Genomic DNA, 57,671 nt, shown 5'->3' on the forward strand with positions numbered 1-57,671 from the left:
ACGGTCCGGACTGCACCCTGCCGGCATCGCCACGCGCACCGCGTCGCCGCACGCCCATGAAGGCAGCGCGAGGCACCGGCGTTTGATGAAACCGGGCAAGGTGATCGTGGGTCTTTCCGGTGGCGTGGATTCGTCGGTCGCCGCATTGCAGCTCCTGCAACAGGGCTGGTCGGTCGAGGGCCTGTTCATGAAGAACTGGGAGGAAGACGACGACGCCGACTACTGCAGCGCCGCCGAGGATCTCGCCGACGCGCGCGCGGTCGCCGACCTGCTTGGCATCACTTTGCGCACGGTCAATTTCGCGACCGAGTACTGGGACCGCGTGTTTGCGTATTTTCTCGCGGAGTACAAGGCCGGGCACACACCCAATCCCGACGTGTTGTGCAACCGTGAGATCAAGTTCAAGGCGTTCCTCGACCATGCACTGACACTCGGCGCCGAGCGGATTGCGACCGGTCACTACGCGGGCGTGCGCTGCGGCGCGGACGGTTGTCAGCTGCTGCGTGCCCACGACGACAACAAGGATCAGAGTTATTTCCTTTACATGCTCGGCCAGCGCGCCTTGCAGCACAGCCTCTTTCCGCTGTCCGGACTCGACAAGGCGGAGGTCCGCGAGATTGCCCGCGCTGCCGGTTTCCCGAATCACAAGAAGAAGGACAGTACCGGGATCTGCTTCATCGGCGAGCGACGCTTTCGCGACTTTCTGAGCCGTTACCTGCCGGCCAGCCCGGGCCCCATTCGCACCAGCGACGGCGAAGTGATCGGCCGTCACCAGGGTCTGATGTACTACACCCTGGGTCAGCGCCACGGACTCGGTATCGGCGGTGTCGCGGATGCTCCCGACGAACCCTGGTACGTCGTCGGCAAGGACCTGCCGAACAACGCCTTGATCGTCGCACAGGGACACGACAACCCATTGCTGTACCGTGACCGACTCACTGCGCATCAGGTACATTGGGTCAACCGGCCGCCGACCACGGCATCCTTCGCGTGCAAGGCACGCTGTCGCCATCGGCAACCCTTGCAGGATTGTGTCGTCACCGTCACCCGGGATCGACTGACCGCAGACTTTGCGCAGGCGCAGCGTGCGCTGACGCCCGGCCAGTCGATCGTGCTGTACGACGGTGAGGTCTGCCTGGGTGGCGGCATCATCGAGTAGTGCCCATGTCCAACTACACGCACACTGATCGGGTCGTCGCATTGGCCGGGGTCTTCCAGGGGGCCTGGCTGGCGCACCGGATCGCGGCAACCGGCAGTTGCGACGCGCGGGTATTTGCGACCAGTCGATTGTCACTGTTCGACTTCGCGCCCGATTCCGTGGCCTCGGTGTTTGGCGGTACGGCCGGCGTCGAATTCGGTCTGCGCGTACTCGCACAGCACCTCGAAAGCCCCCGCAGGAGCGACTTCGAGGTGTCGCGATATGTCATCTCGGTCGTCCATCTGAGCGACCGACTGCGGCGCGACGAGTCCAGCGTGCGTCAGTTGGGTGACGATCTTGCGGCCCTGGCGAGACGGCTGCAGCACTTCGATCTGGGTGAATCGGTCGAGAACGAGCAACTGGCCGCCATCTACCAGGAACGCATCAGCATCCTCGGTCCGCGCATCATGGTACGTGGCGAGCCGATGCACCTGCAGAACCCGGAAAACGCCGCCCGCATCCGCGTTGCGTTGCTCGCGGGGATACGCGCGGCAGTATTGTGGCGCCAGGCCGGGGGCAAAAAATGGCAGTTGCTTCTGAAGCGCCGCGCGATTGCGGCCCTAGCGCGTGAACTGGTCGACAAAATCGACCACTGATGGACCTTGCATCGCCGCACCCGGGGTGATTCACTCGGCGGCGTTTTTTTATAGATGCCGGAGAAGTACATGAAGATCTACGCCATAGCCATGCTCAGCCTGCCCCTGCTGCTCGGCGCATGCAGCGAATCCAGCGATCAACAGGGAGCGGACAACGGCACGTCCGGCAGCGAGCTCAAATCGCAGGCCAAGGTCTGGACCGAAGAGACCAAGAAACTCGGCGCGGCCGCATGGGATTCCACCAAGGAGGCCGCAAGCGACGCAGCCGAGAAGAGCAAGGTCTACTACGAGACCGCCAAGGAAAAGACCGCGGACGCCTACGAGGCCACCAAGGAAGCCACGGTGAACGCCTACGAGGCCACCAAGGAGAAGAGCAGCGAACTCTACGAGTCGGCCAAAGAGGCGACCAGCGAGGCCTATCAGGCAACCAAGGAGAAAAGCACCGAACTCTACGAGTCGGCCAGACAGGCCACCGGTGAGGCCTACGATACGACCCGGGAGAAGAGCGGCGAGCTCTACGAGTCGGCCAAGCAAAGTACCGGTGAGACCTACGAAGCCGCCAAGGAATCCAGCGGCGAGCTGTACGAATCGGCGAAACAGAGCACCGGCGAGGCCTACGAGGCAACCAAGGAGACGAGCATCGAGGCATACGACGCGGCCAAGGAAAAAGGCGCCGAGATCATCGATGACGCGCAACAGCAGCAGCGCGAGAGCGACGGCATTCCCAAGGTCGCCGATTGATCCGTCGGCGATTCGGCTCCGAAACCCGGCCCAGGCCGGGTTTTTTGTGGCCCGATCCCGGACAGGGGCGCACAGCGTTTCGACCACCCAGTATACTGCGCGACCTGTCTTAAATTTCGGAGACCGTCTCCCATGGAGCTCAGCAGCCTCACCGCGATTTCACCCCTCGACGGTCGGTATGCCGACAAGACGCGCGATCTGCGGCCGGTATTCAGCGAATTCGGCCTCATCCGTCATCGCGTCACCGTCGAGGTTCGCTGGCTGCTCTCGCTTGCGGCACACCCGCAGATCGAAGAGGTTCCACCGTTCAGCGACGACACCAAGGCGCAGTTGCAGCAGATCATTGCGGATTTCTCGGAACCGGACGCCGAACGGGTCAAGACGATCGAGCGAACCACCAATCACGACGTCAAGGCGGTCGAATATTTCCTGAAAGAGAAGATCGCCGGCAATGCGGAACTCGAGCGGGTCAGCGAGTTCGTGCATTTCGCCTGCACGTCGGAGGACATCAACAACCTGTCCCACGCGTTGATGCTCTCCGAGGGCCGCGATCAGGTGCTGTTGCCAAAGGCCGATCGCGTCATCGATGCCATCCGCTCGCTGGCACATTCCTACGCAGCCCAACCGATGCTGTCGCGCACCCACGGACAGCCGGCCTCACCAACGACGCTTGGCAAAGAGATGGCAAACGTCGTGGCGCGGCTGCGCCGGCAACGCGAGCAGATTGCCGCGGTGCGCATGCTGGGCAAGATCAACGGTGCCGTCGGCAACTACAACGCACACCTTTCCGCCTACCCGGAGATCGACTGGGCGGCGCATGCCCAACAGTTCGTCGAATCGCTCGGCATCACCTGGAACCCCTACACGATCCAGATCGAACCGCACGACTACATGGCCGAGCTGTTCGATGCAGTCGCCCGATTCAACACCATCCTGATCGATTTCTGTCGGGACGTCTGGAGCTACATATCCATCGGCTATTTCAAGCAGAAGACGGTCGCTGGCGAAGTCGGTTCATCGACCATGCCGCACAAGGTCAACCCGATCGATTTCGAGAATGCCGAAGGCAACCTGGGGATCGCCAACGCGCTGCTTGATCATCTCGCCGGTAAACTCCCGGTGTCACGCTGGCAGCGCGATCTCACCGATTCCACCGTGTTGCGTAACATGGGCGTCGGGTTTGCATACTCGACCCTGGCGTGGCAATCGGCACTGCGAGGTATCGGCAAACTCGAGGTCGACGCCGCACGCCTGCTGGCCGATCTGGACGCCAATTGGGAAGTCCTCGCGGAACCGATCCAGACTGTGATGCGCCGCTACGGCATCGAACAGCCCTATGAGAAACTCAAGGCACTAACTCGCGGTCAACGCATCGACCAAGCGGGGATGCAGACGTTCATCGATGGCCTCGAACTGCCCGAGCCCGTGAAGTCCTCGCTGAAACAGTTGACCCCTGCGACCTACATCGGCACGGCCGCAGAGCAGGCGCGGAACATCTGACGCACTGCGCGACGACGGCAGCGCGCATAAAAAAGCCGCACCTGCGAAGGTGCGGCTTTTTTCCGTCCGGGTCGACGGGATCAGCGCGTGAGGATCTCGACGCGCCGGTTCATTGCACGCCCATCACGGGTGCCGTTATCCGCAACCGGGGCACTCTCGCCCATGCCGCGCACCGTGATGCTCGACTCGCTGATGCCCTTGCCAGCGAGGTAGTCGGCGGCGGCCTGCGCACGGCGCTCCGACAGACCCTGGTTGTAACCCTCAGGACCCGTGCTGTCGGTGTGACCCACGACCTCCAGGGTTTCCGAACCCGGCGAGGCACTGATCTTGGCGGCCACATCGTCCAGTTCAGATTCCATCGCAGGCTTGAGCGTCGCGCTGTCGAAATCGAAGTGGTCGGCGGTCACGTTGATCACGACATCACCGGCGATCTCGCATCCACGGGCGTCCACCTTGGTACCCGCACGGGTTCCGGGGCAGTCGTCCATGTAGTCGGGGACACCGTCTCCGTCACTGTCCAGCGGACAACCAACGGCGTTGACCGCAACACCCTGTGGCGTATTCGGGCACTGGTCCTTGCTGTCCGGCACACCGTCACCATCGGCATCGCCATCCATCGCTTTCATCTCTTTGGCGCCGCAGTTGCCGGTGCTCGACATACCGCCCACGCCTTCCCAGCATTCGCCAAAGTTGTTGACCACGCCCATGCCACCCGGCGTCGTGACGAAGGGTCCGTCGTCGGCTGCCTGCACAGACGCTGCGGAGAGACCGATCACCAGTCCCACCGGCGCCAGAATCGCCGCGACCTTGTTCTTACCCGCATTATCAAACATGGATTTCCTCCCCAGCTTGTTGGTATTTCGCGGCAGCGTCGCGTTTCGAGTATCAGCCAGCCACCGTTGCCCGAGCGTGTCCTTCGATACCTGACTCGGTCTGGGGCATTAAACCAGCTATTCGGTTAACTTCAAGCCCTGGACAGCGATTTCCCGCGGCAGTGCACGGTATCTCCCCGGGTTCGACACTGTTCGGCGCAAAATCGGCCGCTTTTTCCGTTCCAACCGGGGCATCGCGCCGACTGCGTCGTGCGACACAATGCAGGATATGATCGGCGCGGCCGACAGGCGGTAGCGATTCGCCCCCGGCGAAATTTCGCCTCCGGCAGGAGGTGGCTCAAGCGGCAGCTGTGTTGGAGATCCTTATGCGACCGAGTCTTTGTCGCGTCACGCTACCTGATGGTATCGATGGCGCGAGTTTCCTGAGCGAGTACTGGCAACGACGCCCGCTTCTGATGCGCGCGGCACTGCCCCGCACCTGCTTCCCGCTGGCGGCCGAGGAACTTGCGGGGCTGGCCTGCGAAGCGGAGTTCGAGTCACGCCTGCTGATCGAACGCGGTCCGGACGACTGGGAACTGCGCCACGGGCCATTCGACGAGGCGACATTCGCCGCGCTGCCCGAGCGCCGGTGGACGCTGCTCGTCCAGGACGTCGACAAGTTCGTACCGGAGGTGGCCGACCTGATCGACGCGTTCGACTTCGTGCCGCTGTGGCGCATCGACGACGTGATGATCAGCTACGCCGCCGACCAGGGCGGTGTCGGCCCGCATATCGATGCCTATGACGTGTTCCTGATGCAGGCACAGGGACGGCGCCGCTGGCGCCTGAGTTACGCCAGCTACCACGACGACGATCTGGTGCCGGGGATAGACCAACGCATCCTGGCACGGTTCCAGACCGACGACGAATGGATACTGGAGCCGGGCGACATCCTTTACCTGCCGGCAGGCGTGGCGCACTGGGGGATCGCGGAAGGGCCATGCATGACCTACTCGCTCGGCTTTCGCGCTCCCAGCCAGCAGGAGCTCGCCGGCGACTGGTTCCAACACCTGGTATCGCTCGCCGGTGGCCAGCGTCTCCAGGACCCGACAGATCTACGCATCGACGACCGGGGTCGGCTGACCGAGGGTACCTACGCCCAGGCGGCGCGCGTGTTGCGCGCACTCCCGTCGTGCGATTCGGGCGAGTTCATGCTGTGGTTGGGCCGCTACCTCACCGAACCGAAGCCGCAGTTCCAGATAGAGCCGCCCGATGCGCGGTATCGGTCGAGCGAGTTGGAGGCGATGCTTGCACGCAACGAAGACCTGATGCGTCATCCATTTGCGCGATTGTGCTGGACGACGTTCGGCGACGACCAGGTCGTGCTGTACTGCCAGGGCAGCTCTCACCTGCTTCCGAAGCCGCTGGGCGGGCTCGTGCAGTATCTGGCCGGACACCGTCGCCTGGACGCGACCGACCTGGTCGCACACTGTGCGGCCTCGTCCGCAGCCTCCGATCTGCTGCTCGAGCTGATCAACGACGGTATCCTGGAACCGGAATCGACCCTGCCATGAACGCAACGATCGAACAGGTCTGCTGGGATACGCACGCCGCCCGCCTGTATGCAATCCGCCACGCCGTGTTCGTCGTCGAGCAGCAGGTACCCGAATCGCTGGAACGCGATGAGCACGACGCCGGTGCGCTGCACCTGCTGGCGAGCATCCCCGGTACCGGCGACGTGGGCACTGCACGCATGTTGGGCAACGGTCATATCGGTCGGATGGCGGTACTGCCGGCGTGGCGCGGACGCGGTATCGGCAGCGCACTGTTGCGACGCATGATCACGGTCGCGGGCGAGCGCGGTCTGCATCAGGTGCGGCTGCACGCACAGTGTCGCGCAGAGGGATTCTATCGGCAGTTCGGCTTTGTCCCGGAAGGTGAGGTGTTCGTCGACGCCGGGATAGACCACCGTTGCATGCGTCTGCGCCTCGATGGTCAACCGGGTTAAACTGGCGCTTTGCGACGGAGCCGCCTGAATGCATCGAGTCCTCTCCGTACTCCTCCTGGTGATCGCGACAGGCGCATTGGCCGCCGGCCGCGAGACAATGGTCCTGCAGGTCGTCTACCCGTCGGCAGCCGAATTGTTGCCGTCGCTGGAACCGCTGCTCAGCGAGGGCAGCCGGATCAGCGCGCATCACGATCGCCTGGTCGTGAACGCGACCAGCGATGAGATCGCCACGGTGCGCAATGCCGTCAGGGCACTGGATCGCCCGCCGCGTCGCCTGCTGATCGAGGTTCGCCGGCAGGGCAGCCAGTCATTGTCCGCGACCGGCCAGGACCCGCGAGGCGGCACGCCGCCCGGTTTCGGTCCCGAATCCCGGCGCCAGCCTGTGCGCGGCCCGGCTATCCGCGAGATCCACACCCGCGGTCACTTCGACGAGACCCAGCGCGTGCGTGCGCTCGACAGACGTCCTGCACTGGTACGTCTTACCCAGGCGGTACCGGTGCAGCAGGTCGAATTGCTGCCCTACGGGGTCGGTTTTTCCCAGCGCTACCAGGCGGATTACCGGGAGACCGCCAGCGGCTTCTGGGTGTTGCCGGAGGTACGGGGCGATCAGGTGACGGTCCGCGTCCGACAGTCCGCAGAGCACCCGATCGACATCCGGTTTACGGGGCAGCAGGTCGACACGGTGTTGCAGGGGCGACTCGGCGAGTGGCTGCCGCTGGCCTCTACCGGTGACGTGCAGTCCGGCGGTGCCACCCCGGATGGCTGGAACGCCAGCACGCGACGCGCCAGCGACTGGGCGATGGAACTGCGCGTGATCGCGGTCGATTGACTCAGCCGCCGGGGGCGGCGTCCGGGCCCCACTCGGCGATCAGGCCGGCGCGGTTTGCCTCCAGCCACTGCAGGGTGATGATCACGCTGGTCGTGTTCAGGCGCCCGAACAACTCGGCAACCGCCTCGGCGCGCGGCATCACGACCACCCGCATCTCCTCGCCCTCGTGCTCCAGACCGTAGACACCCTCGACGCCGTCCGCATCGACCCAGCCGCAGTAAAGATGGATGCGCTCGACGGACATGCCCGGGCTGACGATGAACTCGCCGATCGGCGTCAGTGCCTTGAGCGTACAGCCGGTCTCCTCGATCACTTCGCGGCGCGCCACTTCCTGCGGGGTCTCGTGCAGCGTGTCGCAGAAACCGGATACGACCTCGATAGACCACGGCGGCTCGATCCGACCCATCAGGCCGACGCGAAACTGTTCGACCAGTACCACCCGGTCGCGGCGCGGGTCGTACAGCATCACGGCGACCGCTGCGAGGCCCTCGATGCGTTCGCGCATGATCTCGCCGCACCAGCCACCGTGGAAGCTCGAATGCCGCAGACGATAGCGGTTCATCTTGAAGTAACCGTCGAACACGGTCTCGTTGCGGATGACCTCGTATTTCTTTTCCATGACGGCGCCAAAAAAAAAGCCCGCTCGATTGAGCGGGCTCATTATGACGCAATGCCTGCGGCGTATCAGTTCAACGACTGATAATAATCGATCAGGATCTGCGCGACCTCGGGGCGGGAAAACTCCTTCGGCGGTGCGACGCCGTTGCCCAGCATCTCGCGCACCTTGGTGCCGGACAACAGGACGAAATCGTCCTTTTGGTGATCCGGCGCCTCGCACATCATCACGACCTTGTTCAGTTTCTTCGACCAGGCGGTGTGATCGGCCTTGAAGATCTCGATCTCGAGTGCGCCGGCCGGCACCTCGTCTTCGAAGATCGTCTGCGCGTCGAACGCGCCGTAGTAATCGCCGACGCCGGCGTGGTCACGACCGATGATGAAATGCGTCGCACCCATGTTCTGACGGAAGTAGGCGTGCAGCACGGCCTCCCGCGGACCGGCGTACAGCATGTCGAAGCCGTAGCCCGTGACCATCGCGCTGTTGGGTGGGAAGTAGAGCTCGACCATCTTGCGGATCGCCGCATCGCGCACCGGAGCGGGAATGTCGCCCGGCTTCAGCTTGCCCAGCAACATGTGGATCACCAGACCGTCGCAGCCGAGACGGTCCATCGCCATGTGACACAGCTCTTCGTGCGCCAGGTGCATCGGGTTGCGGGTCTGGAACGCGACGATCTTCTTCCAGCCACGCTCCTGGATCTCGTTGCGGATCTCGACGGCGGTGCGGAAGGTGTCCGGGAAATCGGTAATGAAATACGAGAAGTTCAGCACCTGGATCGAACCGGAAACGGCGACGCGGCCCTGCGAATTGAATGCCGCGACGCCCGGATGCTCCGGATCGGTCGTGCGATAGACCTTCTCGGTCATGATTCGCATCTGCTCGTCGGTCACCTGCTCGATCGCGTCGATGTCCATGACCGCGAGTACCGGGTTGCCCTCGACGTTCGGATCGCGCAGTGCGATGCGTTTGGCGTTGCCGATCGCATCGGTGTTTTCCACCAGGCACATCACCGGCACCGGGAAGAACGAGCCGTCGCTCAGGCGCATGCTCTGCGCGGCGCCCATCGCGTCGGCGACGTTCATGAAACCGGTCAGCGGGTTGAAGTAACCGGCGCCCATCATGACGGCGTTGCCGGCGGCCTGGGAGCTGATCACCACCGATGGCAGACTCTCTGCCTCGTGGCTGATCGCATCGTGCTTGTCCGAGTCGTAGACGAACAGCGGGTGCAGTGTGTCGGATCCGACAGGCTTGATCATTCGGGAACCTCCTGGAAGGTCGTAGTGCGGGGGCTTTCAGCCCGTCCGGGTCGATTGTGGGCAACCGAAACGCGTCAACTAACCTCTTGTATTAATTAACAATCGGCTAACTATATTCCGATACCCTTATAAACTGGCGGATTAAACTACCAAACCTGACCCATTCGTGTGCAATGGTTCTTTTTATGTAGCGGTAAAAAATCGCCGGGAGCGATTTTTCACGAGCGCAGCGAGCCCGGAGGGTGGCCCACAGGGATGTGGGCCATCAATAATCGCCGGGAGCGATTTTGACTACGGGCATCCTGCCTTCGCCCTGGCGGGCCGGCCTGCGGCCGTTGCGCAACGTTCCAGACGATGCGCTCACGAGCGCAGCGAGCCCGGAGGGTGGCCCACAGGGATGTGGGCCATCAATAATCGCCGGGAGCGATTTCGACTGCGGACAGGCCGAGCGCTCAGCCGAGCGCGCCTGCAACCTCTGCGTTGATCGCCGCCAGGCTGGCCGCCGGATCCGAGGCCGCGGTGATGGGTCGGCCGACGACGAGATAATTCGCGCCGGCGCGGATCGCATCGCCCGGCGTCATGATGCGCCGCTGGTCGTCTGTCGACGACCCGACCGGTCGCACGCCGGGTGTCACCAGCTGGAATCCGGGACTGCGTTCGGCGCGCAAAGCGGCGACCTCGAGCGGCGAACAGACGACACCGTCGAGGCCGCTCTGCTCACTGAGCGCCGCCAGGCGCAGCACATTGTCTGCGGGCGATCCGCCCAACCCGACCTCGGCGATGTCTTCCTGTGCCAGGCTCGTGAGAATCGTCACCGCGATCAGCAGCGGCCGCGAGTCGATCTGCGCCAGGCGTTCGGCCGCGGCACTCATCATGCGTCGCCCCCCCGAGGCATGCACGTTGATCATCCAGACCCCGAGGTCCGCCGCAGCGGCGCAGGCTGCGGCGACCGTGTTCGGGATGTCGTGGTACTTGAGGTCGAGAAACACCTCGAATCCACGCCCGACCACCTGCTCGACCAACGCCGGCCCGGCGCGGGTGAACAACTCCTTGCCGATCTTCACCCGGCACTGCGTCGCGTCGAGTCGCTCGAGCAGATCGAGCGCTGGTGCCGGTGCCGGAAAATCGAGCGCGACGATGACGCGCGGTTCGGTGCTTTGCTGGTAGTCACTCATCGATGTGTCCGGATCGCTCCCTGGTCTCATGGTTCGGCATCGCCGCCCGATCGGCGTTTCAGCGTGCTCCAGCGGCGACAGCTCGGACATTGCCAATGCAGCGTCTTGGCCGCGAACCCGCAGTTCGTACATTGATACAGCGGATTCTGCTCCAGCAGGCGCCGGATATGTGGCCGCAGGCTTTCGAGGAACTGAATCGAGTGGCCTTCGGGGAGACGGGAATGCAGCTCGATGCTGCGCAGCAAGAGCGTCAGGCTCGGCTCGCGCGCCAGCTGTTCCGCCAGATAACTGGCCGCCGCGGCCTCGCCCTCCTGTTCCTTGATCAGGTCTGCGGTTGCGAGTTCCGCGCCCACGCCGGGACGCGTCGCGGCGACCTCCTGGAGATAACTGCGCAACTCCTGCAGTTCACCGAGTTGCCGGTAACCGGCGACGATCTCGGGCAACACCTCGGGCAGATACGACGCCTCCTGCTCGACGGTCTGCCGCAGCAGTTTGATCGCCGTGCGATGGTCACCCTGCAGGCTCGCGAACTGTGCCTGCAGGTGGTTTGCCCGCACGCAACCGCGATAGATGCCGAGCGCCTTCTTCAGGTGTGCATGTGCGTCGGACATCCGGCCCTGTGCCTTGGCACACAGCGCCAGTTCGCAGTGATAGTGCGATTTCTGCAGCTGCATCTTGTCGCCGGTGATCGATTCCAGCTGGTCCGTGACGTCCAGGCACGCCTGCCAGTCCTGTTCCTTCTCGTAGATGATGCGCAGGTTCTTGAGTGCCGGTTTGACGTGCAGCTTGGTCTCTTTCAGTTCGCGGAAGAGGTTTTCGGCACGGTCGAACAGACCGGCGCGCATATAGTCCTGCCCCAACTCGAGCAGCGCCTGCGCACGCTGTTCCCGCGTCAATGCCGGACGCGCTATCAGATTCTGGTGTATGCGGATCGCACGCTCGACCTCGCCACGCCGGCGAAACAGGCTGCCCAAGGCGAGGTGCGTCTCGACCGTATCGCTGTCGACCTCGAGCATCTCCACGAACGCATCGATCGCCTTGTCGGGTTCTTCGTTCAGCAGATGGTTGAGACCGCGAAAATACACCGGACCCGTCTCGCCAACGCACTGCCCCTTTTCCTTGGTCGCACTCTTGCGCGCAGCGAACCACCCGGAGGCGGCCGCCACTGGCAACAACAAGAGGAGCAGTTCCTGCACTGAATCAGCGTCCCTTGATCGGCATGGCGCGCAGGTTTTTCACCTCTTCGCTGACCAGACGCGTCTTGCGCCGAAGATCGGCGTTCTCCTTTTTCACGCGCATGAAATACACCATGCCTGCCAGTCCGCCGAGCAGGATGCCGCAACCCAGCGCCAGCAACAGCAGCAGGGACAACGGCAGTTCCGGTGTCATGAAATAGAGATCTACGCGCACCGGTGTGTCGTTGATGATCGCGAAACTCGCACCGACGATCATGAACAGCAACAACAGCAGCAGTTTGACGATAACCAAGGCCACTTCCCCCACGCACGAAAACCGGCCTGACAGGCCGGTGTTCATGATAACAAGGAAAGCAAAGTGCGGTGGTTGCGCCGCTTCAGACGAACAGATCGACCAGCCCGTTCGCGACCGGGGTCATCGACTGCGCACCGGCCCCGGTTTCGGGATCGGGCATTTCGTCGAGGGGCGCACCGGCGAAACCACCCTGTGCTCTCGGGTCGCCCGCTCGCCCCCCTTGCTGCGCGCCCGAATCGTTGACGTCGGCGCGCACCAGGTTCAACGACTGCTGATCGAACATCTCGCGCAGACGCGGCAGGGCTGCCTCCAGGGCCTCCTTGACGGCGGCGTGGTGGGTGATGAACGAGACGCTGGTCTGGTCATTCTGCACGCTGACCCTGACCTCCAGGGGACCCAGATTCGGCGGGTTCAACTTCAGCTTGGCGAACTGCTGGTCGCCCTGCACCATCCACATCACGCGGTCGGCGATCGCCCGGTCCCACCCCTTCCCGGCCACCGCCTGTGGGACCACCATGTCGAGCAGGCTGCTCGCAAGCTGGGCGGGAAGCGGTGAACTCGGTGATGCCCCGTTGCCGGCCTGCAGAGGCGTCAGCGCCTGCAGGATCTGCATCGGCGAATCCAGCCGCTCCAGTCCGGACATCACGGAGGGTACGACCGGGACCGGAACGCCTGCGGCGGCGCCCCTGCCCTCGCCCTGCGGTACGCTGGACACCGCATCGCCGGTGGCCTGTGAAAACCGGTCGCGCAGCACCGCAAGGAACGGCTGTTCAGGCCGCTCCGCGGCGACCTTGTCGAGGAGCGACCTTGCCGCCTGCGGCAAGTTCATGCCGCCAGTCACCAACTCGTCGAGCTGTTGCAGCAGTGGTGGCGACAGCTGTAGCAGCATCGCCTGCAACTCGCCGCCGGCACCGACGGCCGGGTCCTCGACGGCCTCCAGCAGGTTCAGCAAGGTCGCTGTCGAGTCGTTCCGGGCCGCACCCTGCGGACTCACCAGACCCTGAACGGCCGACCCCAGCATGGACAACTGGAACATGATCTGTCTTCCACGTCCGATTGAGATGGCCAAGGTGCTGCAGGCTTCGTGCCAGCGACGATTCCCGGACAGCGGGTGGCTTTGAACGCCCGCGCGCTTCCGCTAGGCTCGCCTCACCTTGGACAGCGCCCTGATCGGGCAAGGGACAGATTGATGGACGAATTCGACAAGGCCGTGGTCGTCGTGACCGGCGCGGCGGGCAACCTCGGCCGCGCGGTCGCCGAGGCCTTCGCGGCACGCGGCGCCCACCTCGCGCTGCTCGACCGCAACATGGACGGCGTCGCCGCGACGATCGAGGCGTGCAGCGGACAGACCTCCGCAAAGGCCTTCGCCGTGGACCTGATGGACAGCGCCTCGGTCGACGCCGCACTGTCAGACGTCCTGCAGGCGTTTGGCCACATCGACGTGCTCGCCAACATCGCCGGCGGCTTCACGATGGGACCGCGGATCCAGGACACCGAAGATCGCGACTGGGCATTCATGATGGACCTCAACGCGCGTTCGGTGTTCTACACCTGCAGGCGGACGATCCCGGCGATGCTGGACAACGGCGGCGGGCGCATCATCAACGTCTCGGCGCGTGCGGCCGAACAACCCAAAGGCAAGATGGGGCCCTACTGCGCCTCCAAGGCGGCGGTGCTGACATTGACCGAGTCGCTCGCCGCGGAGAACCGCCACGACAACATCAATGTGAACTGCATACTTCCCGGGACGATCGATACGCCGCAGAACCGCGAAGCGATGCCCGACGCCGACCACAGTCGATGGGTACCGCCGGCGGCGCTGGCCGATGTCGTGATGTTTCTTGCCTCGAACGCGGCACGTTGCGTCACCGGTGCGGCCGTCCCCGTGTACGGCCAGAGCTGATCGGCGACCGGGCATGCGCGCAAAGACGCTGAGCATCGATTGCGACCCGGCCACCGCGCAGGCGCTGGGAGAGGCGATCCGCAACTTCGCCCATGCCGCCTATCCGGTTGGCGGCTCGGAATGCTCGCAGGTCGCACGCGAGGCGCTGCTCGACACGGCGGCCGCCTGCAGCGCGCACCCCGGCGGCGAACTCGTCCTGCGCCGACGCCAGCTCAGCCAGCTGCGCAGCGCGATCACCTGGTTCTACGAAGACCGTCCGGACCCGGTCGGCGACCGACTGGCCCGGGTGCTCCAACAGCCTGGCCCCTGAACCGCACCGGACGAGCGCGCTACAGGGTGTCCACCGCCACCCGGCGCCATTGCGCCGAACGGACGCGCCACTCGTCGTCCTGGCGGGCCAGCTGCAGGTCGAAACGGTAGGCATCGGCCTTCAGCGCGATCAAGGTCTCGACCGACTCGACCGGCGTACCGGTCATCGCGACATATACCACCGCATCGGCATGCTCGCCGTCGGGCGCGACGTCGATCGTGCGCACCACGGTCAACAGATGGATGTCGCGATGCCGGTGCAGATAACCGAGCAGCGAACGCATGGCCGCGGGCCGGTTCGGATGAAATCGATCCTGGTAGTCATCGTGCAGGAACACCGCGGCATCGCGTACCGATCCGGATTCGACCGCCACCTCGACACCATCGACCAGTGCGCGAATCGCCTGTTCCGGCGTTGTGTCGTCGGCGCAGCCCACGACCGCGAGCAACGCCAGGGCGATCGCCAGGCCGCTTAGGACGCGACCGGTACGGCGTGCCGCCGCGACCCCGGCCGAGGCCGATCGCTTACCGGCCGTGACGGCGGGATCGTAAGGTCTCACGGCGCTCAACGCAGGCCGAGCACGTCCTGCATGTCGTAGAGGCCCGTGCCCTTGCCGGCGACCCACCCGGCGGCACGCAGGGCCCCCTTGGCGAAGGTCATGCGACTGGAGGCCTTGTGCGCGATCTCCACCCGCTCACCCTCGGTCGCGAACCAGACCGTGTGTTCGCCGACGACGTCACCCGCGCGGATGGTCTCGAAGCCGATGGTCTTACGCTCGCGTGCCCCGGTCTGCCCCTCGCGGCCATACACCGCGACCTCGCCGAGGTCGCGTCCGAGCGCGTCGGCGATCACCTCGCCCATGCGCAACGCGGTACCCGACGGTGCATCGACCTTGTGCCGATGATGCGCCTCGATGATCTCGATATCCGCGTCGTCTCCCATCACCTCGGCCGCAAGCTGCAACAGGCGGAAGCACAGGTTCACGCCGACGCTCATGTTGGGGGCGAACACGATACCGATCTGCCCGGATGCATCGACGATGGTCTGCTTCTGCGCCTCGCTGAGGCCGGTGGTGCCGATCACCATCGCCTTGCCGTGCTGACGGCAGACATCCAGGTGGACCATGGTCGCAGTCGGCCCTGTGAAATCGATGACCACGTCGAAATCGTCGATCACCTTGGTCAGGCTGTGCGATATCGCGACACCCAGTTTGCCGACACCGGCGACCTCCCCCGCATCGACGCCGACCAGTGTCGAGTCGGGCTGTTCGGTGGCCGCCTTCAGGGCCAGACCTTCGGCACCGGCGAGTGCCTGGATCAACGTCTTCCCCATGCGCCCACCGGCACCTACCACAGCTACTCGAATCATCATCCCGTCCTGTTTTCGATCGTTATCGGTGTGCGGAACGCGCTATCCGCCCGGCACCCCGCGCCGCCAAGGCCGTCCGGCGGACGGCTGCTCAGCCGTGTTCAGAATCCCATCTTTTCGAAGAAGCCCTTGACGCTGTCGACCCACGAGTGGGCATTCGGGCTGTGCTGGCGGCCACCACCGGCCAGCGACTCGTCGAGTTGGCGCAGCAGCTGGCGCTGATGGTCGTTGAGCCTGACCGGTGTCTCGACCACGACACGGCAGATCAGGTCGCCCTGCGGGCCACCGCGTACCGGCTTCACGCCCTTGGCCCGCATACGAAACATCTTGCCGGTCTGGGTGCCTTCGGGGATCTTCAGTTTCACCTTGCCGTCCAGCGTCGGCACCTCGAGCTCGCCTCCCAATGCCGCCGTGGTGAACGCGATCGGTACCTCGCAATACAGATGGCTGTCGTCGCGGGTGAAGATCGGGTGCTCGCGCACGTGCACCTGGACATACAGATCGCCGGGCGGCCCGCCGTTGTCGCCGGCCTCACCTTCGCCACCGAGACGGATGCGGTCGCCGGTGTCGACACCCGGGGGAACCTTCACCGACAGGGTCTTGGTCTCCTGGATACGGCCCTGACCACGGCAGGCGCCGCAGGGGTCCTCGATCACGGTGCCGCGACCCCGGCAGGTCGGACAGGTCTGCTGCACCGAGAAGAAGCCCTGCTGCATGCGTACCTGCCCGGCACCATGACAGGTGCCGCAGGTCTTCGGCGAGGTGCCCTTCTTGGCCCCGCTGCCGCCGCAGGTGTCGCACTGCACCCAGGTCGGGACCTGGATCTTCACACTGGTACCGGCAACCGCATCTTCGAGACTCAGCTCGAGGTTGTAGCGCAGGTCGGCACCACGCTGCACACGCGGGCCACCACCGCCGCGGCCACCACCGAAGATGTCGCCGAACACGTCGCCGAAGATGTCGCTGAAGCTCGCACCTCCGCCGCCGAATCCCCGGCTTCCACCCATCGACGGATCGACACCGGCATGCCCGAACTGGTCGTAGGCGGCACGCTTCTGTGCGTCGGACAGGACCTCGTAGGCCTCTTTCGCCTCCTTGAAGTTCTTTTCGGCGTCGGCCGACTGGTCGCCGGTGTTACGGTCCGGATGAAACTTCATGGCCAGCCGCCGGTAGGCCTTCTTGATCTCGGCCTCGCTGGCATTCTTCGCCACCCCAAGTACTTCGTAGTAATCGCGTTTTGCCATCTGTTACATCGTTGTTGTTTTGTTCACCGGGACCTTTCGGTTCCCGCCACCGTGTCGCGGTGTTCAACAAACCAAGACCGCGCACCGACCTTTCGGTCGATGCACGGTCGTCATCTGCGCGGCCCGGTGGCCGCCATGAACCGGACTTACTTGTCCTTGACCTCTTCGAACTCCGCGTCGACGACATCGTCGTCCGACTTGGCCGACTCGCCACCCGTGGCCTCTCCGGCGCCACCCTGGCCACCGGCGGTCCCGGCCGCTCCCTGCTGGGCGTACATGCGTTCCGCCATCTTGCCGGATGCCTCGGCGAGGGCCTTGGTCTTGGCCTCGATGGCATCCTTGTCGGAGCCTTTCATCGCCTCCTCGAGTTCGCCGATCGCGCTCTCGATCGCCTCTTTCTCGCCGGCTTCGAGCTTGTCGTCGCCCATCTCCTGCATCGACTTGCGGGTTGCATGGATCATGCTGTCGGCCTGGTTGCGCGCATGCACCAGCTCGTGGAACTTCTTGTCCTCGTCGGCATGCGCCTCGGCATCCTTGACCATCTTCCTGATCTCGTCCTCGGACAGACCCGAAGAGGCGGTGATGCGGATCGAGGTGTGCTTGCCGGTGGCCTTGTCCTTCGCCGAGACATGCAGGATGCCGTTCGCATCGATGTCGAAGCTGACCTCGATCTGCGGCACGCCGCGCGGCGCCGGCGGGATGTCGCCGAGGTCGAAGCGACCCAGCGACTTGTTCGCCGAGGCCTGCTCGCGCTCACCCTGCAACACGTGCACGGTCACCGCGGTCTGGTTGTCGTCCGCAGTCGAGAAGACCTGCGAGGCATTGGTCGGGATCGTGGTGTTCTTCTCGATCAGCTTGGTCATCACGCCACCGAGCGTCTCGATACCGAGCGACAGCGGGGTGACGTCGAGCAACAGCACGTCCTTGACCTCGCCGCCAAGCACACCGCCCTGGATCGCAGCACCCACCGCGACCGCCTCGTCCGGGTTGACGTCCTTGCGCGGCGCCTTTTCGAAAAAGTTCTCGACCGCCGCCTGGACTTTCGGCATACGCGTCTGGCCACCGACCAGGATCACGTCGTCGATATCGGACGCCGATACACCGGCGTCCTTGAGCGCGATCCTGCACGGCTCGAGGGTACGCTGCACCAGGTCGTCGACCAGCGACTCCAGCTTGGCGCGGGTCAGCTTGATGTTCATGTGCTTCGGACCGCTCGCGTCCGCGGTGATGTACGGCAGGTTGATATCGGTCTGCGAACTCGACGAAAGCTCGATCTTGGCCTTTTCCGCCGCCTCTTTGAGGCGCTGCAGCGCCAGCGGATCGTTCTTGAGATCGACACCCTGGTCCTTTTTGAACTCGGATACCAGGTGATCGATGATGCGCATGTCGAAGTCTTCGCCACCGAGGAAGGTGTCGCCGTTGGTCGACAGCACCTCGAACTGGTGCTCACCATCGACTTCGGCCACCTCGATGATCGAGATGTCGAAGGTACCACCGCCGAGGTCGTACACGGCCAGCTTCTTGTCGCCCTGCGACTTGTCCAGACCGTAGGCGAGCGCGGCCGCGGTCGGCTCGTTGATGATGCGTTTGACGTCCAGGCCGGCGATTCGCCCGGCATCCTTGGTCGCCTGACGCTGCGAATCGTTGAAGTACGCCGGCACCGTGATGACTGCCTCGGTGACCTTCTCGCCGAGATAGTCTTCCGCGGTCTTGCGCATCTTCTGCAGCACCTTCGCGGAGATCTCCGGCGGTGCCATCTTGCTGCCGTTCACCTCGACCCAGGCGTCACCGTTGTCGGCCTTGACGATCTTGTAAGGCACCATGTCGATATCCTTCGCGACCACCTTGTCGCCGAACCGGCGGCCGATCAGGCGCTTGATCGCGAACAGGGTGTTCTTCGGGTTGGTCACCGCCTGGCGCTTGGCGCTCTGCCCGACCAACACCTCGCCATCGCTGGTGTACGCGATGATCGAAGGGGTGGTGCGATCGCCCTCGCTGTTCTCGATGACCTTGGCCTTGCCACTTTCCATGACGGCGACACACGAGTTGGTCGTGCCGAGGTCGATACCGATGATCTTGCCCATTTTGATGATTCTCCGATGAAGGATTCTGTGAAAGCTGTTGTCTAGGTGGGGTTTTCCGACGTCTTATTCAAGACCCGCGCCAGACTACGCCGGACCCGCCGCCTGCGAGACCATGACCATCGCCGGCCGCACCAGGCGGCCGTTGAGCGTGTAGCCCTTCTGCACGACCGCGACGACGGTATTCGCCGGCACGTCGCCACGCGGCTGCATCGACATCGCCTGGTGGAATTCCGGGTTGAACGGCTGGTTCAGCGGATCGATCTGCTCCACTCCGAACTTGGCCATCACGTCGCTGAGCATCTTCAGCGTCAGTTCCGTGCCCTCGCGCAGCTTCTGCACATCGGCCCCCTGGTCCTGGGCCGCGCTGTGCCCGAGTTCCAGGCTGTCCCATACGCCCAGCAGTTCGGCGACGAACTTGTCGAGTGCGAACTTGTGCGCGTTCTCCAGGTCGCGCGCGTGCCGCTTCTTGAGGTTGTCCAGTTCCGCGTGCGCCCGGATCATCTGCTGGTAGTGCTCGTCCGCCTTGGTACGCGCCTGCTCGAGCATCTGGGAGAGGTCCTCGGCGCTGTGTGCCGCCATCTCGCTGTCGATCTCCATATCGGCGGCGCTGTCCTCGAAAGACGCCTCTTCGACCTCGTCCTGGCGCACCCCGCCAGCCCCCTGCGTCGCCGCGGACTGATCCTGATGTTCGCTCATCAAAACCCCTTGTAAGTGGATGATTAAACTAATTTATTCGCCGCAGAGCGCGGAAGGCCTGCGACCGTTGGCTGGACATATGGGGGCGAACTGCCGGATTACAAGGCAGTTCGTGGACAAAGGCGCCGGTCAGCGCGAGGCGAGCGCGCTGCCGAGCAGCTTGGCGGTGATGTCGACGATCGGAATCACCCGATCGTACGCGATGCGTGTCGGACCGATGACGCCGAGCACGCCGACCACATCGGAATCGATCTCGTACGGGGCGGTGATCACCGAACAGTCCTTGAGCGTGCTGTAGCCCGACTCCTCGCCGATGAATATCTGGACCCCGTCCGCCTCGAGGCTGCGGTCGAGCAGGTGCAGCAGCTCCTGCTTCTCGGTGAACGCATCGAACAGCGACCGCAGGCTGTCCATCTGCGCGAGTTCGTCGAAGTCCATCAGGTTGGTCTGCCCGGCGACCACGAAATCGCCCGAGTCCTCGGCTTCGGGATCGTTGACCCCGAACGCCGCGCTGGCGACCTCGAGGGCCTGCACCATCAGCGCATCGAGATTTCGCTTGGTCTCCTGCATCTCCCGCAGCACCAGGCGCCGGATGGCACCCAGGTCATTGCCCGCGTAGTGGCTGGTGACATAGTTGCTCAGCTGTTCGAGTTCACTGCGGCTGAACACCCGCGACGTCTCGATGATCCGGTTGTACACCTCGCCCGAGGCGGTGACGATCACCGTCAGCACCCGCACGTCGGACAGCTGCACGAACTCGATCTGGCGAATCTTGATCTGGTTGTGTTTCGGCACCGTGACCACGCCGGCCAGATGGGTCAGGTTGGACAGCAGCCGCGAGGCGGAATCCACCAGACCCGTGGGTGCGCCCCCGCGCGTGTCCAGCAACTGCTGCACCTGGCGCAGCATCGACTTGTCGAGCGGTTTGAGCGACAACAGCGAATCGACGAACAGACGATACCCGGACACCGTCGGCACCCGCCCCGCCGAGGTGTGCGGCGACGCGACCAGGCCGAGGTCTTCGAGGTCGGCCATCACGTTGCGAATCGTCGCCGGACTGAGATCCAGGCCGGCGTCCTTGGCCAGCGTACGCGACCCGACCGGCTGCCCGTCGCGGATATAGCGTTCGATCAGCACCTTGAGAAAGTGCTGCGCACGGTCGCTTATCGCATTTTCCGGACTGTTCACTGCCACTTTGACTATCGTTCCACCGCCATTATTGAAGTCGGACCGCGCGTCCGCACGCGGGTTCTCGATCGATTATCAAGAGGCCCTTTTTGACCTGTCAAGAAACCCTTGCGAGCCCTTGGCGGGCGTCGGTGCGCATGCTAGTTTGCCCGGAACAATAAGCGGCGGGCCATCGAAAATCGTGAATCTAGCGGCGACACAGTTTCGGCGAATCGCAGTCATCGCCAAACCGAACGCCGCCGACCAGCTGAAATCGACGCTGCACGAACTGCAGGACCTGTTGCGCGCACGCGGCCTGCAGCTGCTGCCGGATCGCCTGAGCGCCGAGGTGCTCGGTCTCGGCGAGGGATCCTCGGTCGTCGAACTGGCGCGGCAGAGCGACCTGGCGGTGGTGGTCGGCGGTGACGGCACCCTGCTCGATGCGGCGCGCCAGATGGCCGACGAGGAAGTGCCGCTGCTCGGCGTCAACCTCGGACGGCTCGGCTTCCTGGCGGACGTCAATCCACGCGATCTGCGCGGCATTCTCAATGCGGTCCTGGACGGCCATTGCGACGAAGACCGACGGTTCCTGCTCAACGCGCAGATCGGCGACGGCCCGTCGGTGCTCGCGTTCAACGACGTCGTGCTGCACAAGTGGAATATCGCGCGCATGATCGAGTTCGAGACCTGGATCGACGGGCGTTTCGTGTACACGCAGCGATCCGACGGACTGATCGTCTCGACCCCGACCGGCTCGACCGCCTACGCGCTGTCCGGTGGCGGCCCACTGCTGACGCCGGGTCTCGACGCGATCGCGCTGGTGCCGATCTGTCCTCATACCCTGAGCAACCGGCCGATCGTGGTGCACGCCGACAACCGGATCGAGATCTCGGTCTGCGGGCACACCGATCCGCAGGACGTCCGGATCACCTGCGACGGCGCCGTGAGCCTGACCATCGAGGCCGACGAGAAGCTCAGGATTCACCGCCACCCGGTCCCGGTGCGGTTGCTGCACCCGGTCGGTTACGACCACTTCGACGTGTTGCGCGCCAAACTCGGCTGGGGCGGCATGCCGCAGAACTGACGATGCAGGGACGCGCTTCCAAGCGGTCAAGGTACCGCGCATGAGACAGGTATGCCGCGACAGCGGCCTGCCCGGCGGGCAGGCAATGCCGATCGATGATCGACCACCTTGCGTGCCGCCATGCTGAACCGGATAACCATCGCCGACCTGATCATCGTTCGCCGCCTCGAACTCGCGCTGCAACCCGGCCTCAACGCGCTGACCGGGGAGACCGGTGCCGGCAAGTCGATCCTGGTCGATGCCCTGGGGCTGGCGCTCGGTGAAAAGGCCGACAACACGATGATCCGTGCGGGTGCCGACAAGGCCGAGGTCAGCGTCGGCTTCGAGCTGTCCGCGGATTCGCCGGTGCACGGCTGGCTCGAGGCACACGATCTCGGTGCCGACGGCGAGTGCCTGCTGCGCCGCGTGCTGGTGCGCGAAGGCCGCAGCCGCGCCTACATCAACGGCATCCCCTGCCCCCAGGGCCTGCTGCGTGAAATCGGCGAGTTGCTGGTCGACATCCACGGTCAGCATGCGCACCAGTCGCTGCTGCGCCCGGTCGAGCAGCGCAAGCTGCTCGATGCCTACGCCGGACTGACAACCCAGGTACGCGAGGTCGCCCAACTGCATCGCGCCTGGCGCGATGCGCAGGAAGCGTTCTCGGCGCTGCAGGCCGCCACGCTCGAACGCAGCAACCGACTCGACTACCTGCAGTTTCAGATCGACGAACTCGACGAGGTGGCCTGCGATGGCGCGACCCTGGCCGAACTCGAGACCGAGCACACGCGTCTGGCGAACGCCGAGCGTCTGCTCGGCGACACCACGACGGTGCTCGGTGTGCTCGAGGACGACGAGGGCGCTGCACGTCCGCCGCTGCAGCATGCGCTGCACCTGCTGGGCGAACTCGCCGCGTTCGACGCGGGGCTTGAAGAGACCCGCAACCTGTTGGAGACCGCGTCGATCCAGATCGACGAGGCGGTCGCGAACCTGCGTCACTACCAGGATCGCGTCGAACTCGATCCGCAGCGACTGCAGCAGGTGGACGAACAGCTCGCACGGCTGCACGGCGCCGCGCGCAAGCACCGCGTCAGGCCGGACGAACTGCGCGACCTGCTCGCAACCCTGCGCGCCGAGGCCCTGGAACTCGAGGACGCCGACAACCGGCTGGTGACCCTCGAACGGCAGGTCAAGGATGCCGAGGTGACGTTCGGGCAGGCCGCCGCGCAGCTCAGCCGCAAACGCGCCACCGCGGCGAAACGGCTGTCCACGGTGGTCAGCGACAGCATGCAGCGTCTCGGCATGCAGGGCGGCAGGTTTCGCGTGGCCAGCGAGGCGCTGGCGGACAGCCCCGGTGCCCACGGTATCGACCGGGTGAGCTTCCTGGTCGCCGCGAACCCCGGCCAGCCCGAGGGCGCACTCGGCGATGTGGCATCGGGCGGTGAGCTGTCGCGTATCAGTCTCGCGATCCAGGTCGCGACCGCCGATTGCGGCAGTGTGCCGACCCTGATCTTCGACGAGGTCGACGTCGGCATTGGCGGGGCGGTCGCCGAGATCGTCGGTCAGTTGCTGCGCCAGCTCGGTGGCGAGCGCCAGGTGTTGTGCGTGACCCACCTGCCGCAGGTCGCCTCCCAGGCGCACCAGCAGCTGCGCGTGCACAAAATGACCGATGGCACGACCACCGAGACACGCATCGACGTCCTCGACGCCGCATCCCGGATCGACGAGATCGCGCGCATGCTCGGGGGTATCGAGATCACCGAGCAGACCCGCCGCCACGCCAGCGAGATGATCCAGCGGGCGCAACAGGCCTCCTGAGCGCCCGCGGTACCGTTTGTCGCGACGCCTCACCGATCTGCGACAATCGCGCCATGCGCACACCGACCTCACCGCCGGCACCCGGCCGCCACAAACCCGAACTGCTCGCACCGGCCGGCGGTCGTGCACAACTCGAGGCCGCGGTTTGGGCCGGCGCCGACGCCGTCTACTTCGGACTGTCCGACGGACTGAACGCGCGCATCCGGGCGACCTCGTTCGCGGCGGACGAACTCGCTTCGACGATGGACTACCTGCACGAGCGCGGCGTGCGCGGTTACCTGACATTGAACACCCTCGTCTACGACGAGGAACTGGCGACCGCCGAGGACCTGGTGCGCCGCGCGGCGCTGGCAGGCGTCGACGCGCTGATCGTGCAGGACATCGGGCTTGCGCGCCTGGCGCGCGCGGTGGCCCCCCGGCTGCCGCTGCATGCCAGCACCCAGATGTCGGTCACCGATGCCGCCGGTGTCGCCAGCGCCGCCGCGCTCGGCGCTCGGCGCGTCGTCCTGGGACGCGAACTCTCGATCGACGAGATCGCCGCAGTGGTGCACGAGGGCACGACCCAGGTCGAGGTGTTCGTGCACGGCGCTTTGTGCGTCAGCTATAGCGGACAGTGCTTTTCGAGCGAGGCCTGGGGCGGGCGCTCGGCCAACCGCGGGCAATGTGCTCAGGCGTGTCGCCTCCCCTACGGCCTGGTCGTCGACGGCCGGCTGCGCGACCAGGGGGATCTGAACTACCTGCTGTCGCCACAGGACCTGATGGGTATCGAGCTGCTGCCGCGCCTGGTGCGCGCCGGTGTGCACGCGTTCAAGATCGAAGGCCGCCTGAAGGGCCCCGACTATGTGCACGCGACCGTGACCGCATACCGCGAGGCAATCGACACGATCTGGGCCGACCACCTGGCCGGCCGCACGGTTGCGGACGAGCGCCCCCTCGAGGTCACGCAGCGGCGGCGCCTGGCGCAGGTGTTTTCGCGTGGACAGGACGTCGGCGCGGACGGTCTGACGCCGGGATTCCTGCTCGGGCCGCGGCATCAGTCGCTGGTGATCGGCCGCAACCCACGCCACCGCGGCCTGCTGGTCGGCCGGGTGACCGGCGTCGGGCGACGCGGCGTGTCGGTGCAGCTGCTGGGCCCGGTAAAACGCGGCGACGGCGTGGTGTTCGACCAGGGCCGACCGCAGACGCACGAGACCGGCGGCCCGGTGTACCAGGTGATCGACGCCGACGGCAACTCGCTGGCAGGGGAGATCGACAGCGGTGACGTGGAGCTGCGCTTCGCCGACGACTTCGCGCTCCAACGGGTACATCCCGGCGACCGCATCTGGCGCACCCGCGACAGCGCGCAGGACGCCGGTCCCGCCCGCAATCAAAAGCAGGAGCAGCACCCGGTAGTCGTCGATTTCCACGTGACCGGCGCGCTCGGGCAGCCGTTGACGATGATACTCAGCGACCACGACGGGCATACCGTCACGGCAAGCAGCGAGGCGCCACTGCAGGCGGCGCGTGGCGGTGCGCTCGACGCCGCCAAGGTCGCCAGGGCGATCGGCCAGCTTGGCGGTACGCCGTATGCGGTCGGCCACATCGCGTGCGCGCTCGAACAGGACGCACCGCCACTGTTCCTGCCGCCAAGCGAGATCAAGACGATGCGCAGGCAGGCCGTAGAGGCCCTGCTGGCTGCCCGGCGCGTGACCGGTTCGGCGGAGGGACTGGCGGGACGGCCGGTCCTGCCGACACTGCTGCCCGGACCCGGTGACCGCGCGGTCGCTGACGCGACGCCGCCGGAGACCGCATTCAGCCTGCTGTGCCGGACCCGCGAGCAGGTCGATGCCGCGCTCGCGCTCGACGGCGTCGACGAGATCGTCGTCGATTTTCTCGAGGTCCACGGCCTGCGCGAGGCGGTCGCGGCGGTGCGCACGACCGGTCGCCGGCTGGTGGTCGCCGCGCCGCGGATACTCAAGCCCGGCGAGCAACGCCTGTGGCGCTACCTGTGTCGTCTGCGTCCCGATGCCCTGCTGGTCCGCTCCGCGGGCCTTTTGTGGACGCTGCAGCACCTTGGCGGGACCGGCACGCCGCTGGGCGACGGCGACACCATCCCGGCCCTGCACGGCGACTTCTCCTTGAACGGCGCGAATGTACTGGCGGCGCGCATGCTGCTCGCACAAGGCCTGCAGCGCCTTACGCCCACCCATGATCTCAATGCGCAACAGCTCGCGGCCCTGGCGCGTGCGCTGCCGGCCGGCGAGCGCGCCCGCATCGAGGTGGTCGCGCATCAGCATCTGCCGGTATTTCACACCGAGTATTGCGTGTTCGCCCGCTTCCTTTCGGACGGCGACAGCTACCGCGATTGCGGCCGGCCGTGCGAGCGGCATCGCGTCCACCTCCGCGACCCACAGGGCGGCGACCACCTGGTGCAGGCCGACATCGGTTGCCGCAACACGGTGTTCAACGCCGCGGCGCAGTCGGCCGGTCCCCTGCTCCCCACCCTGCGCGACGCCGGCATCCGGCATTTTCGCGTCGAACTCGTCGATGAACCGGCCGCCGAGGTCGCCGGCCTCGTCGAGGCCTACCGTGCGGCCATCGCTGGGCATATGGGCCACGAGGCCCTCAGACAACGGATAGCACGCGTGCCGGACGCGAACGGACACCGCCAAGGCGTCGCCCTGGGATCGCTGGCCGTGCGCCTCGAGATGCCGCGCGAACAGATGAAGAAGCCGACCGCGCGATAGCCATTCGGCTCCGAGTTGCGGCGAACGATCTGGACACAGGGACAGGTTGGGTCGGCGCGCTGGCACAACAAAGCGGTCTTGCTCGGAACCTTCTGCAGCACAAGGGAGGGTTGGAGGAAGGCAGGCCGCCCGATCGCCACAAGCACCGAAAGAATGAACGGAACCGACAACCGCGGAATCTGCCGTCCCGCAGTGTCAATCCGCTTTACATGGACTCGGTTCGACAACGGCTGCCGCCGCCAGGCCCGATCAAAATGCCGTGGGAAATCCTTGGGTTCTGAGACAGGGCCATAATGCGGTCTGCTTTATGCTTGGGCTATCGCCGGCTGTCTGGTAAAGGAGAACTCCAGTGGTCGCAAATCGCAGGCTGTTCCAGTTCTTGGTGCTCTTGTCTGTGGGTCTGAATCTCTCACTCGCACACGCCGTTCCGACATCGGTCACGCTGACGGGCAATCTCCAGGACGAACTGGGATGTCCCGGCGATTTCGATCCCGCCTGTTCGCTGACGCATTTGAACTACGTGTTCGACGATGATGTCTGGCAGGCGACGTTCGACCTGCCGGTCGGGGCCTGGGAGTACATCGCTGCCATCGATGACAGCTTCGCCGAACGCTATGGTGCAAACGCCACGCCCGGCGGGGCCAACATCGCTTTGGATCTGGCCGTGGCGACGACCGTCAGCTTCTACTACGACGACAAATCGCATTGGATCACCGACAACGTCAATTCGGTGATCGCCACCCTGGTTGGCGACTTCCAAAGCGAGCTGGGGTGCAGCGGGGATTTTGATCCCGGATGCCTGAGATCCTGGCTGCAGGATCCGGACGGGGACGGAATCTATCGGTTTCTGACCACGGGTATTCCGGTCGGTTCGTACTCGGTACTGGTCGTGCATAACGAAGACTTCGGTGAGATCGCTGTTGCACAGACGGGCTTTGTCGTTCCCGCTTCGGACACACTGATGTGCTTTACCTACGATCCGGGCAGGATGTCTCTCGCAATCGTATCGGGTTCGTGCGACGTCCGTTCCGTACCGGCCCCTGCCCCCATCGCCCTGCTGGCCCTGGGCATGTTCTGCTTGGGTCGACAACGGTCGACTGCGTTGCCATGGCGCCGGCACACCGGTAGCGCGCGCTGAGCGGACGCGCGCGGCGACCAAGCGGCCGACCGCGCGTTGAATGCCCTCAGGCCTCTTTCTCCATCTCCTCGTAGCCGCTGATCATGCCACGCAGATAACCGAAGGGACGCTCCGAGGTGGTCAATGCCAGGTAGAGGTGGACGATCAGAAACGCGAACATCAGGAAGGCCGCCGCCGTGTGAGCCAGTGCCACCGGTGTCAACGACAGGCCGCTGAGACCGAACTCGGACCAGTACGGATAGGCGATGTACACGAGGCCGGTTATCCAGATCGCAGGCCCGATCAACACATGCAGTGACAGATAGGCCATCCGCTGCAACGGGTTGTGCCGCTGCCAGCGGTCCTTGTGGAACGGGTGCGGCTCGCCTTTGAAGATCCCGATGCCGTAGTAGCGCATCATCGCGACCACCCGGTCGACCGGGGACGGGATGTACTGTTTCCACTCGCCGGTCGTGAGGTGCCAGAACCACGCGAATACCCACAGCCCCATCAGTGTCCAGGCAGCGATACGATGGTACGCCGCCGCCTGCTCGAATCCGAACAGCGCATAGTTGCCATGCACTTCGAACCCTGTGACCAGCAGCGCAATCACCAACAATGCCTGCAGCCAGTGCCACAGACGCAGAAAACGCGAATACAGATAGACCCTCGCCATCAGCTCTTCCTCCGCCTGCGAGCCGCAATCATGCGTACGAATCCGTGCAGCGATACCCCGCCGAGGGTTCCGAGCACGGCCAGCCAACCGATCATGTCGAGCCATTTGGCGCGGTCCCGCCCGGGGAGGTAGACACCGGAGACACCGGCCATCCGGCCCTGCTGGCTGTGGCATTCACCGCATGCCAGGGCTTCCTCTTTCGGCGCCACCATGTGCGTCACCGGCCAGTAATACTCGGTCTCGACGAAATCGTAGTGGCCGCTGAACTTCAAGCCGCTGGCCTCGAAACCGGCGTTGATCGCCCTGCCCCAATCGAAGCTCTTCCAATACGCATCGTCGTCCTTGCCGAACAGATGCGGGACAGCCAGCACCTTGTTCTCGGTGTCGTAGGGCTGTCGCCCGCGCATCACCTTGAACGGCCAGATACGCGACCCCGGATCGTTGGCGCTGCCCCCGATGGTATTGATCGGCACGACCTTGGAATCATCGATCTTCTGTCCGAGCGTCGCGTAAGCCAGCTTGCCGTCGAACCAGCGGTACTCCGGCACCACGTCCGCCTCCCAACGGAAATCACCCTTCTTGAAGTCGTAGGTGGGATAGCCCTGCGCGTCCTTGATGACGATCGGCTTGCCGTGCTGGTCCTTCTTGCCGGCAGTGGACCAGTCCCACCACATCTTCGTCTTGCGCCCGCCGCGGGCAAACCGCGGCACGTGACAGGTGACGCAGGCGATCTTGTCGACATGCTGGTCGAGCTTGGGATCCGCGTTGGCCGCATGCGGCGCCTCGCCGTGACACGAGACGCAGCTCGCACGGTTGTTGTCGGTCCGCCCGGGGATATCGATCCCGTGCGTGTCGGCGGCGTTTGGCGTGTAACGACTGCCCGCAATCTCGTGGCCGCCCGTGGTATGACAGGTCTGACAACTGAAGTTGAGCCCATCCACGTCCATGTGCACATCGGTGCTGTGGGTCGGCCGGTGCATCGACGAATCCAGGTGACCGTGTTTGACGCCGTCGCCACCGCCGCCGTAGAAGTGGCAGGCCCCGCAGTTGTCGCGGCCCGGCTTGCCAACCGATTGCGCGATCTTGACCAGATCCGGTGGCGGCCAGATCTTGCCCTTCTTGGGCGGCCACATCTTCGGTTCGTAGTTGGGATGGCCGGCGCCGGTGGGGAACTTCTTGTAGGTCCCGGTCTTGTCGTGACAGACCAGGCAGTCGACATTGCGTTCGGCGGTCAGATCGAACTTGTCGTCTTTCCAGCCGTAACCGATATGGCAACTGGTGCAGCGCGGCCAGTTCGAGGCCGTCGCGACACAGAAGTTGTTGACGACATTCTTCTTGCCGAGTTGCTGTCCGGTCAGCGCGTTGTCGAACGCCCAGGTCCAGTGGGTGGTCTTCATCAACTGCTTCGCGGCCTCGGTGTGGCAGCTCAGACAGGCCTCGGTCACCGATGGCCCGTCCTTGAAGGGTCCCTGCAGCTGTTCGAACTTGCTGTGATCGGCGGTCGATTGATCGTCGCGTGGCGCGGCCGGAGCCTGCAGGCTAAAGAACAGCGAAATCAGGCCGATACATAAGGCAAGAACGGGTTTCATCGACGCCTCCTGCGGGCGATTCGGCCGGTGGACGGGTGAAGATGGACCAATTTAAAGGTTGTCATATTTAAGTATTTGGTTATATACTCAACTACAGAAATTGATAGCCCCGTGCAGTTTTGGGAGGCAATCCATGACATTGGTGAACTGTAAAAATCTACGCAACATAGTGGTCACGGCACTCGTGATGTTCGGTCTCGGCTTCGCGCTGCAGGTCCCGCGCGCGCTGTTCGGCACCGACTTCCCGATCCTGACGACGCTGCTCAGCGGCATCGGCCTGGCCACGATGACGGTCAGTCCGTTCGTCATGATCGCGACCGCAGTGGCGACGATGTTGCCCAAGGTCTCGCAGCGGCTCGCCCTCTGCGAACACTGAGCACATAGCAACCCAGGGTGTCGCAGGCATCGGTCGGCGGCACCCTTTTCATCGCTCGCATTTCTCGGTCGCCTCGTCGGCCCCTGGCAGGATCGACAGCAGAAAGGTCGAGACCAGCACGATCGGCGCGAGCAACAGCAACACGAACCCCAGCAGCAGCACGGCGTGGTTCATGTGCAGCAAGTCGGGTACCACGTGCTGAGCGGCCAGGGTCAGCAACAGACCGCCGACGAAAAAGATCGACGAGACCAGTACCCCCTCGCGCAGCGTCTTGCAACCTAGCACCAACAGTTTCATCGTTCACTCCCATGTCCTGACGTGCCGTCGCGTCACTCGGCCAGTAGCGCATCCGCGGTTCCGGGCTCGAGCCCGAATTCCTCCTCGACGGCCCGGTTCCACGCATCGCGCCTGAAGGTCTCCTGCTCGGGGACCGGTCGATGCACGATGTTGATGTGGCAGTCGACACAGGTCTTGCCTTCGGTCTCGTCCAGGTGGATCTGCAGCGTGTCGGCGCGCTTGCCGACGATCGCCTCCTGCTCGTGGCAACGCCGGCAGGTATGCGAATCGTTGCGCCGGAACCATTCGCGCGCGCTGAAAGCGGCCTCGGGCAGGTGCAGCGCATTGATCACCGGATCGTCGTAGTTCGCACCGAAGATCTGATGGAACAGATCCTTGCCGCCGATGAAGTGGTCCCAGGTCGCCGCGAACACACCGGGCGACACGTGACAGTCTCCACAACTCGCGCGTACACCCGACTCCGGCAGGTAGTGTGACGACTTGCGATAGGGTTCGGCGGCGATCTCCATCGAATGGCAGGTGGTACAGAACGCCTCGCTGCTGGTGTAGTGATCGAACTCGATCAGGAACACCATGAACGCGATACCCGCCAAGCCCCCCAGCACCAGGGCGATCAGCACATGGCGGGTGATGAAACCGGGCCACAGCGCGGAGCGGCGTCTACTCATCTGCGGCCCCACGCACGCCGACCCCGAGGATCGGGCTCGCCTTGTTCGGTGACTTGAGCCAGCTGTGTTCGGCGGAGGACCCGATATGACGGTCGATCAGCGCGTCTGCATCGTCGCCGGCAACCTCACGTACCTGCGGGAGGAAGCGGCTGTAGAAATTCCGCCCGACGACATACATGCCCTCCCACCAGGCGTGATTCGGGCTGGCCATCGAGGCGCCGTGCCGGGCGCGCGCGCCTTCGTCGTGCCACAGCTCCCAGTAGGTGAACTCGATCGGTTCGTCGAACGGCGTGGCGGTCAGTTTCTTCTCGGCATACAGGTCACGCATGATCGCGCGCGCGGGCTCGCCGAACTTGTCGTTGTACAGCTTCACCACGTCGTCGAACTGCGACATGAACGCATCGGCGAAGTCCTTGCCGTGGCACTCGCGACAGACCAGCGTCATCGCCTCGCGCCGCCGCTGCGGCGTGGCGACCACCTTGATCTCGCCCATGCCGCCATCCAGCTTCGACATCTTGTTACCGCGCCGCGGCGGTTCCATCGATTCCGGCAACTCGCGTTTGTCGCCATCCTTGAACACCACCAGGTGCTGTCGTTCCGAGACCGGGGTATTCAGGTTCCAGGCGTTGCGCATGCCGACATCGTGGGTCGCCGGCAGCTTCCCGGCCGCACCCATGTGGCAGGTGGCACAGGTGGGCGCGGCACTGTAGTCCTTGCCGGCCACCCAGGTGTCGCCGTCGAGGTTCATCTTGTCACGGTGGGTCGCATAGGCCATGCCATGCTTCGAGGCCTCGTAGACCTCCTTGTCCGGTGAGTCCGGTCCGGAATGGCAGCGCACGCAGGCCTGCGGTTCGCGCGCCTGCGCCTTGGAGAATTCATGCCGACCGTGACAGGACGAGCAGGAACCCCGCGATCCGTCCGGGTTGATCCGCCCGATCCCCGAGTTCGGCCAGGTGTTCGGATCGAGCTTGCCGTTCGCCATCAACGCGACCTTGGATCCGTGGCATTGCGCACAGCCCGCGGCCTCGATCGCCGGGCCGGCCACGTTGGTCACCATCGCCGGCATGCGCTCGGCGATCACCGCAACCGCCTCGGCATGCACCGAACCCTGCTGCTGCTCCGCCTCGGTGGTATGGCATCGCCCGCAGTCCTTCGGCGACACCACGGTCGCAATGGTCTGCCCCTCGTGGCTGATCGCATCCGCATCGTCGATCGTTGCCTGGTGGCAGTCCATGCAGTTCACACCGGCCTCGGCATGCGCGCTGTCCTTCCATTGCGCGGCAATGCCGGCGGACGACTTGGTATGGCAGGTGACACACTCCTCGCCGGCCGGGTGTCCCCAGTTGTCGGGTGACAGCGTGACCTTCGCGGCCGTCGCGGCGCCGGAAAGAAACAACAGCAGAATGCTGCAACGAAACGGTATCGAACACATGCGGACTGATCCCTCTGCTGACTGACAATGGCCGGTGCTTGCCCGGCGGGCCGCCTCGTCGGCGCGCGGCCCGCCCGGCCCGGGTCGTCGATTACAGTCGGGTTTCAGCCACCGCGATGGTCCGCGGCGAACGCAGCTCCTCGGGCAGATGGGCGAACTTGTCCGCCAGCACCTTCCACAACAGGTTGTAGTGCACCTCGCCACGCACCAGCGCAACGCCCTTCGCGGGGATCTCGTAGCTCAACACGCGCTCCTCGTGCGGACGCAGACGGGTATCCGGACCCAGTTGCGTGGCGGTCGGAGGCATCGCGTCCTTGCCCGCGTCGTCGGCGAGCAGGTACGCAAAGTACGCCTGCGGATCGTCCTTGGCAGGATGTTCCGGCGCGTTCTCCCACAACATCTCGCCGTTGGCGTCGTAGGCGGCCAGCTTGAGGACCAGGTTGCGGAACGGCGCGCCGGTCGGCATCGCGTGGGGCTGCTGATTCTTCAGCTTCACGGTGACCAGTACCTTGTCGCCTTCCGGCTTCGCATCCATCGTGAACACGACGCTGCGCTTGAGCATGCCGCCGTCGTGGCCGCCACCCATGCTGTGATCGGCGATGTTGTTGACCATCGGCATATGACAGTACTGGCAGGTGACGTCACTCTTGCTCACCATGTACTCGTTGCCGGTGGCACACAGCGGCACGCCGTGCGCATTGTTGCGCTTGTCGTGGCAGCCCATGCAGGCCGCGTTCGATTTCATCAGCCCGGCATTCCCCTCCAGCGGCAGCGACGGAATCTCCTTGCCTTCGAGCGTGACGCCCTCGCCAAGATGCGGATTGGGCTTGCTGCCGTCATCCGCGGCACCACCGAACATATCGTTGGCTGCCGTCAGTTGCGGCAGACCGCGGTTGAAACCGGCCGGGCCCTGCAGCGTGTCGCCGGTCTCGTAGGACATCATGCCGAGGCGCAGCTTGCCGTTCGGGGCATTGATGCCCTTGAACGCCTTGATCGCATGGCACGCGACGCAGTTGACCCCCTCCTGGTAGGACACCTTGGCGTCCAGCTTGGTCGCCTTTTCCAGCGCCGCATTCGGCGCATGGCACTGCAGGCAGACGGGATAGTTGCCGTTCTTCATTTTCACGCCGTCTTGCGTCGGGTCACCGACCACCATCTTGTAGAAGGTGCCGTGGATCGGGTCGTTGATCGCCGTGCTGTTGGCATGCATGGAGTCTTTCCATTGCTGGTAGATCTCCTTGTGACAGTTCTGGCAGACCTCGGACGAGACGTTGTTGACGGCGTTGGCGACGGACAGGGCGAACAGGGACACGACGGCCGTAAAGACCCGTGCGACCCATGCGTTAGGACGCGACATAGTTAGATCCTCCAATTTGGCGCTTTTTGTTTTTTGCCCGTGCACGGCACCGTCAGTGCCGCGCGCGTTTATGGCTTTTATTCTTAGCGCAGACGCGGGACCCCGCAAAGGACGACCTGATTAACGCAGGTTAAAGCCGGAGACTTTTCTGGGAAAAACTTGGCCTAACTCAAATGTCGCGACCAGAAACCAAGGATGCTGCTAGGTCTCCTGCTCGCCAAGTTCGACTTCCAGGCGGCGCATTTGCGCCTTCGGTGAACCGGTATGCCGCGCAAGCAGATCATAGGCAACCGGTACGACGAACAGGGTGAACAGGGTTGCGGCGAGAACGCCATATAGAATGACGGTACCGATCACGGCGCGCGTCTCCGCCCCGGCACCGGATGACAACAGCAGCGGCAGTGAACCGGCCGCGGTCGTGATGCCGGTCATGACGATCGGACGAAAGCGCACACGCGTCGCTTCCAGCAATGCATCGTGGAACGCCTCGCCCTGGTCGCGCAGCTGGTTCGCGAACTCGACGATCAATATGCCGTTCTTGGCCGCGAGGCCGACCAGCATGATCAACCCTATCTGGCTATACAGGTTCAGCGAGAAGCCGCCCAGATAGAGCCCCAGCAGTGCACCGGCCATCGCCAACGGCACCGTCAGCATGATCACCAGCGGGTGTATCCAGCTCTCGAACTGCGCCGCCAGCACCAGGAACACGACCACGCTGCCGAGCACCAACACGAACAGGATCGATTCACCGGTCGCGCGGAAGTCCTGCGACTGTCCCTTGTAGTCGATGATCACCTTGCCCGGGAGGTTGTCCCGCACCAGCCCCTCGAGATAGGCCAGTGCATCACCGAGCGGCAGATTGTCCGCGAGGTTGGCCTCGATGGTGATCGCGCGCACCCGGTTGTAGCGATTGAGCTTGATCGAGTCCGCGACCTCCTCCAGGCGCACCAGGTTCGCGAGCGGTATCAGCTGGCCGCTGCGCTGTGAGCGGACATACAGGTTGGACAGGTCGGTCGGCGTGCGTTGCGCGTCGCGCTCGCCCTCGAGGATGACGTCGTATTCCTCGCCCTCTTCGATATAGGTGGTGACCTGGCGCGATCCCAGCATCGTCTCGAGCGTGCGGCCGATGTCGCCGACCGTGACACCCAGGTCGGCCGCGCGATCGTAGTCGATCAGCACCTGCAGCTGCGGCTTGGTCTCCTTGTAGTCCCAGTCCACGCCCTCGAGCCCCGGGTTCGATGCTTCGATGCGGTCGAGCAGTAAGTCGCGCCATTCGGTCAGCTCGGCATAGGTGCCACCGCCGATCACGAACTGCACCGGTTTCTGGATGCGTTTGCCGAAGCCCTGGCGCATCACCGGAAAGGCACGCACCCCGGAGAGATCGGACAGCCGCTTGCGGATGTCGTCCATGATCGCCCAGGCCGGGCGTCGCTTGTTCCAGTCGTCGAGCACATGGATCACGATGCCGCTGTTGAAGATCGCGAAGTTGCTGAAGGTGCGCGGCGCCCGCACCAGCAGACGCGTGACCTCGCCGGACTCGACCAGCGGCATCAGGCGCCGTTCGATCTCGTCCATGTACTCCTGCATGTACTCGTAGGTCGCACCCTCGGGTCCGTTGACCAGCACGAAGAAGGCGCCGCGGTCCTCTTTCGGCGCATATTCGCCGGGGATCTGCTGCAGCAGCCAGTAGCTCCCGCCGAGGATGCCGATGAACACCAGGCCGATGATCCACTTGTGGTGCAGGACGCCGCGCAACAGCCACAGGTAGCCGTCGCGGATACCGCCGAACCCCCGGTCCACCCAGACCGTCAGGCGGACCTGGCGGTCGTGCCGCGGCAGGATCTGCGACGCCAGCATCGGCGACAACGACAGCGCGACGAAGCTCGAGAACGCGACCGCCGCCGCCATCGTCAGCGCGAACTCCGAGAACAGCCGGCCGACATCGCCCTGCAGGAACGCGATCGGCACGAACACCGCGACCAGCACCACGGTGGTCGCGATCACCGCGAAGCCGACCTGCCGTGTACCGTTGAACGCGGCGACCAGGCGCGATTCGCCATACTGCTCCATGCGCCGATGGATGTTCTCCAGCACGACGATCGCGTCGTCGACCACCAGGCCGATCGCGAGCACCAGCGCGAGCAGCGTGAGGATGTTGATCGAGAAGCCGAGCGCCCACAGCACCAGGAAGGTCGCGATCAGCGACACCGGCACCGTGACCGCCGGCACCAGCGTCGCACGCAGGCCGCCGAGGAACACGAAGATCACCAGGACCACCAGACCGATCGCGATGCCCAGCGTCTTGTAGACCTCCGCGATCGCGCCGCGCACGAACACCGAGGTGTCGTAGCTCTGCTTGATCTGCATGCCCTCGGGGAGCGTCGGGTTGATGCGTTCCATCTCCGCCTTGGCCGCATCGGCGACCGCGATGGTGTTCGCGGTGGATTGTTTGATGATGCCGATACCGACCATCGGCACACCGTTGCCGCGAAAGAAGGTGCGCGTCTCCTCGGCGCCCTTTTCGACCCGTGCCACGTCGCCCAGCCGCACCAGGTAACCGTCGTCGCCGCGTGCCAGCACCAGTTGTGCGAAGTCGTCCGCGGTGCGGAAGCTGCGTGCCATGCGCACCGTGAACTGGCGGTCCACCGAGTCCAGGCTGCCGGCCGGCAGTTCCAGGTTCTCCGCGCGCAGCGCGTTCTCGACATCGGCGACCGCCATGCCGCGCGCCGCCAGCTCGCGCCTGTCCAGCCAGATGCGCATCGCGAACGTCTGACCACCGCCCACGCGCACCCGGGCGACACCGTCCAGCACCGAGAATCGGTCGACCAGGTAGCGGCGCGCGTAGTCGGACAGCTCGGGCACCGTCATCCGGTCGCTCACCAGGTTGAGCCACATGATCACGTCTTCATTGCTGTCGACCTTCTGGATCTCGGGCGGATCGGCCTCGACCGGCAGGTCGTCGAGCACGGTCGACACGCGGTCGCGGATGTCGTTGGCGGCACCGTCGATATCGCGGCTGACGTTGAACTCGACGGTGATCACCGAACGGCCGTCCTCGCTGGTCGACTCGATGAAACGGATGCCCTCGACGCCGGAGATGCGATCCTCGATCACCTGGGTGATGCGGCTCTCCACGACGTTGGCCGCGGCACCCCGGTAGACGGTCTCGATCGAGACCACCGGCGGGTCGATATCGGGATACTCGCGCAGCGGCAGGCGATCGAACGCGACGATGCCGAATGCGATCAGCAGCAGCGACATCACCGATGCGAGCACCGGCCGCCTTACCGACACGTCGGACAGGATCATGGACGGTTCGCCGCCGCGCCCGCCTCACGTCCGGTGCCCACCAGCTCGGTGAGCGAACGTGAGCCGTCATCGATCGCCGCGATCTTCACCGTCTGCCCGGGCCGCACGCGCATGGTGCCGTGGGTGATCACCAGCTCGCCCTGCTGCAGGCCGTCGATGACCTCCACCTCGCCCGGCCGGCGGGTACCGATCGTGATCTGCCGCCGCGCGACCTTGTGACCGTCGTCGCCGGGTTCGGCGACCAGCACGAACTGCTCGCGGCCGACCGGCATCAGTGCCGCCTCGGGGATCACCAGCGCCTCGCGCAGATCCTTGCGCAGCGTCACCTGCATCAGCATCCCGGGTTTCAGCAGGCGTTGCGGATTCGGCAGCCGCGCACGCACGACGACCGAGCGCGTGACCGGGTCGACGCGGCTGTCGACACCGCTGACCTCGCCGGTGAACGCGCGTTCGCCGAACACGCGGGTCGTCGCGATCAGCGGCAGCCCCGGCGCGAGCCCGGCGAGGTAGACGCTGGGCACCGCGAGGTCGAGTTTCATCACCGTGTCGTCGTCCAGCGTCGTGATCAGATCGCCCGGCTCGACCAGCGCACCGACACTGATGTTGCGCAGTCCGACGACACCGGCAAACGGGGCCTTGATAAGACGATCCGACAGGCGCGACTCGATCGCGATCAGGCGCGCACGCGCGGTCTTCAGTTCGCGGTCGCGTTCGTCGAACAACGACTTGGACGCGGTACCCTGGGTGGCCAGCGCCTGGACCCGCCGGTACTGCTGTTCGGCCTCGGTCACCAACGCGCGCGCCTCGCGCAGCTGGGCGTGCTCCTCGGCGCTGGTCATCTCGACCAGCGTCTGGCCGGCGGCCACGCGGTCGCCGTCGTCGAAATGCAGCACGCTGACCGTTTCGGTCACCGACGCGGTCAGGGCCACCGACTCGTTGGCCTTGAGGGTGCCGAGTGCCTCGATGCGGTCCTCGAATGGCACCCGCTCGACCTGCGACACGATCACCGGCACCGGCGGCGCGGCGGCGACGCCACCCGCGCAGCAGCACACCGAGAGCAACCCCAATCGGCACACCCAGCGGAGCAAACCCTGCGAACGCCTCATGCGTGTCTCACCCTGCGATCTCGATTCCGGATACGCCGGAGCTTAGCACGCGGTCCGCGCGCGGCGACGGCGCCGCGCGTTCCGGCTTCGGCACTGATCCGTAAGGAAAAAAATAGCGCCCCGACCGCCGATCGGCGAGCGCCAATTACCCTACTTTCAGCATCGCTGGAAGATTTCCACGGCGGTGCTACGCTTGCGTCCAGTCCCAAAACCGCAAAGACGGTGGGCGATCCCAAAGGAGCAGGTATGAAAAGTGAGATCAAGGGCGGACAGTCGGCCGAGTTGCTCGACCGATTCAACGCGATGTCGCGTGGCCGCAAGATCGTCCTGGTCGTGTTCATCATCTGGGCGGTGCAGGCGATCCCCAAGTGGACCGCCGCGATCGTCGCCGACGGCGAGACCTCGGCCGCGATCATGAAATTCTTCATCACGCCGCGTTAGCAGTCCGTTCGTAAGGGCTACCCTCTCAAATCAACAGCCGCGACCTGATCGACGCATACCAGGCGTCGATCACCGCGGTCATGTGATGGAAATACGCCTGCGCATCCGAGCGCTGCTGCGCATCCTGCAGCATCGCCTCGACCGCGTGCAGCATTGCCTCGCTCTCACTGACCACCAGGTCGTCCGCTTCACAACGCGCAGCCGCACTCAGCGTGCGACAGGCGGCATGGTAGTGGCTGGTCATCGCCGCCTGGTGCCGCTGGTCGGCAAAGTCGTCCGTTGCCGCCAGTGAGTACAGCCCCAGCGCGCGCAACATGCCGAGGTGTTCGACCATCGGCGGCCAGGCGCGGATCACCGCGACGCGTTGCGTGCCGAGCAGCGCGGCGTGCTCTTCGGCGAACAACCGCAGGATCTCGACGACGCCGAGTACCAGTTCGCTGTGCGCATTGAGATTGGTGAAGAAGTCCAGATCCCGCCAGTTGCGGTACAACGCCTCCCAGCGGTCGCGCAGCGCCTGCCACTCGCCGCGCGCAAACACCGCGTGCCGGCTGCCGTACTGGTCTTCGAGGGTATGCAGCGCACGCTGCAGCTTGCCGCCGACCGCGTCGAGTTCGCGGACGAAATCCACCCGGCCGTCGAGCACCGTGCAGCTCAGGCCGCGGTGCAGCTGCATGTCCTGCATCAGGCTGAGCAGCACCAGGCTGACCTCGCTCAGTTGCAGGTAACGCACCGTGCGCCGATCCAGCCTGCCCAGCAGACCGCCCAGCGGTTCGACCAGTGAGCGCAGGTTCGTCGGGGTGAAACCAGGCATCTGCGAGATCCATGCGGTGGGATGACCGCCTCGGTAGCGACCCGAGTTTGCATGCATCGCGTATGCCACGGCACAAACTGCAGGCTTTTCATCGGCTTGGTTTTTGCGGCCGGCCCGATCGCGCACCGTGTTGGGCCAACGGCGACGATCATCGCACCAGGATAGTGACGGCGGGTCGACGCTGCGCGCGTCGACCGTCTGGCGCACGGCGGCCGGTCAGGCGCCGAGGTGGTGGCCGTCGGTGTCGTCGAGGCGCTCGCCGGGGTCTTCGACACGCCCCGGTGCCAGCGCGGTATCGATCAATGCGCGCTGTTGCCGACGGTGCAGATCGGCATCGCCGCAGGCCGGCGACGCCGAGGGCGCCCGGCCGGCGTAACCGAGCGACTGATCGTCGCCGCTGAGCACACGCAGGTGGTGCTGGATCTGGTACCAGGCACCCTGGTTACGCGGCTCTTCCTGGCACCAGACGATCTCCGCGGCGTTGCGGTAACGTGCGAGATGTTCGGCGAGACGGCGGCGCGGAAACGGATACAGCTGTTCGACACGCAGGATCGCGATATCGTCGAGCTCGCGCGCACGCCGCTCCGCGAGCAGGTCGAAATACACCTTGCCGCTGCACAGCACCACGCGCCGTACCGCATCGACCGGGAGTTCGTCGGTGTCCGGCTGCACCGTCGCCAGCGCGCCGTCGGTGAACGCCTCGAGCCGCGACTTCGACAGCGGGTGCCGCAGCAGGCTCTTCGGGGTCATCACGATCAGGGGCCGCCGGAAGCGGCGCTTGATCTGGTCGCGCAACAGGTGGAAGAACTGCGCCGGCGTACTCGGTACCCAGACACGCATGTTCAGTTCGGCGCACAACTGCAGGTAGCGCTCCAGCCGCGCCGAGGAGTGTTCCGGTCCCTGGCCCTCGAAGCCGTGCGGCAGGAACAGCGTCAACTGGCACAGCCTGCCCCACTTCAGGAACCCGCTGGCGATGAACTGGTCGATCACGATCTGCGCGCCGTTGCCGAAGTCGCCGAACTGCGCCTCCCAGATCACCAGGGTGTTCGGCATCGAGGTCGCATAGCCGTATTCGAAGCCGAGCACCGCGAGCTCGGACAACAGCGAATTGTTCACCTCGAAGCGTGGCTGGCCGGCGAACAGGTGCGCCAGCGGCACGTGCTGACGGAAGCTCTGCTGATCGTGGAAGGCCGCATGCCGGTGGGCGAAGGTACCGCGCACCGAGTCCTGGCCCGACAGGCGCACCGCGTGCCCCTCGTGCAACAGGGTGGCGTACGCCAGCGTCTCGGCCATGCCCCAGTCGAGCGGCTGCTCGCCGTCGAGCATCCGCTGGCGGTCGTCGACGACCCGCTTCACCCCGCGCTGCAGTTCGAATCCCTCGGGCAGATGCAGTGCACGCTGTCCCAGCCAGGTGAGCTTCGGCAACGGCACACGCGTCTCGACGACCTCGTCGGGTCGCGCGTTCAGGTACTGCTCCCAGTGCGCCTCGTAGCCGGTGCGTGAACCGTGCAGGAACTCGCGCACCACGACCTGGCCCTGTTCCAGCGACGCACGGTAGGCCTCGCGCATCGCCTCGGGTTCGGCGGTCTCGATCAGGCCCTGCGCGACCAGCCGTTCGGCATAGAGCGCACGCACCGTCTGCATCCGCCGGATGCGCTGGTACATCTGCGGCTGGGTCATCATCGGCTCGTCGGCCTCGTTGTGCCCATGGCGCCGATAGCAGACCAGGTCGATCACCACGTCGTTGTGGAACGTCATCCGGTAGTCGAGCGCGAGGCGGGTGACGAACAGCACCGCGTCGGGATCGTCGCCGTTGACGTGGAAGATCGGCGCCTGGATCAGTTTCGCAACCTCGGTGCAGTACAGCGTCGAACGCGCCTCGTGCGGGTGACTGGTGGTGAAACCGATCTGGTTGTTGACCACGATGTGCACGGTGCCGCCGGTGCCGTAGGCGGTGGTCTTGGACAGGCTCAGCGTCTCGGTGACCACGCCCTGGCCGATGAACGCCGCGTCGCCGTGCACGATCACCGGCAGCACGAGGTCGGTCGCGTCCTCTTCATGGCGGTCCTGGCGCGCACGGCAGCCACCCTCGACCACCGGCGCGATGATCTCCAGGTGCGACGGATTGAACGCCAGCGACAGGTGCACGGGACCGCCCGGGGTCTGGATGTTCGAATAGAAGCCCTGGTGGTATTTGACGTCGCCCGAGCCGCTCGCCGCGGTCGCCCCGGGCACCCCCTCGAACTCCGAGAACAGGTCGCTCGGCGCCTTGCCGAGCAGGTTGACCAGCACGTTCAAGCGGCCGCGATGCGCCATGCCGATCACGATGTCGGTGATGCCGCGCCGACCGCCGCCCTGGACGATCTCGTCGAGCAGCGGGATCAACGCATCGGCGCCCTCGAGCGAGAAGCGCTTCTGCCCGACGTAGCGGTGATGCAGATACTGTTCGAGACCCTCGGCGGCAGTCAGGTCGCGCAGCGTATCGATGCGCGCCTGCGACGCGTGTTGTTCGGCCCAGCGGCCGCGACTCGATTCCAGGCGCCGCTCGATCCAGCGTCGCTCGTCGGACGCCGAGATATGCATGTGCTCGCTGGCGATGGTGCCGCAGTAGACGCGCTCCAGGATCTCGACGACCTCGCGCGCCGGCAGCGGTTTCTCGGCATCGATCGCGACGACGTTGACCGGGTGCTGCAGCGCCTCTTCGTCGAGGCCGTAATAGCTCGGGTCGAGTTCGCGCGGATGCTTGCGCGGCATCAGGCCGAGCGGATCGATGTCGGCGTACAGGTGGCCGAGCAGGCGGTAGGCGAGGATCAGGCGTTCGATGCCGGACAGCGTGTCGGTACGGTCCTCCGGCGTCAGGGGAGCACGGGTGCGGTCCGCGGTCGGCTCGCCATCCGCCGCGCCCTGTTCGAAGCCGTAGAAGAACGAGCGCCACTCCGGCGACACGCTCTCCGGGTCATCGGAAAACGCCTCGTACAGTTGATCGATGTATTCGGCATTGGCGCCGCTGAAACCCGAGGTCCGACGCAGGGTCTTGAGAGGCTTGTCCATCGGGTCGATCTTCGCGCGCACCTTGGCGTTACAACGGCAGGCATCGGCGCGACCGCGCCGTGCGATTGCCTCGCTGGATTATACGGGGAACGCTATCGCCGCTGGAGTAATGTCGCGGGCGTTAAGTTGACCGACGACAAGTCGCCGCGCATTGCCAGGAGATGAAGGTGCTTGAAGGCACGGGCGCCGCGGTGAGATCGCACCAGCAGCGCGCATTCCCACCCTGCATTGCACCGCCGACGTGCACGCGGTGCCGTCGGCGGGGCGGGATCAGGAGACGCCGCAGCGCACGTCGCGCAGTGCGTTCGGTACCGGAAGACCGAGCAGGCCGATGCCCCGGCCGAGGCCGTTCGCCAACACCGCGACCACCGGGCAACCGGCCATCGCGAACGGACGCAGCAAAGGCCGCAGCAGCGAGCCCTCGCCCATCGTCAGGTCGACCATCGCCGACACGCTGGCACCGACAGCCAATCCGGCGGACAGGTTGTCGATCAGGCCACCGACCAGGAAACCGTACAACAGCGGCACCGCACGGACCACGAAACGCCCCGATCCCTCTTTGGCGCCGTCAGTCATCTCGTGCGTGTAGTGGACATATTGGTCTTCGTGGGGCCGACGCTCGTCGTCGATCGTCTCGACCACCAGTTTCTGAGTCTCGTCACGGGTTTTTTCGATAGCCATGTCGTCACCGCACCGTTGTTCAACCAAGCACTTACGATATCGGCCGTTTACGGCGTTTCTTGATATTGCCGTACGGCCCGGAATGCCCTTGCTGCCGTGCAGCATCCGGCACCCTTCTTGTCAACTAATTTAGTACTTTCTAAAGTTCTTGACAAACGATTTATTGTCGTATTTCTGCTAATTCGTTCCCAGACGCGATCTGCCGGCCGTCTTTGTTTGGGAAAAAAGCGACTACCGAGGCATCGGCCGGGCACCCGGCCCGCGGCCCTGTACGTCACCGGGCGCTGCAATCGGTGTGCCGAAACGCACAGACCCCGACCGGTCGGGTCGGGGTCTGGCATCGCTGACGACCGAAAGTGTGCGTCAGATCGCGAGCTTGAGCACGACCTCCTGGCCGCGTTTCGCCGACTCGACGAACTCCGGCATCTTGTCGAAGTTCAGGTAGCGATAGATCTCCGGCGCCATGCTGTCGATCTTCGTCGCGTACTGCATGTACTCCTCGACGGTCGGCAGCTTGCCGAGCACCGCGGCGATCGCCGCGAGTTCCGCCGACGCGAGGTAGACGTTCGCACCTTGGCCGAGACGGTTGGGGAAGTTGCGCGTCGAGGTCGAGACCGCGGTCGAGTTCGCCGCGATGCGTGCCTGGTTACCCATGCACAATGAACAGCCCGGCATCTCGGTGCGCGCGCCCGAGGTCGCATAGATATTGTAGTAGCCCTCTTCCATCAGCTGGTGCTCGTCCATCTTGGTCGGCGGCGCGATCCACAGACGGGTCGGGATCACCTCGCCGGCCGCCTGCAGCAGCTTGCCGGCGGCGCGGAAGTGACCGATGTTGGTCATGCAAGAACCGATGAACACCTCGTCGATCCTGTCGCCGGCGACCTCGGACAGCGGCTTCACATCGTCCGGGTCGTTCGGGCACGCGAGCAGCGGTTCGGTGATCGCCGACATGTCGATCTCGATCACCTCGGCATACTCGGCATCCGGGTCGGCCCGCATCAGCGACGGGTTCTTCAACCACTCTTCCATCGCGCGCGCGCGCCGCTCGAGCGTGCGCTGGTCCTCGTAGCCGTTGTCGATCATCCAGCGCAGCATCACGATGTTCGAGCGCAGGTACTCGGCAACCGACTCCTCCGACAGCTCGATGGTGCAGCCGCCGGCCGAACGCTCGGCCGAGGCATCGGAGAGTTCGAACGCCTGCTCGACGGTCAGGTTCGGCAGGCCCTGGATCTCCAGGATGCGACCGTTGTAGACGTTCTTCTTGCCCTTCTTCTCGATGGTCAGCAGGCCGCGCTGCAGCGCTGCGTACGGGATCGCGTTGACCAGGTCGCGCAACGTGATACCCGGCTGCATCTCGCCGGTGAACTTCACCAGCACCGACTCGGGCATATCCAAGGGCATCACGCCGAGCGCCGCGGCGAACGCGACCAGGCCGGAGCCGGCCGGGAACGAGATACCGAGCGGGAAGCGGGTATGCGAATCGCCGCCGGTGCCGACCTGGTCGGGCAGCAGCATGCGGTTCAGCCAGCTGTGGATGATGCCGTCACCGGGACGCAACGAGACGCCGCCGCGAGTCTGGATGAAGTCCGGCAGCGTGTGCTGGGTGTTGATGTCGACCGGCTTCGGGTAGGCCGCGGTGTGGCAGAACGATTGCATCACCAGGTCGGCCGAGAAACCGAGGCAGGCGAGCTCCTTGAGCTCGTCGCGGGTCATCGGACCGGTCGTGTCCTGCGAGCCGACCGTGCTCATGCGCGGCTCGCAATAGGTGCCGGGACGGATGCCGGCAACGCCGCAGGCCTGGCCGACCATCTTCTGCGCCAGCGTGAAACCCTTGCCGCTGTCGGCGGGATCGACCGGCGTACGGAACACCTCGCTGTGACCCAGGCCGAGCGACTCGCGCGCCCGGGTCGTCAGGCTGCGCCCGATGATCAGCGGGATGCGTCCACCGGCCTTCACCTCGTCGAGGATCACCTCGGTCTTCAGGCCGAACTCGCTCAGCAGCTTGCCGGCCTCGTCCTCGATCCGGCCCTCGTAGGGCTTGAGGACGATCACGTCGCCCATGTTCAGATCGTCGACCGGGCACTCGATCGGCAGCGCGCCCGAGTCCTCGACGGTGTTGAAGAAGATCGGTGCGATCTTGCCGCCGAGCACCACCCCGCCCTGGCGCTTGTTCGGCACGAACGGGATGTCCTGGCCCATGTGCCACAGCACCGAGTTGGTCGCCGACTTGCGCGACGAGCCGGTACCGACGACGTCGCCGACATAGGCCAGCGGCAGGCCCTTTTCCTTCAGCGCATCGATCGTCTTGATCGGACCGACCTTGCCGGCGTCGTCCGGCTCGATGCCGTCGCGCGCGTTCTTCAGCATCGCCAGCGCGTGCAGCGGGATGTCCGGACGCGACCAGGCGTCCTGCGCCGGCGACAGGTCGTCGGTGTTGGTCTCGCCGGTCACCTTGAACACTCTCAGCTTGATCTCGGCCGGCACGTCGGGCTTGCGCGTGAACCACTCGGCGTCCGCCCACGACTGGATCACCGCCTTGGCGTTCGCGTTGCCCGCCTTGGCCTTGTCCTCGACGTCGTGGAAGGCGTCGAACATCAGCAGCGTGTACTTGAGCTGGTCGGCGGCGAGCGCACCCAGCTCGGCATCGTCGAGCAGGTCGATCAGCGGCTGGATGTTGTAGCCGCCGAGCATGGTGCCGAGCAGCTCGACCGCGCGGTGCTTGTCGATCAGTGGCGACGCGGTCTCACCCTTCGCCACCGCGGCGAGAAAGCCGGCCTTCACATAGGCGGCCTCGTCGACACCCGGCGGCACGCGGTCGGTCAGCAGCTCGACCAGGGTCGCCTCCTCGCCGGCCGGCGGCGCCTTCAGCAGCGCGACCAGTTCGTTCACCTGCTCCGCGTTCAGCGGCAGCGGCGGTATGCCCTGGGCGGCGCGTTCTTCGACGTGTTCACGATAGGCTTGGAGCATTTCAGGACCTCATTCGCGTCGGCGGGACCGGGTCGCTCGGGTGCGAGCGGCAGTCGCCGGGTGGTTAAAGCGTGGGTGACAGCCGGCCGGTCGCAAGCCATCTTGCGACAGCACCGGCTACCGGCCTGTTGTGCAGAAAACTAGCAAAGGGATTTCTATACGTAAAATGGATACTTTGCATAAATAGCATGCTATTTTTGCATGATATGGATCTGACCCTGTTACGTTCCTTCCTGGCGGTCGCCGAGACCGGTGCAATCACCGAGGCGGCGGAGCGCATCGGCATCACCCAGCCGGCGCTGTCGCGCCGCCTGCAGCAGCTCGAAGACCACCTCGGCGTCGCGCTGCTCGCGCGCGGGCGCAAGGGCGCGACCCTGACCGAGATCGGCCGCCTGGTGCAGACCGAGGCGCAGGGCATCGTCGCGCGTTACGACCAGCTGCGCGAGATGGTCTCGACCCACCAGCGCCTCGAGGGCGGCACGGTGCGCATCGGCGGCGGCGCGACCGCGGTATCGTTCATCCTGCCCGAGGCGATCGCGGCGTTTCAGGCGGCGCATCCGCAGGTGCGCTTCCAGATGCGCGAGGCGGGCAGCAGCGAGGTCGCCGACGACGTCGCCGCCGGTCACCTCGAACTCGGCGTCGTCACGCTGCCGGTGCGTGACCGCGATCTCGACATCACCCCGCTGACCACCGACCGCATCGTGCTGGTCGCGCGCCACGACCATCCACTGGTCGCACGTCGCCGCGTGCGCATACAAGACCTCGCCGACCAGGCGTTCGTCGCGTTCGAGGCCGGCAGCGCGCTGCGCCAGATTATCGACGGCAAGCTGCGCGAGGCCGGCGTCGAGATCAACGTCGTGATGGAACTGCGCTCGATCCCGGCGATCCTGCGCATGGTCTCGACGACCGGCAACCTGGCGTTCGTCAGCCAGCTCGGTGTCGAGCAACACGGCGACGCGGTCGCGGTGCCGGTACAGGGTCTGCGCATCGAGCGTCGGCTCGCGGTGATCGCACGCCGCGGCGCCACGCTGTCGCCGGCATCGGCGGCGTTCAAACAGCGCCTGTGCAGCCTGCACGGATGAGCAGAAACGCGTACTATCCGGCTTCCGGGAGACAGCGTGCGAATGTTCATCATTAAGCGGTTTAATACCCCGCGCGTTGACAGTCTTTTCTCCCGCCCAGAAGAATATCCGACTCAAATTAGAATACCGTTCCCGGAGGATGAGCCATGTCAGAGGTTAAGACCTACCCCGTACCCGCCGCGTTCGCGGCCCAGGCCAACGTCACCGCCGACCAGTACGAGGCCATGTACAAGCGCTCGGTGGACGACCCGGCCGGGTTCTGGGGCGAACAGGCCGAGCAGTATCTGACCTGGTTCAAGAAGTGGGACACGGTGCTCGACTGGTCGTTCGGCAAGGACGACCTGCACATCAACTGGTTCAAAGGCGGCAAGCTCAACGTCGCGTACAACTGCCTCGACCGCCATCTCGACACGCGCGGCGACCAGGTTGCGATCATCTGGGAGGCCGACGACCCGAACGTCGACCGCAAGATCACTTATAAAGAACTGCACGACGAGGTCTGCAAGTTCGCCAACGTGCTCAAGAGCCGTGGCGTGAAGAAAGGTGACCGCGTCTCGCTGTACCTGCCGATGATCCCCGAGGCCGCGGTCGCGATGCTCGCCTGCACGCGCATCGGCGCCGTGCACTCGATCGTGTTTGGCGGCTTCTCGCCCGACGCGCTGAAAGACCGCATCAACGACTCCGACTGCAAGTGCGTGATCACCTCCGACCAGTCGATGCGCGGCGGCAAGCGCGTACCGCTGAAGCGCAACGCCGACAAGGCGCTCGAATCCTGTCCGCAGGTCGACACCTGCATCGTCGTCAAGCGCGGCGGCGACCCGGTCGACTGGCACGACGGCCGCGACGTCTGGTACCACGAGGCGCTCGCCGCGGCATCGGCCGACTGCCCGGCCGAGGAGATGGACGCCGACGATCCGCTGTTCATCCTGTACACCTCGGGCTCGACCGGTAAGCCGAAGGGCGTACTGCACACCACCGGCGGCTACCTGCTGCAGGCCGCGATGACCCACAAGACCGTGTTCGACTACAAGGACGGCGAGGTCTACTGGTGCACCGCCGACGTCGGCTGGGTCACCGGGCACAGTTATATCGTCTACGGCCCACTGGCCAACGGCGCCATCACGCTGATGTTCGAGGGCATCCCGACCTACCCCGACATCTCGCGTTTCTGGCAGGTCTGCGACAAGCACAACGTTGCGACTTTCTACACCGCGCCGACCGCGATCCGCTCGCTGATGGGCGCCGGCGAAGAGCCGGTCAAGAAGACCAGCCGCAGCTCGCTGCGCCTGCTCGGCACCGTCGGCGAACCGATCAACCCGGAGGCCTGGGAGTGGTACCACCGCGTGGTCGGCGACGAGCGCTGCCCGATCGTCGACACCTGGTGGCAGACCGAGACCGGCGCGCACATGCTGACCCCGCTGCCGGGCGCGACCCCGCTGAAACCCGGTTCGGCGACCAAGCCGTTCTTCGGCGTGCAGCCCTGCCTGCTCGACGACCAGGGCAACGAGATCACCGGCAACCCGGCCGAGGGCAACCTCGCGATCAAGCATCCGTGGCCGTCGCAGATGCGCACCGTCTACGGCGACCACAAGCGCTTCTTCGAGACCTACTTCGCGATGTACCCCGGCTACTACTTCACCGGTGACGGCGCGCGCCGTGACGAGGACGGCTACTACTGGATCACCGGCCGCGTCGACGACGTGCTGAACGTCTCCGGCCACCGCCTCGGCACCGCCGAGATCGAGTCCGCGCTGGTGCTGCACGACAAGGTCGCCGAGGCCGCGGTCGTCGGTTACCCGCACGAACTCACCGGCCAGGGCATCTACGCCTATGTCACGCTGATGGCCGGTGAGGAAGGCACCGACGAACTCAAGGCCGAGCTGGTGAAGCTCGTTCGCAACGAGATCGGCCCGATCGCCAAGGTCAACCTGATCCAGTGGGCACCGGGCCTGCCGAAGACCCGCTCCGGCAAGATCATGCGCCGCATCCTGCGCAAGATCGCCGCGAACGAGCTGGAGAACCTCGGCGACACCTCGACGCTTGCCGACCCGACCGTGGTCGACAACCTGATCGACAATCGCGAGAACAAGTAATAGATATCTTTAGCGCTCGGCCGGATCGGCCGGGCGTTTGCGACATCTGCTAGCCCGGCCTTGTGCCGGGCTTTTTTTGCTCTACCCGCGTGCCGGATTTGACATGGCCGACAAGAATCTGCCGTGTGCTAGTCTTCGTTTCACACCTAGGAGAAAACAAGAAATGGACAGGAATCCGCATGCAGATCAAGCGCTTTCCAACGTAATCCCCACCATCTATCAATTGCGTTATACGAAGTCTGCCTATCTCGGATCAGGAAGAATCTGTCTGTTTATCTGTTAGGCACAAAAAGGATTGTCTATGGATTCACTTTCCCTCGCTGATTGGAGCTCAATCGCACAAGTGGTTATCGCTGGCTTTACGGTTGTCGGCGTAATTGCGTCGTTGTTCATGTCTGCTCGAGCCCTACGCGAAGTGCAAACGGACCGTCGCCAACGTCAAATACCTCACTTGGCATTCGAACGCGGAGGATACAGGTATCCGATTAAGTTTGTTAAAGCTGGCCGCAGGGTTCCTGGCGTTGAACCGGAGGCTGCAGAAAGGCTGTTGTCCGGAATACCAGAAGCTGCTGAATCTGTGCGAATCGATCACGGTGAAAATAAAGATGGAAGCGTCGAATTGCTGAGGATCGGACGATTGAAAAACTATGGATTGGGGCCGGCAATATCAACGCATGTTTGTTGGAAGCCCCGCAGTGTTTGGTTTGGTAGCGAAAAAATGGAGCTAAGCCCTGGCAAGCCCCGAGTTTTCTAGACAACTGACAGCTTCTCAAAATACCGTTGCTCATAGGCGACGGGCGACAGCCCATCGTTGTTGCCATGCCGGCGATTCGGGTTGTAGAAAAACTCGATGTAATTGAAGATCTCCGCGCGTGCTTCGTTCCGGGTCTTGTAGATCTTCCGTTTGATGCGCTCGGTCTTCAGCAGCGAGAAGAAGCTCTCGGCCACGGCATTGTCGTGACAGTTGCCCCGTCGACTCATGCTGGCTTCCAGGTTGTGGTCGTCGAGAAATTTGCGCCAATCGCTGCAGGTGTATTGGATGCCCTGATCCGAATGAATCAGCACCCGCTGCTTCGGTTGACGGCGCCAAACAGCCATCAGCAAGGCGTCGATGACCAGATCCGCCCGTGGATTGTTCTTCATGCTCCAGCCGATGACCTGGCGTGAAAACAGGTCGAGGACGACGGTCACGTACAACCAGCCCTCATGGGTGCGGACATAGGTGAAATCCGTGACCCAGGCCTTGTTCGGCTCGTCGATCTCAAACTGCCGATCCAGCGTGTTCGGCGCAACATGGCTAGCGTTGCCGCCTTTGAAGCCCGGATGACGCTTGTAGCCACGCTGCGAGCGAATACCAGCGGTTCGCATAATCCGATGTACCCGATTCTTGCCACAGGACTCGCCCGTGTCGCGTAGGTCTTTGGCAATATTGCGGTAGCCGTAGGCAAAGCCACTTTCAATCCAGAATTGCTTGATCTTGCCAAGCAGGCCCTCGTCTTCACGTTCACGTCGGCTCTTGGGCTGCTTCAACCAGGCGTAGAAGCCGCTGCGCTGAACCTCCAGGACGCGGCACATCGTTGCCACCGAGTATTTGCTGAGCCGGGACTTTATGAACGCGTACCTCGCTTTGACTCGCTGGCGAAGTACGCGGCGGCCTCCTTTAGGATGTCGCGCTCCTCTGTCACCCGCCTCAGCTCAGCCTTCAATCGCCGCAACTCCTCCTGCTGAGCGCTGATCGTCTGATGCTGGCTGCCCTGGTCACCGTAGCGCTTGATCCAGTCGCCCAGGCTCTTACTGGTTACCCCGAGACGCTGCGCCACTTCGCTGACCTTGTAGCCGCGCTCGGTGACCTGCTTCACCGCCTCAATCTTGAATTCTTCCGGGTAACGTTTCCCGCTCATTTCCACACCTTTTGGTTTGCGTTAGTTTAACGCTGCCGGGTGTCTACGATAGTCGGGGCTTGCCAGCCTCTTGTATAAGGCGTCCTCGTTGATGCAGCGCGGCTTCTTTCCTGTTGTTGAAGCCAGTCCTCCGCTGTTACCAACCGAATCAGTTGGCGAAAATCGGGCGGTTTCATTTCTCACAAGCGAAGCGTTTTCGGAGATCGAAGATTTGGAAGGCGAGTTCTCTATGGGTATCTCGAGTGGAAAGCCGACCGTGGTCGCCAATTTCACCAATCCTGAGGAGTTCTTCAGCGAGCTCGAGAAATACTTCAGCGAATTAAGGCCTCTGGAAAGGTTGAACAACATCGAAAGGCTAACGGAGTCATACAAGAAAACGCTCCTCGAAAATTTCAGTCTGGAGGAAATTATCGGTGAAATCAGTAGCGTCCGAAGGCACTCGAATTGGGCCAAAGAATAGGCTCCCATGGGTTCGAAAGTCCCAGCATCAAGTTTGAAGTGCAACGCTCAGGCGATTGCATTGAATAGTTCTTCAGGCGTTCGGGCTTTTTGGCTCGTTCCATGCGCTTGCCGATGACGAGGTAGCCGGTTCTGCGTTCAACCGGAGCAACGATGCAATCCTTGAAGCCGTGCCCCATGACGGAATCGCCCCCCGCTTGGTGATGTGGCGTTTGCTCCCCAAGCGGCCGCGGCTACCGTCGCCGCCAGACTGGACAACTCGATCTGACGTCATGCTTGCTTTGGCTGAGTATGAAGTGACCCCCTCCAAAGCTGCACGGCCTATAGTGCAGCGAGGAGGGAGAGATGAGCGAGCCAGAAAGCGAGATAAAACGCTGGACCGCGAAGCGCAAGACGCAGGTCGTGCTGGACATCCTGAAGGGCAAAACGACAGTGGCCGAGGTTGCCCGGCAGCATGACCTGACACCTGTCGAGATCGAGCGTTGGGTGGATGAAGGGGTCAGCGGCATGGAGAACAACTTCCGGGCTCGACCCCGTGACATCCGCGAGCAATACGAACGCAAGCTCGAAGAGGCGCATGCGGCCTTGGGCGAGAAGGAGTTGGAGCTCAAAGCGCTAAAAAAGTGGCAGCGCCTGCTCGACGAGGACGAGAACTCGTGAGGTCGGTGCAGGCGCAGCTGGCGACAGAAGGCGACTGGGTGCCATTGAGCACGCTTTGCCGTTGGCTGGATGTACCACGGCGGACGGTTTACTACCGTGCCAGGCCGCGGGTATCGCGCGTCGATCCCAACCGGGCAGCGCGCGTGAAGGCGGTGATCGAGCGCTTTCCGACCTACGGTTACCGGCGCATTGCCGTGCTGCTGGGCTGGAATCGCAAGGTGGTGCAGCGGATTTGTCAGCGTCGTGGCTGGCAGGTGCGCAAGCGGGCCAAGGGGCATCGGCCTCGTGCCAAGGCCTTGCCATCGGTGGCTAAGGCGGCCAACCAGCGCTGGGCGACGGATCTCGCCATGGTGTGGTGCGGCCGAGACCGATGGTGTCACCTGGCGGTGGTGATCGACTGTGGCAGCCGGGAGGCACTGGGATGGCGGTTGTCCAGGCGTGGCCACGCCAAGACGGCCGAAGCGGCCCTGGAGGAGGCGCTGATTCAGCGATTCGGACACCTGGGACGTGTCTCCAGGCCGCTGCTGCTGCGTAGTGACAATGGTCTGGTCTTCACCTCGCGGCGTTACACCGCCACGGTCCGGGCCTATGGCCTGCAGCAGGAATTCATCACACCGTACAGCCCGGAGCAAAACGGCCTCGTGGAGCGCTTCATCCGCAGCATGAAAGAGGAATGTGCCTGGCAACATCGCTTTGAATCGATCAGCCATGCACGGGATGTGATCGGGCGCTGGATGCGCCATTACAACACCGAACGGCCCCACCAAGCGCTCGGTTACCAGGTGCCTGCGCAATTAGCCGCGTAGGTGTGCAAAAACCAGGGGGTCACTACAAGTATGGCTACCCGTCCGCCGCGCATCGCACCGCAGAGCAGACGGGTTGGTGCACGGTCCAGGTCCCGGAGGCCCAGCAATTTCCGACGGCGTAAGACCTTGCCTGCACAGCGCAAAGAGCATATATCTCTCCCCAGAAGTTCACTGGTGGTCCGCCAAGACTGATTCCCTTTACCCGACGGTTCAGAGAACCCGTAGGCGTCCAGGTCGCTTCGCTTAGTTTGGGGTAGTGTCACGGTTGGTTTGGGAATTCGCGTCCAGTTGGCAGGGCTTCACCGGACTCGCTCATTTCGTCCGCCCAAGCGATCCCCGTTTTTTGTATTGCTCAACAACCCAGTCAGGAAAAATATGAAAAGCAAAGTCTTGATTTTGTCTGCAGCCCTTTTTCTTTCTGCATGTTCCAGTATGCAGGGGGTTGTACGTGACAAGGAAACGGGTACCCCCATTCCGTCGGCACACGTGGTGATCAACAAAGACAGCGGAACGACCAATGCCCTCGGCGGTTATCACGTCACCGGCTCTTTTGTCCCCGGTGACACGATGATGATCAACGCACCCGGGTACAACATCTTTACCAGGACCGTGAAATCGGCGAACGAGATCGTGGACGTGGAATTGACTAGAAAGTAGATGGGCCATTGACTGCAGCACGCTGGCATCAGGCGCGGCGCGGACGCTCACGGCGTTCGCACCGCCCGACCCAGCATCAGGCTTTCTCGCGTATCGGCGCGCACCACGAGGGCTAAGCCATGTCCGACATGATCCTCCTCGGCACCCGCAAGGGCACCGTCATCTTCGATCGCGTCGATGCGACCTGGCGCCCCCGCCCCATCGCGCACCCGGGCATCCCGGTCTGCTACGCGACACGTGATCCACGCGACGGCACCCTGTGGGCCTCGCTGGACCATGGTCACTGGGGACCCAAGCTGTCGCGCTCGCGCGACGGCGGTGCTACCTGGCAGGACCTGACCTCGGTCCGCTACCCGGAAGGCGCGCGCTACATCGTCAAGTACCTGCCGACACCGGACTTCGATCCGTCGACGCGCGAGGCGGCGCCCGAGTACGGTGCCGCGACGGTGCTGAAGATCTGGCACATCGCGTTCGGCGGCGCCGGGCAGCCGGGCCGGCTGTACGCGGGCACGATCCCGGGCGGGCTCTTCGTCAGCGACGACGGCGGCGACACCTGGGAACTCAACCGTCCGCTGTGGAACCACGACAGCCGCGGCGGCGATCTGTTCGCCGGCGACGCGACCAGCGAGAACCGCTGGGGCGGGACACCGGCGAGTATCGACTACGGCGTGTTCGAACCCGGCATCCATTCGATCGTGGTGGATCCGCGCGACCCCGATCACCTGCTGGTCGCGGTCTCGTCGGCCGGGGTGCTCAAATCCACCGACGGCGGCACAACCTGGGAAGGTCGTAACCGCGGCATGCTGATGGACTACCTGCCGAACCCCGAGGCCGAGTGGGGCCACGATCCGCATTTCGTCACCGCCTGCCCCGGGGAACCGGACCATCTCTGGCAGCAGAACCACTGCGGCGTGTTCTACAGCGACGACGGCGCGCAGCACTGGCGCAAGGTCAGCCTGCTCGATGCCGGCGTGCATTTCGGCTTCCCGATCGCGGTCGACGCGCAGGACGGGCGTACCGCCTGGGTCGCGCCGGCGCGCGCGGACACCGAACGCATGGCGATCGACGGCGGCCTGTCGGTCGCACGGACCACCGACGGCGGACAGTCCTGGCAATCGTTCCGCACCGGTCTACCGCAGGACAACGCCTACGACATCGTGCTGCGGCACGGCCTCGATATCGCCGGCGACCGGCTGTGTTTCGGCAGCACCACCGGCAATGTCTACCTGTCGGAAGACCGTGGCGAGACCTGGCAGTGCCTCGGCAACAACCTGCCGCCGGTGTACTCGGTGCGCTTCGGCTGAACACGATGCCGACCGTTCGCATGACACAGCACCTGTATCGCTTTTTTCCGCAGCTGAAGGACCGGCAGATCTCGGTGCCGGCCGGCTCGGCCGCCGAGATCCTGCAGGCGGTGAACGCGCTCGCCCCGGGGTTCAGCGACTACGTGCTCGACGAGCACGGCGCACTGCGCCGGCATGTCAATCTGTGCATCGGCGACACCCTGGTGGTCGACCGCAAGACCCTCGCCGACCGCGTCGCCGACGACGAGACGCTGTACATCTTCCAGGCACTGACCGGGGGCTAGGGTCGCCCTTCTAAGGCACGGCGATCAGTCGCCCGCGTCCCTCAGCTGCAACGGCCGGCCGACGTTTAGCCGGAACCGCCCTCGTCCGGTCTTTTCGATCGACACATAGGTGCGGCGTTCGGCGAGACGACGCTGCAACAGGATCAGGCGCGCATCGAGGTTGTCGGTGATGTCCGGCAGTCCCAGCGAGCTGTCGAGGCGCAGCTCGCGGTTGGTGAATTCGGTACGGCCGGCCTGGACGTATTCGCCGACGAGCTTCCAGAAGATCGCACCGGCGACGCCCTTGATCAGGTAGTCGTTGTCGATGAACACACTGTGATCGGCACCGAAATGGCGGATCAGCCCCGGCCTGCCCGGCGGCGGCGATGCCGTCTTCGGGGCTGGCGGCGTCTCGACCGGCAGGGACTCCGCGCTGCGCGACAACAGCTCCATCGCGAGCGCCGCATGGCTGGCCAGCACGACCAGCGCGTCTTCGTCCTCGTAGGTGAAGCGTTGTTCTTCGCGGCTCTCGACATACAGCACCCCGAGCAGGCGCTCGCCCAGCAGCAGGGGCACGGCCAGCTGGCTGCCCGCGTCGGGCAGCCCGGGGAACGGGATCGCGGTCTCCAGCGCATCGTCCTCGGCGCTGGCGGCGAAGTGTTCGCGGGTGGCCTGGCTGTAGCGGTATTCCTGTACCGCGTGACCGATGCGGATCGGCGTGTGCGCCAGCGCCGCGACGCCGACGATGCCCTCGCCGACCCGCAACTCCGAGCCGACACCGGATTCGGCATAGCCGCGGCTCGCGACCGTGTACAGCCGCCGGCCGTCGGGGTCGGGCAACAGCAGCATCACCTGCGCTATGCCCCAGTGATCCCGGATACCGTCGAGCAACACCTCCAGCAACCGCGACAGGTCGTGACAGACCGCGCAGGCGTCCACGCAGGCCCGCAGACCGGCAAGCAGGTCGTGGTCGGTCGACGCCGCTGCCGGCGCCTCGCCCGGCACGGCGTTCACCGCCAGCACCTCGTAGACATCCGACCCCAGCAGCCGGAACACCTTGCTCATGCCGGAGTGCGAGGCGATCGCGGCCAGCCGGGCCTTCATGTACTCGAACAGCGGGCCCTCGGTCTCGGTGCGCTGGTAGCGCAGGCTGAGCCAGTAGTGCGCCGCGGTCAGCGGGTCGACGACCTCGACCGTCGCGCGGGGGTTGTGCAGGATGTTCTGCCGGGTCTTGTTGAAGAACTGGTACGACAGCGCGACATGCGTGTCGTCGACGAACTGCACGTGCGACAGCTTCGCCACGTTGGGCAGGCCGTCGGCGCCGCAGGTGGCGATCGAGGCCGGTACCGCCCCTTCGAAGCAGCGGCGTATCGAGCGCAACGCCGGACTCATGATGGCGGCTGCAGACGTCGGCCGGCCTGGGGTCCGGGTGTCTGCTCGAAGACCGCCGCCGGCGTGAACACGGCCGCGACGGCCTCGTCCGCGCCGGGTGCCATCATCGCGTGGCTGAACGCGTCGGAATAACCCAGCGAAACGAGTTCCGCGCTGAAGGCCTCGCCGGCCCGCCGCATGATGTCGCGATCGCCGGGTGCCAGTTCATCGAGGCGGACACGCGTGGCCTTGAGCTGCAGCGTCTCGTGCGTCTGCGGCCGGCTGAACACCGCGGCCACCGGCGAACCCCGCGCCAGGTCGCGCAACAAAGGTGCCGCACGTCGCTTCGGCAGGAACACCACGACGTCGCAGCGGTCCGGCGAGACACGGCAACCGAAGGCGCGCGACAGCGAAGGCACACCGTTGCCGTCGTGCGATGCCAGGGCGATCGACACGGGACCACAGAGAAACGCCGCCTGGGTCGCGTTCAGCAGCGGACACGGCGTCTTGGTACGGGACATGGCGGTCGCATCACCCCTGGACAGGTGCGCCAGAACGGCCGTCTGGGATCGGGACGGCGCCGGCACGGGCACCGTTTA

At 64.6% G+C, this 57,671-nt stretch carries 51 protein-coding genes; 23 read left to right on the forward strand and 28 right to left on the reverse strand.

What is annotated here, in order from left to right; translation table 11 throughout:
- Nucleotides 1-85 precede the first annotated feature (85 nt).
- From mnmA to purB, 4 genes are all read left to right on the forward strand, one after another.
- Nucleotides 86-1,159, forward strand: coding sequence for a tRNA 2-thiouridine(34) synthase MnmA (gene mnmA / locus H6955_21125; protein ID MCP5316071.1), 1,074 nt, complete (start codon nucleotides 86-88; stop codon nucleotides 1,157-1,159).
- A gap of 5 nt (nucleotides 1,160-1,164) precedes the next feature.
- Nucleotides 1,165-1,794, forward strand: coding sequence for a high frequency lysogenization protein HflD (gene hflD, locus H6955_21130; GenBank protein ID MCP5316072.1), 630 nt, complete (start codon nucleotides 1,165-1,167; stop codon nucleotides 1,792-1,794).
- 69 nt (nucleotides 1,795-1,863) lie between these two features.
- Nucleotides 1,864-2,535 carry a hypothetical protein gene (locus H6955_21135; protein MCP5316073.1) on the forward strand — a complete coding sequence of 224 codons (672 nt, stop codon included), beginning with the start codon at nucleotides 1,864-1,866 and terminating at the stop codon, nucleotides 2,533-2,535.
- 132 nt (nucleotides 2,536-2,667) lie between these two features.
- Nucleotides 2,668-4,035: an adenylosuccinate lyase gene (purB, locus tag H6955_21140; GenBank protein MCP5316074.1), complete on the forward strand. Its 1,368-nt coding sequence runs from the start codon at nucleotides 2,668-2,670 to the stop codon at nucleotides 4,033-4,035.
- An 80-nt stretch (nucleotides 4,036-4,115) separates the two neighbouring features.
- Here purB and H6955_21145 read toward each other — a convergent pair whose 3' ends face one another.
- Nucleotides 4,116-4,868, reverse strand: coding sequence for an OmpA family protein (locus tag H6955_21145; GenBank protein ID MCP5316075.1), 753 nt, complete (start codon nucleotides 4,866-4,868; stop codon nucleotides 4,116-4,118).
- Nucleotides 4,869-5,233: 365 nt separating this feature from the next.
- Here H6955_21145 and H6955_21150 point away from each other — a divergent pair, with 365 nt between their 5' ends.
- From H6955_21150 to H6955_21160, 3 genes are read left to right on the forward strand one after another with little or no spacing between them, the layout of a single operon-like run.
- The gene (locus tag H6955_21150) at nucleotides 5,234-6,421 is read left to right on the forward strand and encodes a cupin domain-containing protein (protein MCP5316076.1); all 1,188 of its coding nucleotides are present in this window, start codon (nucleotides 5,234-5,236) and stop codon (nucleotides 6,419-6,421) included.
- On the forward strand, nucleotides 6,418-6,855 hold the full coding sequence (locus H6955_21155; protein ID MCP5316077.1) for a GNAT family N-acetyltransferase: 438 nt from the start codon (nucleotides 6,418-6,420) through the stop codon (nucleotides 6,853-6,855). Before H6955_21150 ends, H6955_21155 begins: the two co-directional genes overlap by 4 nt.
- Before the next feature lie 28 nt (nucleotides 6,856-6,883).
- On the forward strand, nucleotides 6,884-7,684 hold the full coding sequence (locus H6955_21160; protein ID MCP5316078.1) for a hypothetical protein: 801 nt from the start codon (nucleotides 6,884-6,886) through the stop codon (nucleotides 7,682-7,684).
- A 1-nt stretch (nucleotide 7,685) separates the two neighbouring features.
- Here the strand turns inward: H6955_21160 and H6955_21165 are convergent, their stop codons facing one another.
- The 6 genes from H6955_21165 to H6955_21190 form a co-directional block, all read right to left on the reverse strand.
- A complete protein-coding gene (locus tag H6955_21165; protein ID MCP5316079.1) occupies nucleotides 7,686-8,303 on the reverse strand; it encodes an NUDIX domain-containing protein in 618 nt (205 codons plus the stop codon).
- Nucleotides 8,304-8,368: 65 nt separating this feature from the next.
- Nucleotides 8,369-9,556, reverse strand: a complete 1,188-nt coding sequence (gene sat, locus H6955_21170) for a sulfate adenylyltransferase (GenBank protein ID MCP5316080.1) — start codon at nucleotides 9,554-9,556, stop codon at nucleotides 8,369-8,371.
- A 452-nt stretch (nucleotides 9,557-10,008) separates the two neighbouring features.
- Complete coding sequence (gene pyrF / locus H6955_21175; GenBank protein MCP5316081.1) at nucleotides 10,009-10,731, reverse strand: orotidine-5'-phosphate decarboxylase; 723 nt, start codon at nucleotides 10,729-10,731, stop codon at nucleotides 10,009-10,011.
- A 26-nt stretch (nucleotides 10,732-10,757) separates the two neighbouring features.
- Nucleotides 10,758-11,927 carry a lipopolysaccharide assembly protein LapB gene (gene lapB, locus H6955_21180; GenBank protein ID MCP5316082.1) on the reverse strand — a complete coding sequence of 390 codons (1,170 nt, stop codon included), beginning with the start codon at nucleotides 11,925-11,927 and terminating at the stop codon, nucleotides 10,758-10,760.
- Nucleotides 11,928-11,931: 4 nt separating this feature from the next.
- Entirely contained in the window at nucleotides 11,932-12,219 is a 288-nt protein-coding gene (locus tag H6955_21185) for a DUF1049 domain-containing protein (GenBank protein ID MCP5316083.1), read from the reverse strand.
- A gap of 85 nt (nucleotides 12,220-12,304) precedes the next feature.
- Nucleotides 12,305-13,258: a flagellar hook-length control protein FliK gene (locus H6955_21190; protein ID MCP5316084.1), complete on the reverse strand. Its 954-nt coding sequence runs from the start codon at nucleotides 13,256-13,258 to the stop codon at nucleotides 12,305-12,307.
- Between the two features lie 153 nt (nucleotides 13,259-13,411).
- On the opposite strand from H6955_21190, the gene H6955_21195 reads away from it, so the two are divergent.
- Together H6955_21195 and H6955_21200 are read left to right on the forward strand one after the other, a co-directional pair.
- Nucleotides 13,412-14,125, forward strand: coding sequence for an SDR family oxidoreductase (locus H6955_21195; protein ID MCP5316085.1), 714 nt, complete (start codon nucleotides 13,412-13,414; stop codon nucleotides 14,123-14,125).
- Nucleotides 14,126-14,138: 13 nt separating this feature from the next.
- Nucleotides 14,139-14,435 (forward strand): hypothetical protein, encoded by a 297-nt coding sequence (locus H6955_21200; GenBank protein MCP5316086.1) that lies wholly within the window; start codon nucleotides 14,139-14,141, stop codon nucleotides 14,433-14,435.
- 19 nt (nucleotides 14,436-14,454) lie between these two features.
- Here the strand turns inward: H6955_21200 and H6955_21205 are convergent, their stop codons facing one another.
- The 6 genes from H6955_21205 to hrcA form a co-directional block, all read right to left on the reverse strand.
- Nucleotides 14,455-14,994, reverse strand: coding sequence for a hypothetical protein (locus H6955_21205; GenBank protein MCP5316087.1), 540 nt, complete (start codon nucleotides 14,992-14,994; stop codon nucleotides 14,455-14,457).
- A gap of 5 nt (nucleotides 14,995-14,999) precedes the next feature.
- The gene (gene dapB, locus H6955_21210) at nucleotides 15,000-15,803 is read right to left on the reverse strand and encodes a 4-hydroxy-tetrahydrodipicolinate reductase (GenBank protein MCP5316088.1); all 804 of its coding nucleotides are present in this window, start codon (nucleotides 15,801-15,803) and stop codon (nucleotides 15,000-15,002) included.
- 101 nt (nucleotides 15,804-15,904) lie between these two features.
- A complete protein-coding gene (dnaJ, locus tag H6955_21215; GenBank protein ID MCP5316089.1) occupies nucleotides 15,905-17,047 on the reverse strand; it encodes a molecular chaperone DnaJ in 1,143 nt (380 codons plus the stop codon).
- A 146-nt stretch (nucleotides 17,048-17,193) separates the two neighbouring features.
- Nucleotides 17,194-19,131, reverse strand: a complete 1,938-nt coding sequence (dnaK, locus tag H6955_21220; GenBank protein ID MCP5316090.1) for a molecular chaperone DnaK — start codon at nucleotides 19,129-19,131, stop codon at nucleotides 17,194-17,196.
- A gap of 84 nt (nucleotides 19,132-19,215) precedes the next feature.
- Entirely contained in the window at nucleotides 19,216-19,827 is a 612-nt protein-coding gene (gene grpE / locus H6955_21225; GenBank protein MCP5316091.1) for a nucleotide exchange factor GrpE, read from the reverse strand.
- A gap of 129 nt (nucleotides 19,828-19,956) precedes the next feature.
- Nucleotides 19,957-20,994 carry a heat-inducible transcriptional repressor HrcA gene (hrcA, locus tag H6955_21230; protein ID MCP5316092.1) on the reverse strand — a complete coding sequence of 346 codons (1,038 nt, stop codon included), beginning with the start codon at nucleotides 20,992-20,994 and terminating at the stop codon, nucleotides 19,957-19,959.
- Between the two features lie 202 nt (nucleotides 20,995-21,196).
- Between hrcA and H6955_21235 the strand changes: the two genes are divergently transcribed.
- From H6955_21235 to H6955_21250, 4 genes are all read left to right on the forward strand, one after another.
- Nucleotides 21,197-22,078, forward strand: coding sequence for an NAD(+) kinase (locus H6955_21235; GenBank protein ID MCP5316093.1), 882 nt, complete (start codon nucleotides 21,197-21,199; stop codon nucleotides 22,076-22,078).
- Nucleotides 22,079-22,198: 120 nt separating this feature from the next.
- The gene (gene recN / locus H6955_21240; protein ID MCP5316094.1) at nucleotides 22,199-23,872 is read left to right on the forward strand and encodes a DNA repair protein RecN; all 1,674 of its coding nucleotides are present in this window, start codon (nucleotides 22,199-22,201) and stop codon (nucleotides 23,870-23,872) included.
- 53 nt (nucleotides 23,873-23,925) lie between these two features.
- Complete coding sequence (locus H6955_21245; GenBank protein MCP5316095.1) at nucleotides 23,926-26,598, forward strand: U32 family peptidase; 2,673 nt, start codon at nucleotides 23,926-23,928, stop codon at nucleotides 26,596-26,598.
- Nucleotides 26,599-26,947: 349 nt separating this feature from the next.
- Complete coding sequence (locus H6955_21250) at nucleotides 26,948-27,736, forward strand: hypothetical protein (protein ID MCP5316096.1); 789 nt, start codon at nucleotides 26,948-26,950, stop codon at nucleotides 27,734-27,736.
- A gap of 46 nt (nucleotides 27,737-27,782) precedes the next feature.
- Here H6955_21250 and H6955_21255 read toward each other — a convergent pair whose 3' ends face one another.
- Together H6955_21255 and H6955_21260 are read right to left on the reverse strand one after the other, a co-directional pair.
- The gene (locus H6955_21255) at nucleotides 27,783-28,391 is read right to left on the reverse strand and encodes a cytochrome b/b6 domain-containing protein (GenBank protein ID MCP5316097.1); all 609 of its coding nucleotides are present in this window, start codon (nucleotides 28,389-28,391) and stop codon (nucleotides 27,783-27,785) included.
- Entirely contained in the window at nucleotides 28,391-29,980 is a 1,590-nt protein-coding gene (locus tag H6955_21260; GenBank protein MCP5316098.1) for a tetrathionate reductase family octaheme c-type cytochrome, read from the reverse strand. Before H6955_21260 ends, H6955_21255 begins: the two co-directional genes overlap by 1 nt.
- A 133-nt stretch (nucleotides 29,981-30,113) precedes the next feature.
- Between H6955_21260 and H6955_21265 the strand changes: the two genes are divergently transcribed.
- Nucleotides 30,114-30,356, forward strand: a complete 243-nt coding sequence (locus H6955_21265; protein ID MCP5316099.1) for a hypothetical protein — start codon at nucleotides 30,114-30,116, stop codon at nucleotides 30,354-30,356.
- A 48-nt stretch (nucleotides 30,357-30,404) separates the two neighbouring features.
- Here H6955_21265 and H6955_21270 read toward each other — a convergent pair whose 3' ends face one another.
- The 6 genes from H6955_21270 to H6955_21295 form a co-directional block, all read right to left on the reverse strand.
- Nucleotides 30,405-30,653 carry a hypothetical protein gene (locus tag H6955_21270; GenBank protein ID MCP5316100.1) on the reverse strand — a complete coding sequence of 83 codons (249 nt, stop codon included), beginning with the start codon at nucleotides 30,651-30,653 and terminating at the stop codon, nucleotides 30,405-30,407.
- Nucleotides 30,654-30,685: 32 nt separating this feature from the next.
- Nucleotides 30,686-31,321 (reverse strand): NapC/NirT family cytochrome c, encoded by a 636-nt coding sequence (locus tag H6955_21275; protein ID MCP5316101.1) that lies wholly within the window; start codon nucleotides 31,319-31,321, stop codon nucleotides 30,686-30,688.
- Nucleotides 31,314-32,753, reverse strand: coding sequence for a hypothetical protein (locus H6955_21280; protein ID MCP5316102.1), 1,440 nt, complete (start codon nucleotides 32,751-32,753; stop codon nucleotides 31,314-31,316). The genes H6955_21275 and H6955_21280 overlap by 8 nt, the downstream gene beginning before the upstream one ends.
- A gap of 91 nt (nucleotides 32,754-32,844) precedes the next feature.
- Nucleotides 32,845-34,110 carry a cytochrome c family protein gene (locus tag H6955_21285; protein ID MCP5316103.1) on the reverse strand — a complete coding sequence of 422 codons (1,266 nt, stop codon included), beginning with the start codon at nucleotides 34,108-34,110 and terminating at the stop codon, nucleotides 32,845-32,847.
- A 201-nt stretch (nucleotides 34,111-34,311) separates the two neighbouring features.
- On the reverse strand, nucleotides 34,312-37,419 hold the full coding sequence (locus tag H6955_21290) for an efflux RND transporter permease subunit (protein ID MCP5316104.1): 3,108 nt from the start codon (nucleotides 37,417-37,419) through the stop codon (nucleotides 34,312-34,314).
- Entirely contained in the window at nucleotides 37,416-38,525 is a 1,110-nt protein-coding gene (locus tag H6955_21295; protein MCP5316105.1) for an efflux RND transporter periplasmic adaptor subunit, read from the reverse strand. The genes H6955_21290 and H6955_21295 overlap by 4 nt, the downstream gene beginning before the upstream one ends.
- A gap of 246 nt (nucleotides 38,526-38,771) precedes the next feature.
- Between H6955_21295 and H6955_21300 the strand changes: the two genes are divergently transcribed.
- Nucleotides 38,772-38,966 (forward strand): hypothetical protein, encoded by a 195-nt coding sequence (locus H6955_21300; GenBank protein ID MCP5316106.1) that lies wholly within the window; start codon nucleotides 38,772-38,774, stop codon nucleotides 38,964-38,966.
- A gap of 25 nt (nucleotides 38,967-38,991) precedes the next feature.
- On the opposite strand, the gene H6955_21305 is transcribed toward H6955_21300, so the two are convergent.
- From H6955_21305 to acnB, 4 genes are all read right to left on the reverse strand, one after another.
- A complete protein-coding gene (locus H6955_21305; protein ID MCP5316107.1) occupies nucleotides 38,992-39,777 on the reverse strand; it encodes a hypothetical protein in 786 nt (261 codons plus the stop codon).
- A gap of 216 nt (nucleotides 39,778-39,993) precedes the next feature.
- Complete coding sequence (locus H6955_21310) at nucleotides 39,994-42,828, reverse strand: 2-oxoglutarate dehydrogenase E1 component (GenBank protein ID MCP5316108.1); 2,835 nt, start codon at nucleotides 42,826-42,828, stop codon at nucleotides 39,994-39,996.
- Nucleotides 42,829-43,098: 270 nt separating this feature from the next.
- On the reverse strand, nucleotides 43,099-43,509 hold the full coding sequence (locus H6955_21315) for a hypothetical protein (GenBank protein MCP5316109.1): 411 nt from the start codon (nucleotides 43,507-43,509) through the stop codon (nucleotides 43,099-43,101).
- Nucleotides 43,510-43,872: 363 nt separating this feature from the next.
- On the reverse strand, nucleotides 43,873-46,476 hold the full coding sequence (gene acnB, locus H6955_21320; GenBank protein MCP5316110.1) for a bifunctional aconitate hydratase 2/2-methylisocitrate dehydratase: 2,604 nt from the start codon (nucleotides 46,474-46,476) through the stop codon (nucleotides 43,873-43,875).
- 188 nt (nucleotides 46,477-46,664) lie between these two features.
- Here acnB and H6955_21325 point away from each other — a divergent pair, with 188 nt between their 5' ends.
- Together H6955_21325 and acs are read left to right on the forward strand one after the other, a co-directional pair.
- Complete coding sequence (locus H6955_21325) at nucleotides 46,665-47,558, forward strand: LysR family transcriptional regulator (protein MCP5316111.1); 894 nt, start codon at nucleotides 46,665-46,667, stop codon at nucleotides 47,556-47,558.
- A gap of 146 nt (nucleotides 47,559-47,704) precedes the next feature.
- Entirely contained in the window at nucleotides 47,705-49,651 is a 1,947-nt protein-coding gene (acs, locus tag H6955_21330) for an acetate--CoA ligase (GenBank protein MCP5316112.1), read from the forward strand.
- A 750-nt stretch (nucleotides 49,652-50,401) separates the two neighbouring features.
- Here the strand turns inward: acs and H6955_21335 are convergent.
- A protein-coding gene (locus tag H6955_21335) for an IS3 family transposase (protein ID MCP5316113.1) occupies nucleotides 50,402-51,552 on the reverse strand; the annotation gives its coding sequence in 2 pieces (ribosomal slippage) (nucleotides 50,402-51,315 and nucleotides 51,315-51,552; 1,152 coding nt in all).
- 91 nt (nucleotides 51,553-51,643) lie between these two features.
- Between H6955_21335 and H6955_21340 the strand changes: the two genes are divergently transcribed.
- The 6 genes from H6955_21340 (at nucleotide 51,644) to H6955_21365 (ending at nucleotide 55,722) form a co-directional block, all read left to right on the forward strand.
- Nucleotides 51,644-52,012: a hypothetical protein gene (locus H6955_21340; GenBank protein ID MCP5316114.1), complete on the forward strand. Its 369-nt coding sequence runs from the start codon at nucleotides 51,644-51,646 to the stop codon at nucleotides 52,010-52,012.
- A 344-nt stretch (nucleotides 52,013-52,356) separates the two neighbouring features.
- Nucleotides 52,357-52,671, forward strand: a complete 315-nt coding sequence (locus tag H6955_21345; GenBank protein ID MCP5316115.1) for a transposase — start codon at nucleotides 52,357-52,359, stop codon at nucleotides 52,669-52,671.
- Complete coding sequence (locus H6955_21350) at nucleotides 52,668-53,477, forward strand: IS3 family transposase (GenBank protein MCP5316116.1); 810 nt, start codon at nucleotides 52,668-52,670, stop codon at nucleotides 53,475-53,477. Before H6955_21345 ends, H6955_21350 begins: the two co-directional genes overlap by 4 nt.
- A 432-nt stretch (nucleotides 53,478-53,909) precedes the next feature.
- Entirely contained in the window at nucleotides 53,910-54,134 is a 225-nt protein-coding gene (locus H6955_21355; GenBank protein ID MCP5316117.1) for a hypothetical protein, read from the forward strand.
- Between the two features lie 119 nt (nucleotides 54,135-54,253).
- Nucleotides 54,254-55,438: a hypothetical protein gene (locus H6955_21360; protein ID MCP5316118.1), complete on the forward strand. Its 1,185-nt coding sequence runs from the start codon at nucleotides 54,254-54,256 to the stop codon at nucleotides 55,436-55,438.
- Between the two features lie 20 nt (nucleotides 55,439-55,458).
- Nucleotides 55,459-55,722 carry a MoaD/ThiS family protein gene (locus tag H6955_21365; GenBank protein MCP5316119.1) on the forward strand — a complete coding sequence of 88 codons (264 nt, stop codon included), beginning with the start codon at nucleotides 55,459-55,461 and terminating at the stop codon, nucleotides 55,720-55,722.
- Nucleotides 55,723-55,746: 24 nt separating this feature from the next.
- Here the strand turns inward: H6955_21365 and H6955_21370 are convergent, their stop codons facing one another.
- Together H6955_21370 and H6955_21375 are read right to left on the reverse strand one after the other, a co-directional pair.
- Entirely contained in the window at nucleotides 55,747-57,093 is a 1,347-nt protein-coding gene (locus H6955_21370; protein MCP5316120.1) for a GAF domain-containing protein, read from the reverse strand.
- Nucleotides 57,090-57,593, reverse strand: coding sequence for a hypothetical protein (locus H6955_21375; GenBank protein ID MCP5316121.1), 504 nt, complete (start codon nucleotides 57,591-57,593; stop codon nucleotides 57,090-57,092). The genes H6955_21370 and H6955_21375 overlap by 4 nt, the downstream gene beginning before the upstream one ends.
- Nucleotides 57,594-57,671: the final 78 nt, after the last annotated feature.

The organism is Chromatiaceae bacterium (assembly GCA_024235395.1).
Classification (GTDB): Bacteria; Pseudomonadota; Gammaproteobacteria; order Chromatiales; family Chromatiaceae; genus Thiosocius.

What these genes read in the sequence shown, in the direction of transcription:
- mnmA (MCP5316071.1), top strand. Translation starts at nt 86, where the DNA reads ATGAAACCGGGCAAGGTGATCGTGGGTCTTTCCGGTGGCGTGGATTCG.
- hflD (MCP5316072.1), top strand. Translation starts at nt 1,165, where the DNA reads ATGTCCAACTACACGCACACTGATCGGGTCGTCGCATTGGCCGGGGTC.
- H6955_21135 (MCP5316073.1), top strand. Translation starts at nt 1,864, where the DNA reads ATGAAGATCTACGCCATAGCCATGCTCAGCCTGCCCCTGCTGCTCGGC.
- purB (MCP5316074.1), top strand. Translation starts at nt 2,668, where the DNA reads ATGGAGCTCAGCAGCCTCACCGCGATTTCACCCCTCGACGGTCGGTAT.
- H6955_21145 (MCP5316075.1), bottom strand. Translation starts at nt 4,868, where the DNA reads ATGTTTGATAATGCGGGTAAGAACAAGGTCGCGGCGATTCTGGCGCCG.
- H6955_21150 (MCP5316076.1), top strand. Translation starts at nt 5,234, where the DNA reads ATGCGACCGAGTCTTTGTCGCGTCACGCTACCTGATGGTATCGATGGC.
- H6955_21155 (MCP5316077.1), top strand. Translation starts at nt 6,418, where the DNA reads ATGAACGCAACGATCGAACAGGTCTGCTGGGATACGCACGCCGCCCGC.
- H6955_21160 (MCP5316078.1), top strand. Translation starts at nt 6,884, where the DNA reads ATGCATCGAGTCCTCTCCGTACTCCTCCTGGTGATCGCGACAGGCGCA.
- H6955_21165 (MCP5316079.1), bottom strand. Translation starts at nt 8,303, where the DNA reads ATGGAAAAGAAATACGAGGTCATCCGCAACGAGACCGTGTTCGACGGT.
- sat (MCP5316080.1), bottom strand. Translation starts at nt 9,556, where the DNA reads ATGATCAAGCCTGTCGGATCCGACACACTGCACCCGCTGTTCGTCTAC.
- pyrF (MCP5316081.1), bottom strand. Translation starts at nt 10,731, where the DNA reads ATGAGTGACTACCAGCAAAGCACCGAACCGCGCGTCATCGTCGCGCTC.
- H6955_21190 (MCP5316084.1), bottom strand. Translation starts at nt 13,258, where the DNA reads ATGTTCCAGTTGTCCATGCTGGGGTCGGCCGTTCAGGGTCTGGTGAGT.
- H6955_21195 (MCP5316085.1), top strand. Translation starts at nt 13,412, where the DNA reads ATGGACGAATTCGACAAGGCCGTGGTCGTCGTGACCGGCGCGGCGGGC.
- H6955_21200 (MCP5316086.1), top strand. Translation starts at nt 14,139, where the DNA reads ATGCGCGCAAAGACGCTGAGCATCGATTGCGACCCGGCCACCGCGCAG.
- dapB (MCP5316088.1), bottom strand. Translation starts at nt 15,803, where the DNA reads ATGATTCGAGTAGCTGTGGTAGGTGCCGGTGGGCGCATGGGGAAGACG.
- dnaJ (MCP5316089.1), bottom strand. Translation starts at nt 17,047, where the DNA reads ATGGCAAAACGCGATTACTACGAAGTACTTGGGGTGGCGAAGAATGCC.
- dnaK (MCP5316090.1), bottom strand. Translation starts at nt 19,131, where the DNA reads ATGGGCAAGATCATCGGTATCGACCTCGGCACGACCAACTCGTGTGTC.
- grpE (MCP5316091.1), bottom strand. Translation starts at nt 19,827, where the DNA reads ATGAGCGAACATCAGGATCAGTCCGCGGCGACGCAGGGGGCTGGCGGG.
- recN (MCP5316094.1), top strand. Translation starts at nt 22,199, where the DNA reads ATGCTGAACCGGATAACCATCGCCGACCTGATCATCGTTCGCCGCCTC.
- H6955_21245 (MCP5316095.1), top strand. Translation starts at nt 23,926, where the DNA reads ATGCGCACACCGACCTCACCGCCGGCACCCGGCCGCCACAAACCCGAA.
- H6955_21255 (MCP5316097.1), bottom strand. Translation starts at nt 28,391, where the DNA reads ATGGCGAGGGTCTATCTGTATTCGCGTTTTCTGCGTCTGTGGCACTGG.
- H6955_21260 (MCP5316098.1), bottom strand. Translation starts at nt 29,980, where the DNA reads ATGAAACCCGTTCTTGCCTTATGTATCGGCCTGATTTCGCTGTTCTTT.
- H6955_21265 (MCP5316099.1), top strand. Translation starts at nt 30,114, where the DNA reads ATGACATTGGTGAACTGTAAAAATCTACGCAACATAGTGGTCACGGCA.
- H6955_21270 (MCP5316100.1), bottom strand. Translation starts at nt 30,653, where the DNA reads ATGAAACTGTTGGTGCTAGGTTGCAAGACGCTGCGCGAGGGGGTACTG.
- H6955_21275 (MCP5316101.1), bottom strand. Translation starts at nt 31,321, where the DNA reads ATGAGTAGACGCCGCTCCGCGCTGTGGCCCGGTTTCATCACCCGCCAT.
- H6955_21280 (MCP5316102.1), bottom strand. Translation starts at nt 32,753, where the DNA reads ATGTGTTCGATACCGTTTCGTTGCAGCATTCTGCTGTTGTTTCTTTCC.
- H6955_21285 (MCP5316103.1), bottom strand. Translation starts at nt 34,110, where the DNA reads ATGTCGCGTCCTAACGCATGGGTCGCACGGGTCTTTACGGCCGTCGTG.
- H6955_21290 (MCP5316104.1), bottom strand. Translation starts at nt 37,419, where the DNA reads ATGATCCTGTCCGACGTGTCGGTAAGGCGGCCGGTGCTCGCATCGGTG.
- H6955_21295 (MCP5316105.1), bottom strand. Translation starts at nt 38,525, where the DNA reads ATGAGGCGTTCGCAGGGTTTGCTCCGCTGGGTGTGCCGATTGGGGTTG.
- H6955_21300 (MCP5316106.1), top strand. Translation starts at nt 38,772, where the DNA reads ATGAAAAGTGAGATCAAGGGCGGACAGTCGGCCGAGTTGCTCGACCGA.
- H6955_21305 (MCP5316107.1), bottom strand. Translation starts at nt 39,777, where the DNA reads ATGCCTGGTTTCACCCCGACGAACCTGCGCTCACTGGTCGAACCGCTG.
- H6955_21310 (MCP5316108.1), bottom strand. Translation starts at nt 42,828, where the DNA reads ATGGACAAGCCTCTCAAGACCCTGCGTCGGACCTCGGGTTTCAGCGGC.
- H6955_21315 (MCP5316109.1), bottom strand. Translation starts at nt 43,509, where the DNA reads ATGGCTATCGAAAAAACCCGTGACGAGACTCAGAAACTGGTGGTCGAG.
- acnB (MCP5316110.1), bottom strand. Translation starts at nt 46,476, where the DNA reads ATGCTCCAAGCCTATCGTGAACACGTCGAAGAACGCGCCGCCCAGGGC.
- H6955_21325 (MCP5316111.1), top strand. Translation starts at nt 46,665, where the DNA reads ATGCTATTTTTGCATGATATGGATCTGACCCTGTTACGTTCCTTCCTG.
- acs (MCP5316112.1), top strand. Translation starts at nt 47,705, where the DNA reads ATGTCAGAGGTTAAGACCTACCCCGTACCCGCCGCGTTCGCGGCCCAG.
- H6955_21340 (MCP5316114.1), top strand. Translation starts at nt 51,644, where the DNA reads ATGCAGCGCGGCTTCTTTCCTGTTGTTGAAGCCAGTCCTCCGCTGTTA.
- H6955_21345 (MCP5316115.1), top strand. Translation starts at nt 52,357, where the DNA reads ATGAGCGAGCCAGAAAGCGAGATAAAACGCTGGACCGCGAAGCGCAAG.
- H6955_21355 (MCP5316117.1), top strand. Translation starts at nt 53,910, where the DNA reads ATGCAGGGGGTTGTACGTGACAAGGAAACGGGTACCCCCATTCCGTCG.
- H6955_21360 (MCP5316118.1), top strand. Translation starts at nt 54,254, where the DNA reads ATGTCCGACATGATCCTCCTCGGCACCCGCAAGGGCACCGTCATCTTC.
- H6955_21365 (MCP5316119.1), top strand. Translation starts at nt 55,459, where the DNA reads ATGACACAGCACCTGTATCGCTTTTTTCCGCAGCTGAAGGACCGGCAG.
- H6955_21370 (MCP5316120.1), bottom strand. Translation starts at nt 57,093, where the DNA reads ATGAGTCCGGCGTTGCGCTCGATACGCCGCTGCTTCGAAGGGGCGGTA.
- H6955_21375 (MCP5316121.1), bottom strand. Translation starts at nt 57,593, where the DNA reads ATGTCCCGTACCAAGACGCCGTGTCCGCTGCTGAACGCGACCCAGGCG.